Origin of the sequence: Thermoanaerobacter sp. YS13 (assembly GCF_000806225.2) — a bacterium.
Taxonomy (GTDB): Bacteria; Bacillota; Thermoanaerobacteria; order Thermoanaerobacterales; family Thermoanaerobacteraceae; genus Thermoanaerobacter; species Thermoanaerobacter uzonensis.
The window spans coordinates 737,730-795,400 of sequence record NZ_JOOI01000002.1 but is presented as its reverse complement, the minus strand read 5'-3'; the positions used below and the strand labels follow the sequence as shown (position 1 = coordinate 795,400).

The 57,671-nt window shown below is 33.9% G+C and carries 58 protein-coding genes, 3 tRNA genes and 7 pseudogenes (1 of these 68 only partly in view); 13 read left to right on the top strand and 55 right to left on the bottom strand.

The window, feature by feature from the left end:
• Positions 1-263 precede the first annotated feature (263 nt).
• The 11 genes from THYS13_RS11675 to THYS13_RS11625 all read right to left on the bottom strand — a co-directional run bounded on the left by THYS13_RS11675 (position 264) and on the right by THYS13_RS11625 (position 10,773).
• Positions 264-974, bottom strand: coding sequence for an SIS domain-containing protein (locus THYS13_RS11675; protein ID WP_042834674.1), 711 nt, complete (start codon positions 972-974; stop codon positions 264-266).
• Between the two features lie 194 nt (positions 975-1,168).
• Entirely contained in the window at positions 1,169-2,581 is a 1,413-nt protein-coding gene (gene ltrA / locus THYS13_RS11670) for a group II intron reverse transcriptase/maturase (protein ID WP_042832609.1), read from the bottom strand.
• A 518-nt stretch (positions 2,582-3,099) separates the two neighbouring features.
• Positions 3,100-3,963: a PTS system mannose/fructose/sorbose family transporter subunit IID gene (locus THYS13_RS11665; protein WP_052210525.1), complete on the bottom strand. Its 864-nt coding sequence runs from the start codon at positions 3,961-3,963 to the stop codon at positions 3,100-3,102.
• A 19-nt stretch (positions 3,964-3,982) separates the two neighbouring features.
• Positions 3,983-4,732 (bottom strand): PTS sugar transporter subunit IIC, encoded by a 750-nt coding sequence (locus THYS13_RS11660; RefSeq protein ID WP_042834673.1) that lies wholly within the window; start codon positions 4,730-4,732, stop codon positions 3,983-3,985.
• 40 nt (positions 4,733-4,772) lie between these two features.
• Complete coding sequence (locus THYS13_RS11655) at positions 4,773-5,252, bottom strand: PTS sugar transporter subunit IIB (RefSeq protein ID WP_042834672.1); 480 nt, start codon at positions 5,250-5,252, stop codon at positions 4,773-4,775.
• A 59-nt stretch (positions 5,253-5,311) separates the two neighbouring features.
• Entirely contained in the window at positions 5,312-5,701 is a 390-nt protein-coding gene (locus THYS13_RS11650) for a PTS sugar transporter subunit IIA (RefSeq protein WP_042834671.1), read from the bottom strand.
• Positions 5,702-5,896: 195 nt separating this feature from the next.
• Positions 5,897-6,754: a MurR/RpiR family transcriptional regulator gene (locus THYS13_RS11645; RefSeq protein WP_042834670.1), complete on the bottom strand. Its 858-nt coding sequence runs from the start codon at positions 6,752-6,754 to the stop codon at positions 5,897-5,899.
• Complete coding sequence (locus tag THYS13_RS11640; protein ID WP_042834669.1) at positions 6,738-7,451, bottom strand: N-acetylmannosamine-6-phosphate 2-epimerase; 714 nt, start codon at positions 7,449-7,451, stop codon at positions 6,738-6,740. The genes THYS13_RS11645 and THYS13_RS11640 overlap by 17 nt, the downstream gene beginning before the upstream one ends.
• A gap of 180 nt (positions 7,452-7,631) precedes the next feature.
• Positions 7,632-9,500, bottom strand: coding sequence for a DUF4914 family protein (locus THYS13_RS11635; protein ID WP_042834798.1), 1,869 nt, complete (start codon positions 9,498-9,500; stop codon positions 7,632-7,634).
• Between the two features lie 277 nt (positions 9,501-9,777).
• Complete coding sequence (locus THYS13_RS11630) at positions 9,778-10,116, bottom strand: phage holin (protein WP_042834668.1); 339 nt, start codon at positions 10,114-10,116, stop codon at positions 9,778-9,780.
• Positions 10,117-10,773 carry an N-acetylmuramoyl-L-alanine amidase gene (locus THYS13_RS11625; protein ID WP_042834667.1) on the bottom strand — a complete coding sequence of 219 codons (657 nt, stop codon included), beginning with the start codon at positions 10,771-10,773 and terminating at the stop codon, positions 10,117-10,119. It abuts the gene before it with no gap.
• Between the two features lie 486 nt (positions 10,774-11,259).
• Here THYS13_RS11625 and THYS13_RS11620 point away from each other — a divergent pair, with 486 nt between their 5' ends.
• Entirely contained in the window at positions 11,260-11,733 is a 474-nt protein-coding gene (locus THYS13_RS11620; RefSeq protein ID WP_042834666.1) for a hypothetical protein, read from the top strand.
• Positions 11,734-11,994: 261 nt separating this feature from the next.
• On the opposite strand, the gene THYS13_RS14445 is transcribed toward THYS13_RS11620, so the two are convergent.
• The 10 genes and pseudogenes from THYS13_RS14445 to THYS13_RS11580 all read right to left on the bottom strand — a co-directional run bounded on the left by THYS13_RS14445 (position 11,995) and on the right by THYS13_RS11580 (position 17,623).
• Positions 11,995-12,135 (bottom strand): hypothetical protein, encoded by a 141-nt coding sequence (locus THYS13_RS14445; RefSeq protein ID WP_201035685.1) that lies wholly within the window; start codon positions 12,133-12,135, stop codon positions 11,995-11,997.
• 495 nt (positions 12,136-12,630) lie between these two features.
• Positions 12,631-12,810, bottom strand: a pseudogene (locus THYS13_RS14440) (DUF4351 domain-containing protein); the annotation flags it as partial.
• A 55-nt stretch (positions 12,811-12,865) separates the two neighbouring features.
• Positions 12,866-13,204, bottom strand: coding sequence for a prepilin peptidase (locus tag THYS13_RS11615; RefSeq protein ID WP_235603390.1), 339 nt, complete (start codon positions 13,202-13,204; stop codon positions 12,866-12,868).
• A gap of 59 nt (positions 13,205-13,263) precedes the next feature.
• The gene (locus tag THYS13_RS11610; RefSeq protein WP_235603372.1) at positions 13,264-13,863 is read right to left on the bottom strand and encodes a hypothetical protein; all 600 of its coding nucleotides are present in this window, start codon (positions 13,861-13,863) and stop codon (positions 13,264-13,266) included.
• Between the two features lie 56 nt (positions 13,864-13,919).
• Complete coding sequence (locus THYS13_RS11605) at positions 13,920-14,744, bottom strand: hypothetical protein (RefSeq protein ID WP_042834663.1); 825 nt, start codon at positions 14,742-14,744, stop codon at positions 13,920-13,922.
• Between the two features lie 213 nt (positions 14,745-14,957).
• The gene (locus tag THYS13_RS11600) at positions 14,958-15,518 is read right to left on the bottom strand and encodes a hypothetical protein (RefSeq protein WP_042834662.1); all 561 of its coding nucleotides are present in this window, start codon (positions 15,516-15,518) and stop codon (positions 14,958-14,960) included.
• Complete coding sequence (locus THYS13_RS11595) at positions 15,505-16,248, bottom strand: ImmA/IrrE family metallo-endopeptidase (protein ID WP_042834660.1); 744 nt, start codon at positions 16,246-16,248, stop codon at positions 15,505-15,507. The genes THYS13_RS11600 and THYS13_RS11595 overlap by 14 nt, the downstream gene beginning before the upstream one ends.
• The gene (locus THYS13_RS11590; RefSeq protein ID WP_042834659.1) at positions 16,235-16,588 is read right to left on the bottom strand and encodes a helix-turn-helix domain-containing protein; all 354 of its coding nucleotides are present in this window, start codon (positions 16,586-16,588) and stop codon (positions 16,235-16,237) included. The genes THYS13_RS11595 and THYS13_RS11590 overlap by 14 nt, the downstream gene beginning before the upstream one ends.
• Before the next feature lie 86 nt (positions 16,589-16,674).
• On the bottom strand, positions 16,675-17,256 hold the full coding sequence (locus THYS13_RS11585; RefSeq protein ID WP_042834658.1) for a type II toxin-antitoxin system MqsA family antitoxin: 582 nt from the start codon (positions 17,254-17,256) through the stop codon (positions 16,675-16,677).
• 13 nt (positions 17,257-17,269) lie between these two features.
• Entirely contained in the window at positions 17,270-17,623 is a 354-nt protein-coding gene (locus THYS13_RS11580) for a type II toxin-antitoxin system MqsR family toxin (protein ID WP_042834657.1), read from the bottom strand.
• Positions 17,624-18,101: 478 nt separating this feature from the next.
• Here THYS13_RS11580 and THYS13_RS11575 point away from each other — a divergent pair, with 478 nt between their 5' ends.
• Complete coding sequence (locus THYS13_RS11575) at positions 18,102-19,535, top strand: ATP-binding protein (protein WP_042834655.1); 1,434 nt, start codon at positions 18,102-18,104, stop codon at positions 19,533-19,535.
• An 801-nt stretch (positions 19,536-20,336) separates the two neighbouring features.
• Entirely contained in the window at positions 20,337-22,469 is a 2,133-nt protein-coding gene (locus THYS13_RS11570; RefSeq protein ID WP_042834654.1) for an alpha-amylase family glycosyl hydrolase, read from the top strand.
• A 146-nt stretch (positions 22,470-22,615) separates the two neighbouring features.
• On the opposite strand, the gene nadC is transcribed toward THYS13_RS11570, so the two are convergent.
• The 3 genes from nadC to nadA are packed head-to-tail and all read right to left on the bottom strand — an operon-like array spanning position 22,616 to position 25,980.
• A complete protein-coding gene (nadC, locus tag THYS13_RS11565; RefSeq protein ID WP_042834796.1) occupies positions 22,616-23,452 on the bottom strand; it encodes a carboxylating nicotinate-nucleotide diphosphorylase in 837 nt (278 codons plus the stop codon).
• Positions 23,445-25,058, bottom strand: coding sequence for an L-aspartate oxidase (nadB, locus tag THYS13_RS11560; protein ID WP_235603370.1), 1,614 nt, complete (start codon positions 25,056-25,058; stop codon positions 23,445-23,447). The genes nadC and nadB overlap by 8 nt, the downstream gene beginning before the upstream one ends.
• Positions 25,059-25,077: 19 nt before the next feature.
• Positions 25,078-25,980 (bottom strand): quinolinate synthase NadA, encoded by a 903-nt coding sequence (nadA, locus tag THYS13_RS11555; protein WP_042834653.1) that lies wholly within the window; start codon positions 25,978-25,980, stop codon positions 25,078-25,080.
• Positions 25,981-26,298: 318 nt separating this feature from the next.
• Here nadA and THYS13_RS13980 point away from each other — a divergent pair.
• Both THYS13_RS13980 and THYS13_RS11550 read left to right on the top strand, forming a co-directional pair.
• Positions 26,299-26,460: pseudogene (locus tag THYS13_RS13980) on the top strand (ISLre2 family transposase); the annotation flags it as partial.
• A gap of 115 nt (positions 26,461-26,575) precedes the next feature.
• A pseudogene (locus tag THYS13_RS11550) lies at positions 26,576-27,022 on the top strand (DUF6431 domain-containing protein); the annotation flags it as partial.
• A gap of 216 nt (positions 27,023-27,238) precedes the next feature.
• On the opposite strand, the gene THYS13_RS11540 reads toward THYS13_RS11550, so the two are convergent.
• The 7 genes from THYS13_RS11540 to yabQ all read right to left on the bottom strand — a co-directional run bounded on the left by THYS13_RS11540 (position 27,239) and on the right by yabQ (position 29,902).
• Positions 27,239-27,315 (bottom strand) — tRNA-Met (locus tag THYS13_RS11540).
• 7 nt (positions 27,316-27,322) lie between these two features.
• Positions 27,323-27,399, bottom strand: a tRNA-Met gene (locus THYS13_RS11535).
• 4 nt (positions 27,400-27,403) lie between these two features.
• Positions 27,404-27,493 (bottom strand) — tRNA-Leu (locus THYS13_RS11530).
• Positions 27,494-27,589: 96 nt separating this feature from the next.
• Positions 27,590-28,495: a Ppx/GppA phosphatase family protein gene (locus tag THYS13_RS11525; RefSeq protein WP_042834651.1), complete on the bottom strand. Its 906-nt coding sequence runs from the start codon at positions 28,493-28,495 to the stop codon at positions 27,590-27,592.
• 62 nt (positions 28,496-28,557) lie between these two features.
• On the bottom strand, positions 28,558-28,980 hold the full coding sequence (locus THYS13_RS11520) for a S1 domain-containing RNA-binding protein (protein ID WP_042834650.1): 423 nt from the start codon (positions 28,978-28,980) through the stop codon (positions 28,558-28,560).
• 87 nt (positions 28,981-29,067) lie between these two features.
• Positions 29,068-29,355, bottom strand: coding sequence for a septum formation initiator family protein (locus tag THYS13_RS11515; RefSeq protein ID WP_042834649.1), 288 nt, complete (start codon positions 29,353-29,355; stop codon positions 29,068-29,070).
• Positions 29,356-29,422: 67 nt separating this feature from the next.
• Complete coding sequence (gene yabQ, locus THYS13_RS11510; RefSeq protein WP_042834647.1) at positions 29,423-29,902, bottom strand: spore cortex biosynthesis protein YabQ; 480 nt, start codon at positions 29,900-29,902, stop codon at positions 29,423-29,425.
• Positions 29,903-29,979: 77 nt separating this feature from the next.
• On the opposite strand from yabQ, the gene THYS13_RS11505 reads away from it, so the two are divergent.
• Complete coding sequence (locus THYS13_RS11505) at positions 29,980-31,599, top strand: putative manganese-dependent inorganic diphosphatase (protein WP_042834645.1); 1,620 nt, start codon at positions 29,980-29,982, stop codon at positions 31,597-31,599.
• Positions 31,600-31,602: 3 nt separating this feature from the next.
• Here the strand turns inward: THYS13_RS11505 and THYS13_RS11500 are convergent, their stop codons facing one another.
• From THYS13_RS11500 to mazG, 7 genes are all read right to left on the bottom strand, one after another.
• Entirely contained in the window at positions 31,603-32,232 is a 630-nt protein-coding gene (locus THYS13_RS11500) for an MtnX-like HAD-IB family phosphatase (protein WP_042834644.1), read from the bottom strand.
• 15 nt (positions 32,233-32,247) lie between these two features.
• Positions 32,248-32,907: an extracellular solute-binding protein gene (locus THYS13_RS11495; RefSeq protein WP_042834643.1), complete on the bottom strand. Its 660-nt coding sequence runs from the start codon at positions 32,905-32,907 to the stop codon at positions 32,248-32,250.
• Between the two features lie 107 nt (positions 32,908-33,014).
• A complete protein-coding gene (gene yabP, locus THYS13_RS11490) occupies positions 33,015-33,311 on the bottom strand; it encodes a sporulation protein YabP (protein WP_042834642.1) in 297 nt (98 codons plus the stop codon).
• A gap of 98 nt (positions 33,312-33,409) precedes the next feature.
• Complete coding sequence (locus THYS13_RS11485; RefSeq protein WP_042834641.1) at positions 33,410-34,390, bottom strand: SpoIID/LytB domain-containing protein; 981 nt, start codon at positions 34,388-34,390, stop codon at positions 33,410-33,412.
• A 55-nt stretch (positions 34,391-34,445) separates the two neighbouring features.
• Positions 34,446-34,691 (bottom strand): RNA-binding S4 domain-containing protein, encoded by a 246-nt coding sequence (locus tag THYS13_RS11480; RefSeq protein ID WP_042834639.1) that lies wholly within the window; start codon positions 34,689-34,691, stop codon positions 34,446-34,448.
• Positions 34,692-34,746: 55 nt separating this feature from the next.
• Positions 34,747-35,022: an HU family DNA-binding protein gene (locus tag THYS13_RS11475; protein ID WP_003869740.1), complete on the bottom strand. Its 276-nt coding sequence runs from the start codon at positions 35,020-35,022 to the stop codon at positions 34,747-34,749.
• 82 nt (positions 35,023-35,104) lie between these two features.
• On the bottom strand, positions 35,105-36,592 hold the full coding sequence (mazG, locus tag THYS13_RS11470) for a nucleoside triphosphate pyrophosphohydrolase (protein ID WP_042834637.1): 1,488 nt from the start codon (positions 36,590-36,592) through the stop codon (positions 35,105-35,107).
• Positions 36,593-36,744: 152 nt separating this feature from the next.
• Between mazG and THYS13_RS11465 the strand changes: the two genes are divergently transcribed.
• Both THYS13_RS11465 and THYS13_RS11460 read left to right on the top strand, forming a co-directional pair.
• A complete protein-coding gene (locus THYS13_RS11465) occupies positions 36,745-38,061 on the top strand; it encodes a tetratricopeptide repeat protein (protein ID WP_042834636.1) in 1,317 nt (438 codons plus the stop codon).
• Positions 38,062-38,073: 12 nt separating this feature from the next.
• A complete protein-coding gene (locus tag THYS13_RS11460) occupies positions 38,074-39,312 on the top strand; it encodes an MFS transporter (protein ID WP_042834635.1) in 1,239 nt (412 codons plus the stop codon).
• Between the two features lie 10 nt (positions 39,313-39,322).
• Here THYS13_RS11460 and hydF read toward each other — a convergent pair whose 3' ends face one another.
• The 4 genes from hydF to THYS13_RS11440 all read right to left on the bottom strand — a co-directional run bounded on the left by hydF (position 39,323) and on the right by THYS13_RS11440 (position 44,096).
• Positions 39,323-40,549: a [FeFe] hydrogenase H-cluster maturation GTPase HydF gene (hydF, locus tag THYS13_RS11455; RefSeq protein ID WP_042834634.1), complete on the bottom strand. Its 1,227-nt coding sequence runs from the start codon at positions 40,547-40,549 to the stop codon at positions 39,323-39,325.
• The gene (locus THYS13_RS11450; protein ID WP_235603368.1) at positions 40,485-41,969 is read right to left on the bottom strand and encodes an aspartate ammonia-lyase; all 1,485 of its coding nucleotides are present in this window, start codon (positions 41,967-41,969) and stop codon (positions 40,485-40,487) included. The genes hydF and THYS13_RS11450 overlap by 65 nt, the downstream gene beginning before the upstream one ends.
• 135 nt (positions 41,970-42,104) lie before the next feature.
• Positions 42,105-43,493, bottom strand: a complete 1,389-nt coding sequence (locus tag THYS13_RS11445; RefSeq protein ID WP_042834633.1) for a cell wall metabolism sensor histidine kinase WalK — start codon at positions 43,491-43,493, stop codon at positions 42,105-42,107.
• Complete coding sequence (locus THYS13_RS11440; protein ID WP_255356324.1) at positions 43,494-44,096, bottom strand: response regulator transcription factor; 603 nt, start codon at positions 44,094-44,096, stop codon at positions 43,494-43,496.
• A gap of 244 nt (positions 44,097-44,340) precedes the next feature.
• Between THYS13_RS11440 and THYS13_RS11435 the strand changes: the two genes are divergently transcribed.
• On the top strand, positions 44,341-44,730 hold the full coding sequence (locus THYS13_RS11435; RefSeq protein WP_042834631.1) for a desulfoferrodoxin: 390 nt from the start codon (positions 44,341-44,343) through the stop codon (positions 44,728-44,730).
• Positions 44,731-44,793: 63 nt separating this feature from the next.
• Here the strand turns inward: THYS13_RS11435 and ltrA (THYS13_RS11430) are convergent, their stop codons facing one another.
• From ltrA (THYS13_RS11430) to THYS13_RS14335, 8 genes and pseudogenes are all read right to left on the bottom strand, one after another.
• Complete coding sequence (gene ltrA, locus THYS13_RS11430) at positions 44,794-46,206, bottom strand: group II intron reverse transcriptase/maturase (RefSeq protein ID WP_042833399.1); 1,413 nt, start codon at positions 46,204-46,206, stop codon at positions 44,794-44,796.
• A 444-nt stretch (positions 46,207-46,650) separates the two neighbouring features.
• Positions 46,651-47,970, bottom strand: coding sequence for an MFS transporter (locus tag THYS13_RS11425; RefSeq protein WP_042834630.1), 1,320 nt, complete (start codon positions 47,968-47,970; stop codon positions 46,651-46,653).
• On the bottom strand, positions 47,967-49,040 hold the full coding sequence (locus tag THYS13_RS11420; protein ID WP_042834629.1) for a nitrilase-related carbon-nitrogen hydrolase: 1,074 nt from the start codon (positions 49,038-49,040) through the stop codon (positions 47,967-47,969). The genes THYS13_RS11425 and THYS13_RS11420 overlap by 4 nt, the downstream gene beginning before the upstream one ends.
• Before the next feature lie 6 nt (positions 49,041-49,046).
• Positions 49,047-49,838 (bottom strand): nitrilase-related carbon-nitrogen hydrolase, encoded by a 792-nt coding sequence (locus tag THYS13_RS11415; RefSeq protein WP_042834628.1) that lies wholly within the window; start codon positions 49,836-49,838, stop codon positions 49,047-49,049.
• Positions 49,839-49,843: 5 nt separating this feature from the next.
• Positions 49,844-51,622 carry a glycoside hydrolase family 125 protein gene (locus THYS13_RS11410; protein WP_042834627.1) on the bottom strand — a complete coding sequence of 593 codons (1,779 nt, stop codon included), beginning with the start codon at positions 51,620-51,622 and terminating at the stop codon, positions 49,844-49,846.
• Between the two features lie 120 nt (positions 51,623-51,742).
• Positions 51,743-52,240, bottom strand: a complete 498-nt coding sequence (locus tag THYS13_RS11405; protein ID WP_082990416.1) for a Csac_0668 family 2Fe-2S cluster-binding (seleno)protein — start codon at positions 52,238-52,240, stop codon at positions 51,743-51,745.
• A gap of 62 nt (positions 52,241-52,302) precedes the next feature.
• Positions 52,303-52,560, bottom strand: a pseudogene (locus THYS13_RS11400) (cation transporter); the annotation flags it as partial.
• A gap of 15 nt (positions 52,561-52,575) precedes the next feature.
• Positions 52,576-52,728, bottom strand: coding sequence for a hypothetical protein (locus THYS13_RS14335; RefSeq protein WP_161485941.1), 153 nt, complete (start codon positions 52,726-52,728; stop codon positions 52,576-52,578).
• A gap of 134 nt (positions 52,729-52,862) precedes the next feature.
• Between THYS13_RS14335 and THYS13_RS14715 the strand changes: the two are divergent.
• Positions 52,863-52,975: pseudogene (locus THYS13_RS14715) on the top strand (MarR family transcriptional regulator); the annotation flags it as partial.
• 24 nt (positions 52,976-52,999) lie between these two features.
• Here THYS13_RS14715 and hydE read toward each other — a convergent pair.
• The 3 genes and pseudogenes from hydE to cysK form a co-directional block, all read right to left on the bottom strand.
• Entirely contained in the window at positions 53,000-54,028 is a 1,029-nt protein-coding gene (gene hydE / locus THYS13_RS11395) for a [FeFe] hydrogenase H-cluster radical SAM maturase HydE (protein ID WP_153039613.1), read from the bottom strand.
• 152 nt (positions 54,029-54,180) lie between these two features.
• Positions 54,181-54,346: pseudogene (locus THYS13_RS14980) on the bottom strand (cysteine desulfurase NifS); the annotation flags it as partial.
• Positions 54,343-55,278 carry a cysteine synthase A gene (gene cysK / locus THYS13_RS11390; RefSeq protein ID WP_042834623.1) on the bottom strand — a complete coding sequence of 312 codons (936 nt, stop codon included), beginning with the start codon at positions 55,276-55,278 and terminating at the stop codon, positions 54,343-54,345. The pseudogene THYS13_RS14980 and the gene cysK, both read right to left, overlap by 4 nt.
• A 211-nt stretch (positions 55,279-55,489) precedes the next feature.
• Here cysK and THYS13_RS14975 point away from each other — a divergent pair.
• Positions 55,490-55,579, top strand: a pseudogene (locus THYS13_RS14975) (DUF438 domain-containing protein); the annotation flags it as partial.
• A 216-nt stretch (positions 55,580-55,795) separates the two neighbouring features.
• Here the strand turns inward: THYS13_RS14975 and gpmA are convergent.
• Complete coding sequence (gene gpmA, locus THYS13_RS11385) at positions 55,796-56,551, bottom strand: 2,3-diphosphoglycerate-dependent phosphoglycerate mutase (protein WP_042834622.1); 756 nt, start codon at positions 56,549-56,551, stop codon at positions 55,796-55,798.
• A gap of 396 nt (positions 56,552-56,947) precedes the next feature.
• On the opposite strand from gpmA, the gene THYS13_RS11380 reads away from it, so the two are divergent.
• Both THYS13_RS11380 and THYS13_RS11375 read left to right on the top strand, forming a co-directional pair.
• Positions 56,948-57,148, top strand: a complete 201-nt coding sequence (locus THYS13_RS11380; protein WP_006569717.1) for a type II toxin-antitoxin system VapB family antitoxin — start codon at positions 56,948-56,950, stop codon at positions 57,146-57,148.
• Positions 57,145-57,543 (top strand): PIN domain nuclease, encoded by a 399-nt coding sequence (locus THYS13_RS11375; protein WP_042834621.1) that lies wholly within the window; start codon positions 57,145-57,147, stop codon positions 57,541-57,543. The genes THYS13_RS11380 and THYS13_RS11375 overlap by 4 nt, the downstream gene beginning before the upstream one ends.
• Before the next feature lie 73 nt (positions 57,544-57,616).
• Here THYS13_RS11375 and THYS13_RS11370 read toward each other — a convergent pair whose 3' ends face one another.
• A protein-coding gene (locus tag THYS13_RS11370) for a DNA mismatch repair protein MutS (protein ID WP_042834620.1) crosses the window boundary here: on the bottom strand, positions 57,617-57,671 show its 3' end. The gene runs 1,439 nt beyond the window's last position; only the last 55 of its 1,494 coding nucleotides appear in the window; the start codon falls outside the window, past its right edge; its stop codon occupies positions 57,617-57,619.

Genomic DNA, 57,671 nt, shown 5'->3' with positions numbered 1-57,671 from the left:
GAATTAAAATATAGTGAAAAGAAACTTCAAAAGAAGCAACATAAGGTTAATGAGATAGCATCATTACAAGCAATAATTCCTTATCAGCCGTTAAATTTACGGTTAAGTCCAATGAATGAAAGTAAAGTTTATACCTTTGCTCAAAAATAGTATTTGTTATATTGGATAAAGAAATAATTAACTTAAAACACTTGATTCTAATGAAAGAAAAATTTTACACAAAAATTTAGACTTCACTCTTAAATAACTTAAAAATTTAAATTTTAATATTTCGTGAACAACCTCTCAACATATTTTTCAATTAACTTCTTGTTAAACTCCGGTCCTCCGTCTATATTAGCACTCATATAAATAGGTGGTGTATATCCCATTGATAACATAATTTTTACTGCTTCCACTATAGTAGCTTGTAAAAGCACAACAGCTGCTATTGTAGAAGTAGGACCAACCTTAACAGGTAACCCATCCAATTCAATAACTGAATCTCCTTCTTTCCCACGGTTATCCAAAATTACATCTGCAAATTGATAAAGATTTTTCCCTGATGAATGTCTAGATTTTAACTTCTTTGATACATCTAGTGAAGTAACAACTATTAATTTATTCCCCTTTCGCTTTACAAAATCGGCTACTTCTATTGCCAGCGGATTCCTGCCAGAATTAGAAATAATAACAAAACAATCATTTTCACGAAGTTCATAATTCTCCATCAGCTTTGTTCCAACACCTTCAATTGTCTCATATAAACCTCGGGAAGGTTCCTCAACAGTCTTAGCAGGAATTAAACTTCCTGCTCTTCCTGCTATTTCTATCGCTGCAGCATAAGAATGTCCACTACCAAATGAATGTAAAATCCCACCATTGATAATAGAGTTAGCAATAATCTCACTAGCTTTTCTTATATTTTCATGTTGTGTATCCTTAAGTTCTTTAATCAATTCTTCCACCACTTCAAAATATTTTAAAAAGCTCATATACAACATCTCCTTTTTAAAATCCTTTAAAATTTAATACTATACTAATAGTCTTTTATAATTTTCTTTAGTACTATTAGTAAATTATCTTCCTAAATAAACAAGAGATTTTTATATCGAGTAGGAGCTGAATAATTATTTTATTCAGCGTCCTCTCACACCACCGTACGTACCGTTCGGTATACGGCGGTTCATTAGGAATTGTGTACAATTAGATATCTTTGGGATAAACTCTTATAACCTATGCTCTCAAAGTATTTATTTGTAAGAGTCTTATTTAGGATTGGGCTATTGGATATTCTCCAGTAGCCTTTCCTTGTATTGGCGTATTCCCAGGCTTTTTGTTCTTCTACTCCTAGTTTTACTAAGTTATCATGCTTCGTTTTTATCTTCTTCCATTGTTTCCATATACATGCCCTCAGTCTTCGCCTTATCCATTCGTCAAGGGTTTTCATTATGCTTTTCGCGTCTGCTAATCCAAAATAGTTGACCCATCCTGTTGTTATTTGATTTAGTCTTTTTATTCTGTTTTCCATGCTTATTCCCTTGTTCCGATTGGTTATTTCTCTTACTTTTCCCTTAAACCTTTTGATGGATTTTTCATGGATTCTTATTCTTACTTCGTTTTCTTTTGTATAGAATGAAAATCCAAGAAATTTTCTTCTCCATGGTCTATCTACAGCACTTTTTGCTTCGTTGACTTTTAGTTTTAATTTGCTTTCTATGAATTTCTTTATGCTCTTCATTACTCTGTTTCCTGCAGACCTGCTTTTTACATATATGTTGCAGTCATCTGCATATCGGCAGAATTTATGCCCTCGTTTCTCAAGTTCTTTGTCTAGTTCGTCCAACATTATGTTTGCTAATAGGGGACTTAATGGCCCTCCTTGGGGTGTCCCTTCTTCTGTTGATACTTTGATTCCGTTTATCATTACTCCTGATTCTAGGTATCTTCGTATTAACTTTAGTACTCTTTTGTCCCCTATCCGCTTTTCTAGTTTGGACATTATTATGTCGTGGTTTACTCTGTCAAAGAATTTTTCTAAGTCCATATCTACAACCCATGTGTATCCTTCATTTATGTATGCTTCTGCGGCTTTTATTGCGTCTTTTGCACTGCGTCCTGGTCTGAATCCATAACTGCTATCAGAAAATGTATGGTTGTAGACTTTATTTAGTATTTGGGCTATTGCTTGTTGTATTAGTCTGTCTAGTACTGTAGGTATTCCTAGTAGTCTTACTCCTCCATCTGGTTTGGGAATTTCTACTCTTCGCACTGGTTGTGGTTTGTATTTCCCTTCCAGCAGTTGTTGTTTTATGGTTGACCAGTTTTCTTTGAGATACGGTAGAAGTTCATCTACTTCCATCCCATCGACTCCATGGCTTCCTTTATTTGCAACAACGCGCTTGTATGCTGCTTCCATGTTTCCTCGTTCTACTATCATTTCAAGCATCTTGCTGGTATATCTTTGTACTTCGTTTCTTCCATCTTCCGACGCCGATGATATACTATGCACTTCCGTTGTCTTTTGAAATTCCATTTCTCTATTCAACGGATAGCCTCTTTGTTGAGTTGTCTGCAGTCTTCGCATATCTTTCGAGTCCATAAGATTTTCAAAACCTCCTAACGTTCGGTCCTTCCTTATCTATTCATGACTAGATAAGTACTATGACCTCTGCTGACTTCTCAAGGTTCAGCCATACATCACTGCATGGGTTGTCACTTCAGATTTTACTTCCACGACTTATCCTTGAGACCTCCCCGGGTAAGAACGATAACTTTCATCTCATATATCTGCCAGATTTACTGTATGGGATTCGGGTAGTGTTGGACTTCGTTTTGTTACGCAAACTCATCCATCCCAATTCAGCCTCTTATCTGGTTCTTGTTCATCAGACCGAGATTTTGCCTTAAGCTTCCTTCAGATTCCACCTCACGATGGACACCCTTGCTCTTGGCTAGTGGTTCCCACTACCAAGCCCACAGCGGACTTTCACCGCCTAGTTATCGCCCATGCCGGGCGCACGTAAGAAGGCCTAAACATTCTGTCTAGGCCTATCTTGTGTGGACTTTACTTTAAACAGAACCTACTCGGTTTGTTTTTTATTTGCTCATTTATTTCCATTAGACAAGTATTTTAAATAAAGAAAGCACAAGCGCTACTGCAAATATTCCTACTATTAGTTTGTTTGGAGTAACTCTTTTTCTTAAAAACCAAACCAACACGAATGTAGTAATAAGTGGTAACATGCTCGGCATAATACCATTTAATAATTCTTGAACTTTCAAAATTTTATCGCCGACTGTAAGCTGTAAACCTGTTTTTACATTGACCCATTGCGCTACCAACACTCCAAGGACCATAAGTCCTAATACAGCTGAGCCTTCAGCAACTTTTTGAATTATATTACTTTCTTTAATATCTTTTAGCATTCTCATACCAGCGTTATACCCATACAATAATGAATACCATCTGAAGCCAAAATTTATTATATTCCAGCTTATTAGAAATATTATTGGACCCAATATACTACCTTGAAGTGCAAAAGAAGCACCTATACCAGCAAGTAATGGCCTTAAAGTTCCCCAAAATAGAGAGTCTCCTATACCCGCAAAAGGTCCCATAAGCCCAACTTTGATATTATTAATAGTGTCTTCTACCTCAATGCCTTTGGCATTTTGTTCTTCTAATGCTATAGTCACACCTAGTATCGGTTCTATCATCCACGGGTGCGAGTTATACATTTCCAAATGTCTTTTCATAGCTCTTCGTTTTCTTTCCTCATCAGGATATAATTTTTTAATTACTGGAGTCATTGCATGCAAAAAACCCAATGCCTGGAATCTTTCATAATTAATAGATGCCATTTCAAATAAAGAACGCCAAAAAACTCTTTTCAGATCATTTCTTGTTATTTTTACATTTTCTTCAGAGTCATTAACATCTATATTAACCTCTTCTAAATCTCTCTTTATATCTTCAGACATAGCAATTTACCCCCTTCTTTCAAATTCTCGCTTTTACTTTGTTATCCACCATATTCATATAGATAAGAGCCAAGGCTAATCCAATCAATGCCACTGCTAGCAATGTTCCCTTGAAAAAAGCTGCTAAAGTAAATCCAATTATAAAGTAGGGTAAGAGTTTTTTATTACTCATCATTACATATAACATTGCAAATCCAAGTGCTGGTAACATTCCGCCTGCTACAGTAAACCAATTAGTAACCCATTGTGGCATTCTTTCTACCATAAATTTGACAGCATCCACTCCTAAAAGTATAGCCAAGAAAGCTGGTATGAAACCCTGTAAAAAGAATAAAAATGAACCTAAATAATGTAACCTATCTGTCCCTTTTAAATCTCCTTTTTCAGCATATTGATCTGCTTTATGCATAAGTCCTGAATTTATAGTCCAAATTAACATTTGAAGCATTTGTGCACCCATTGCTACTGGTATTGCTAAGGGGACCGCTACTTTTGAATCAAGTCCTGAAAGAATTGCTAAAGCTGTCGCTATTGTAGTAGCAGATGTGGCATCTGGAGGTATTGCTGCTCCTACTGGTATAGTACCTAAATAGATCATTTCGACAGATGCTCCAATAAAAAGCCCTGTTTTAATATCGCCCAATATAAGTCCCATTACTGTACCTGCTACTAAAGGTCTAGAAATCATCGTTTGGCCCCATCCATAGATGTCCCATTCAAGAATACCCGCTACTAATGCAACTAACAATGCTGTAAAAAGCAAATTCATTTGATATTACCTCCTTTTTTATTTTCTTGAATTAAAAGTCTTACAAGGAAACATATTTGCTAAGAGGTTCTTTTTCATTCATTGGAGCTACTTGGTAAAACAACTCTACCCCCTTTCTACTAAGATATCTTAAATCTTCAATATCGTTTTCATCTAAAGCAAGTGCTTTATTATATTGAGTTTTCCCCTCAGAAAAATAAGCTCCACCAATATTTAAACTTTTAATATTAATTCCCCCTTCTACAATCCGTACTGCGTCTTTAATATATTTAAATACTACCATTGTTCTGTTCCCTTCAAACTCATTGTTATTAATAAGTGTTATTGCATCTGCAACAGAACATATTTTTAATTTTACACCCGGAGGAGTAGCAAACTCTAATAACATAGTTTGAGTTTCATCTCTGGATACTTCATCATTAACTACTATAATCTCATCTATTCCTAATAATCTTGACCAAGCTATTGCTATTTGACCATGTATTAATCGTCCATCAACTCTCCAGAATACAATTGCCATACCATTTCTCCTTCCTACTTTCTTTTTGTGTGAATATCAAAAACTCCGATTATTCAATATTAACTATAAACTATACATATCCCATCCCTGCCGATATCTGCAATTTTTTTAACAACCTCTTCTCCCGTCTTTTCTTCTTCTTTTAACAATAATATTTCTAATAACATTGGTAAATTTACACCCGTGATTAAATAAAATTTATATTCCTTTAAAAGAAGAAAAGCAACATTAAAAGGAGTGCCTCCTTTTAAATCCGTTAAAATAAGTATTTCTTCTCCTATAAATTTTTTAATCTGATTTATAAGTTTTTCTTTTAGCGTTTCCATACTATCTTGAGGATAAAAATTGATTATTTCAATAAGGTTCTCATCTTGGGTCCCTATTATCATTTCTGCAGTCTTTAAGAGATAAGTAGCAAGTTCTCCATGTGTAATTATTAAAATTTTCATAAATAACCCCCTCTAGTTTTCTTGAGTCTAAAAAGCAAGTTATACTCATGTTCACTTTATCTAATTATTATTTCTTTAAAAGTTACTTAAAATTTGTTTCATAAATGTCCTCTATAATTTTTAAAAATTTGAAATTTTCCAATAAATCTTTCTTATCTTTTTATGATTCCTATTTCATGATTGCTAAATAATAATTTAATACAATTTTTCTAAAACAGCTTTGGCAGTCTTATTAAGCTCCTTTACGGCTTTGTCCTTAAGCTTTACTGCTACTGCGGTATACAAAATATCTAGAATATGAAGCTGTGCTATTTTTGATGTTAAAGCGCCACTTCTTAAAGGAGTTTCTTTTGCAGAAGTAAGCAAAACAATATCTGCAACTGAAGTAATTGGAGACCTAGCATAATTTGTTATTGCAATCACCTTAGCCCCAGCTTCTTTTGCCAATCTACAAGTTTCAACCGTATCTTTTGTGCTCCCTGAAAAAGATATGCCTACAGCTACATCTTTATCCGTAAGACTTACAGCAGAAATAGCCTGAATATGAGCATCTAAATTGGCATCTACATTTAATCCAAGTCTCATAAATTTGTATTTAGCATCTAATGCTGTATAACCAGATGCTCCTACACCATAAAACTGAATTTTCCTGGCATTAATTATTGCGTCAACTGCTTTTTCCACTTCGCTCATTGAAAGCAGTTTGACTGTATTAGAAATAGCCAAGGTATTTTCTGTAGTTATTTTCTGTACTAATACATCAAGAGGATCATTAAATGAAATGTTTTCATGTATGCTTGTCTCTGGTTCTGCAATTTCTTTAGCAAGATTTAACTTAAATTCCTGAAAACCTGAAAGTCCTATACGCCTGCAAAACCTTACAATAGTTGTTTCCCCTGTACCACATTTTTCAGCCAATTCTGTAATCGAAAGATATATAATGCTTTCAGTATTTTCCAGTACATAATCTGCCACTTTTTTCTCCGCCTTTGTGAGAGAGTTATATATACTTTGTATTTTTAATATTACATTGCCATTATTTTGCTCTGACATTTGAATATCTCCTTTCTTTGATAAAAGTTACAAACCTTTTTGTAATCTCATGAGGACGGGTAATAGCAGTACCTACAACAACTGCATACGCTCCCTTTTCTAAGGCTTTTACAGCTTCCTCCGGAGTCCATATTCTACCTTCTGCTATTATTGGGACATTTACTTTTCTCGCCAATCTTTCTATTAACTCATAATCTGGACCTTCCAATTCTGGACTATATTCTGTATAACCTGATAATGTAGTGGAGATTAGATCAAAACACAGCTTTTCCGCCTCTATACCCTCCTCGTATGTTGAAATATCTGCCATAACCAATATTTTTGGATATTTCTCCTTTATCCTTTTTAAAAACTCTCCTGTTGTTAAACCACCTGGCTTATAAGCTTTAGTAGCATCAATTGCAACGATATCTGCTCCTGCTTCTATAACCTTATCCACTTCTTCCATCGTGGGAGTTATATAAGTGGCATATCCTTCATATCTTTTCTTCATAAGGCCTATTACTGGAATACTTACCTCTTTCTTTATTGCAACAATATCCTCATAACCATTTGCTCTAATTGCTACTGCCCCTCCAATCTCCGCAGCTTTAGCCATCTTCGCCATGATAAATGAACTATGAAGAGGTTCACCTTCTAAAGCTTGACATGAGACTATTAAGCCGTTTTCTAATTTTTGTATTATATCCATCTGCATCCCTCTTTGTTTTTAAATTTCTTTTTGCTTTGTTTTCTATTAAATTATATTCGACGTAAAACGAAAAATTCCTTCTTTTAAAATATAAAAAAAAGAAAAATTTTTTTATTGGAAATATATATTTGGTCAACACAAAAAAGAGCCCATACATTTCATACACTTATGTACAGGCTCTTTTAATTATCTATAATCTCCTAAAAGTTTTATATAATCCTCTAAACTTCCATCCTCTAAACATGTTTCAATAATCTTTTTACCAAGAGGGTCAAGTTCAGGTACTAAGAATTGCTTTAATTCTCTTTTGAAGAATTCATTTAACATCTCAGCACCTTTGTCATATCCATCATCCCCTACTTCGGGCTGCTTGTTAACTTGCAGCAATTCGCGAGGAATAAAACTTCCGTTTATTTTTAATGTATTTAAAGCATAACCGAGGAGACTGCTTCTCGCTGGTGTAACTTGATCTGGTCTAAATCTTACACTTCCTCTTCTTGCAAGATATTCACGAGCTATCCATTCGGGCATAAATCCTACTTTCCACACCCCTATATATTGGTTTGGAACGAGAATGTATCGAGTACCCGGTGTATTTATAATCTGCCGCAATAAAAGATTAGCGTGAATTACTCTTTTACCCGTTGCAAAAGGCCAATAAGAACCTACACCTTCGCTTTCGAGTCCACTTGTTCCTACTATACTTGGATTAGCGTGACCTCTCGGTGCAACTAATCTCCACAGCCAAGCAAGAGCAGGAGGCAACAAATGTAGAATTCCTATTATACCGTAGGAAGGCTTTTCTTTTGAAGAAGGTGGAGTCCTTACGCCAAAACTTCTCACGTCTACTTCTACAGCTTCATCAACTACATTTGGCATAAATCTTCTCGGCATTACTACACGAGGATTGGGACAAGGTTTGCCAGGTGCATCCATAATATGTTCCCATATAAGACACGTGGACTTAGGTACTCCTTCTATGTTTAAAAAGATTAAAGGTTCTTTCGGATATATACACAACTTTTCAAGATGAGGATCTATTCCATATTCATTTATGTGGTCTACTCTTATAAACCAGCCTTTTTCTGCATCTTTTATAACTAACTTTTTCCCTTGCTGCAAAGCGGGATGGCACAAAGCCATATCATCAGTTACAGGTTGTAGCTCACAAGCTTCTTTTAGGTCTACGTATATTTCGTCACCTGTCACTAAATTGCGCCCTACTTTTATGCGCCCATCAGGCTCCCTGTGAATTTGCTCCAGCATTTCACTCTTTCCGCCACCACTGGCACCCTCATGCATAATAGTCAATATATTGTCATAAGGAGTAATTATTCTCACTGCAGAAGCATGAGCAGTAATCCATTCTTCTTTTTCACCGATTGTCAGAAGCACACCATATATTCCTTTCTTAGCACTGGGACCAAGATATAAATTATACGAAAAAAGCTCATGTAAATTTCCTAAGCGGTTATGGACAACTACCTGTTTTCCGTTAAAATGAGTATGCCTAAAAGGTGGAGCCAAATAAACAATGGCTCTTGGCAAAAAACCTTCTGGTATTTCACCTTTTGGGATAAAACCCTGTATGTCTGCAAGAGCAGTGGCAAAAAAACCTGCATTATCAGGCGCTATTAAAAGAGAAGGGTATCCGTACTCATCTCCACCAGACATAAAAGGCATGACAATTAAATTTTGCTTTTTCAGCCATTCAAAAGTTTTCTGCCTTAATTCGTCAAAATCATATCCATACCTATCCACAAACCTAGGTTTATCTGTCTCCCCATTATCAGCAACTACAAGACAATCCGGCTCTCTCCTTCTCATATAAGGCTCAGGATAATTAACTGCTAATCCATTTTTACACCTTGCCACAGTAGCTTCTAATACTTTCCCTTTTTCTGGAACATCATAAAAAATTTCAAAAAAGTCATTATTTCCTCCAACAGAAATTTCAAGAAGATGTTGTCTACTTTCTGGAATGGTTATTTTAGGACACACTTTTAATATTTCTTCTACTTCTTCTGGTAGTCTCATTTTATTTATAATTTCCATTGTTTCCTTATTAATAATGAGAGAAAAGTCCAACTTATACCACCTCACAATAATAAGTATAACAATATTATACAAAAAATTTTTCAAGTTTGCAATTTGAATAATAAAATTTGCAAAATAATTTTTAGGATGTATCTACATTTCGAACTTTTTGTCATAATATCGTTTTTTTGCGCACATATCTTCTGTAATCTTTTACATGGATGAAATTTTTGAATCGCATTCTTGCAATTTTGATTAGTAATAGGTGATAAAAAGCACTCCTAATGGAGCGCTTTTACTTATTCACTTCAGCTTGCTTTTCTAGACCTTTTAATTTCAATATATAATTCATTTCAAAAACTGCCGCTTCTATTAATTTATCTATCTCTTCATCTGTCAACTTATTGCCAACCACTTTTTTTAATAAATTAAAAACTTCTGCTTTTTTATCAGGTCCTTTACCTGGCCCTATTTGCTGTTCTATTGCTTGCACAAAAGTTTTTGCAATTTCGTAATATCTTTTCATTTTTTCCATACCAATTTTGGTATTTAAATAATCAATCAAATACCCAAGCGCGACCATTATAACGAGTTGAACACCAGCTGTCAAAATTGTCATGACCAAATCCCTCATTTATCTCCCTCCCAATATTTTTAATATTACAGAAGCAAATTCTCCCCAAGTGACATAACTTTTAGGGTCATAATGTTTATCTATAATTCCTTTCATCTGTAATTTTTCAATATCATCTGTTTGCTTATAATTTACGCTTTTTAAGAATTTAATTGTGCCATTTGCAATCCCTTGTGCAAAAGCATCCGGCTTTTGTAAAAGCAAATCTAAATTTTGTGGATTTGACATAAAAGCTGTTTCAACTAGTATCGCAGGCATTACAGTATGCTTCAGTACATAAAAACTTTCATATTTTACTCTTCTATTTGTCGTTTTTAACATTTCTACTATTTCATTTTGTACATATTGGGCTAAATTTCGTCCTGCTAAACTTCTGGGATATGCGTAAGTTTCCGTACCATTTACAGAAGGATCTGTAAAACTATTACAATGAATAGAAATAAAATAATCTGCTTTGCTCTTATTGGCAATATCACACCTTTGCTGTAAGTCTACTGTCTCATCTTTATCTCTTGTCATTATTACACTCATATTTTCCTTCAGTAAAATATCCCTTAGTTTTAAAGCTATATTTAGATTTATATCTTTTTCTTTATAATCACCCGCCACAGCACCAGGATCCTTTCCTCCATGGCCAGGGTCAACAGCTATTAGCATATTAATCACCACCATCAAAATAATTTTTCCAACCTTTCTTTTATCATATAATATGCAGAAAAAAATAACAAGTTTATGAAAATTATCTTCTATCTCTTTCCAAATCAAAAATAACTTTTAAATTTTTTTACAAATAGATTTCAGTTTGTTGACAAAGTTAAAAAATATTTAAAGGAGATATTTTGCATTATCGCTCCGATGTTCCAAAGCGACAAAACTAAAGCTCGACCTTCGGGCTCCGGCAGGGTACCTACGTCAGGTGGCATCCATGCCTTAAGGTGCCCGCCTCCGCCATCCATGGCTTCGGCCCTGCCTCCACCCTCGGTCTTGCTAATTTTATTTTACCACTAACAAACTGTTCAAAAACCTTCTTCTTGGTAATAATTAGAATATATACAAAATCAAGAAGGAAGTTTTAAAAATGTCATTATTGACAAAAGAACAATTAAGAAATTTCATTAGTGAAAACAATACGTAAATAAAGAAATGATAGAGCAGTCCGTCATAGATGAACTTATTGAAAAAGTCTTCTCTGAAGACGCATTACCAAAGTTGCTGGAAAGATTAAATGAAGAAAATAAAAAGCTCTCAAGGCGGTATGAAGAAATCAAAAAAAGCATAAGTTCAATCGTAGATGTAATAGCAAAAGGCTACTTTCATCCAAGCCTCCATGAAAAATTAACAGAATTAGAACAGCAGAAAGCAGAAATAGAAGTGAGAATAAAAGAAATGAACAACCTACCCGATACTTCCTTTATAACAGAAGAAAAAATAAGACAGTATCTTTTAAAAGACAAAGAAGTGTTGGAAGTGGGTGACCCTCACAAAATTAAACAGATTTTACCAACATATATCAATAAAATAATCGTCTACCGTGATAGAATTGAAGCCCATTTTAGGCTTTCAGTAGACGATACAGTTTGCGCGTGGATGGTAGCGGCGAACCGCTCTCAACTTTGAACGGAATTTATCCTACCTTCATCAAGAATCTTTTTCTGTTTTTATAGAAATCTTTAAAAATTTACTTTTGTAATCAAAGTTAATATTGAAGATCACACAAGAAGCAATAAATACTATTAATGCAGTTATAATACTTAAAAAAACGGTCAATATTTTTGTTTCCCCCTTTTAATTTCTAAAAGATGTGGTATAATAATAAATGACGGGACACTTCGGGTGTCATAGATATGTGGGATGTGGGAATAGGTAGAAGTAAGCTACCTATTCTTTTTTTGTATTTATCTCTATTTTAAAATTTGCAATTTCTACTTTAATTGTTATTGATTTGGATGCATTAACTACAATGTACAATCCTACAACTGCTGTTACCATAGTTAGTAGATTGATTATACTTTTTTCCACATCGGCATTCCACCTTTCCTTATGTGAGATTTCCCGAAGTGCCCCATGCAGGGGAATGCCTTTTCCCAGATATCTCGAAAATTTTTCTTCACATTAATTATAGCACAGTATATTATAACATTTCTATACAAAACTTTTTAAAGTTTTCTCTTAAATAATGTTCTACCTTGTTTTCTTACGCCATGTGCTTACACCTCCTCATTTTTTGTTTGCTTCTTGTTTGTCCCCGGCAGTTAAAACAAAACGGCCTGCTCACCGACCGAAGGCTTGCCCCTTGACCGAAAGGCGAGCAGGCGTATAATCTATGACGCGGGGGCAAACAAAAAAGCACGTCTGCGAAAGCAGAGGTGCTCTCTCTTAATCGGATTTTTGATTTGAGCAAAGCGAAAATGAAAAATCCGGCTTTGCTTATAATTAGTCATTTTAAGAGAAATTAATAGGTAGCTAAAAATTCCTACCATTGTTTTAAAAATAAAAAGAGCTTTTTGTGGCTCTTTAATTTAACAACTTCTTTATTTCTTCTACAGATAACTTTGTAATTTGGGCAATCTTATTAATGTCCATTTCTTCTTTTAGAAGTTCTCTAGCTATTTCTATGCTTTTTTCTTTTTTACCCTTTTCCAAAATATTTTTATATATTTTTGATTCCTCAAGTATTGACATACCTATCACTTCCTTATTACTTCTACTGTAATTATAACAATTTTTGAAAGCTGTAAAACAGGTCTTTTTAAAAATTTGCAAAAAAACTTATTATTGTTCCAACAAAAAGAGCAGGCATGAAAGGAAGCTTTGTTCTGAAGTTGCAGAGGATAAGGGAATACAATAGAAAAACCACAGATGAAAATAGAAGGATACTCCATATTTTAAATCCTGCATATAGAGACAAAGCAGTTAAAACTTTTACGTCCCCTCCGCCTATTCCTCCTAAAAGCCAGAAAAGAAAAAGAACTCCAAATACTAAAAGAGAGTTAAGCAGTAGAAAATTCAAGCTTATATAAGGTTTCAAAAAGAAATTGGCAAAAGAAAGAGCAAAGATGGAGGCAGGGTAGATGTGTCCCACCTCCATCTTTTTTATGTCTTCTACAGCAGCAAAAAAGAGGATAATTAAAATCAAAATTTTAGTCATCAAAATGTTATCACCTCTGAATCTTTGGCTGATTTCTTAAAGACAGGGTCGGGAATATTGAACTTCGAATCTGCGTAAATCCCGTTTATGGGAATGTTCATCTGTATTTCAAATGAGCCTCCGCCTTCTAAGTCGAAGTAAACATACAGAGTTGAATTTTCATCGCCCGGCTTCTCGTACTGGAACTTCAAAACAGCACTTCCTGAGGTGCCCCCGACGTTCTTTATCACTGAATAGGGCTCTACATAAAGCACGCCTTTGTTCTGGTACCTGTTTACAACATGAACAGCTCGTATGTTTGTAACCTTTTTATTCAATGCATAAGAAACATTCAAAGTCATGTCGCAGACAGAGCCGTCCGGGAGGGTGTGTTTATTTGTAAATACATACTGAGGTGTTTTGGAAACAGAAATAGTGCCGTGCACTTCATCCCAGTACCCGCTTTTGACCCATTCCTTGTATGTCTCCCAGTGTGAAGTATCTACCCACACCTTTGTGCCGTTTGAGTTGAGCTTTACCCAGTCGCCTGCATAGGCTGAAGCATTAGCAGTAAAAATAAATATTAAAGCAAATAAAAAAAGAACCTTAAACTTATTCATTTTTTAAAAGCACCTCCCTTAAATTTAGGCAAAATAAAAAAGCAGGTGAGACCTGCCTATAAATTCTTTTTAGCCCATTCGACATATTCTTTTACATTGCTTTCTCTCTTTATCTCATAAAATTTTCCGTCTTTGTATTTAAAAAGTGACTTGAGGTAAATTGTTTTATTGGGCAATTTATTGTTGACAAAGATTTCAACTATTGTTTTATTGGGATTGTTCGGTATATTTTCAATACCGCTTTTATCATAATTAATATTGTCTGCATAGAGAAATTTTATTACATTACTATTAAATGAAGAATATTTTAAACTTTCATCAAGAAGTAGCGCATTAAAAAGTATTGTATTTACAAGAGGATAGTTTAACTTTCCTTCTATTATAAGATACTTTTCCATTTCTTCTCGAGGAATTACAAGTTCATTGTTAACCAGTTTTACATCTATCAAATAGTAAGTACAAACTTTTAAAATATATTTTTCTGCTTCTTTTGGAATTACATTGGATTTCAACAATTGTATCTTAGGATTAGTGTATATTTTTAAATCTCCGGGTTTACCATAGGGTGTAGTCTCTTTATAATCGTATACTTTCATATTTTCAAAATCTAACTTTAAATAGCTTTTATCTAGTAACACAAATTGTACGCCATCTTTAAAATACCTATTCTTAAAATTTGCTATCAAAGGAACTAAATCTTTTCTCTCGTATTGATAAGAACTAGGTCCTTTTTGTATTATAAAAGTACCCGAATCGCCAATACTATATAACATTCCTTTTACCTTTTCCTCCAGAGCCATTCTTTTACTGTCGTCTTTATAAACCTGATACCCTGCTACAATAAGTGCTGTAATTATCACTAAAGCTATTATCTTCCTCATAAAAGCTCACCTCCAGTTAAATTTTTCAAAACCTGTTACCGCCCTCCGGTCAGTTAAAACGGATAGGAATGCGGAGGGCAAGTCAAGATGGAGTCGAAGGATAAATGGAGGGGACCCGCCTGCGGGGAGGAGGCCGTTTATGTTCGAAGGCACCTTGACCATAAGCCCGACGCATTTATAAAATCTTTTGTACCGGAGGGCGGTAAGTAATTTTTAGAAGTGTTGACTATATTTTTTTATTACATCCATAAAAGACCCTTGACTTAACTTTCTTCTTTTTTTCTTCATCTTAGTTCTAACATTTTCAGCTTCCTCAGCACTTATGTAACCTTTAACGTAAGACATATACAAAATTTCATCTGTACACGTGTAAAATATGCCAGCTCTGCTACAGTAAGCAGCAATATCCGAAAAATTATTGCTTGCTACAGTACCTTCTATAACTTGGGCTATAGAAATAGCGGAAGCTTCTCCTTTACCCATTACTTTACCAGTAATCTTACCTTCTATAAATGCTAAGTACAAACTTGCTTCACCACTGTCAATATTAAAAGTCGCTATGCTGATCTTATTCTTTTGAATTTCTCTCTCTATATTGAAAAATACGAAGTCGCTGTTCTTAAAAGACTTCATTCTAGAAAGCTCTTCATAGACCTGAGTCGGAATTATTAACTCTCCATCAAAAACAGAAAAGAGAATGTCCATTCTATTGACCCAAGAAAAGGAAGAGATGCAGTCAGTATCGAACACTACAGGATATTTAACAGTCTTCATACTCCTGCACCTCTTCCCCAAACAATACATCCTCAAACCCTGCTTCAATTAAAAGTTCCTCGTACTTCCCTTCAGAAATAATGCCATCCTCCAAAAGTATTCTTGCCTTTTCCACATAATCTGAAACAATTAAATCTTCTTTGGTAGGTAAATAAAGAGAAGTATCATATCCATACTTTACTGCCTCATTGATAATTCCCTTTTTAAAACGTAATATATCCTCCTCATCTAAAACCCCAAATTGCTGCAGCCTAATGAGCATTACAGAGTGGCTGACTCCAAACAAAGCCTCCAAATAGAGCAGGTCAGGAAAATCCGGTTTTCTCTTGGATGAACCCATTCTTTTAAACAACTCCAACTCCAGCGTTTCAGCAGGCACCAAAAAATTTGCAGCAAAATAATCTGCTTTTCTTTCGCTCTGCGACTTCTGCTCAAAAATGCCGGCTACACACACACTTCCTGTCTGACCTTCTTCAAATAAAATGTGGTATAACTCATGAGCAGCAGTAAAATTTTGATGTCCTTTTGTTTTTGATGAATTTATCAACACAAAATTGACATTTCCCTTCCTTAAAAACATTCCTGAAATATTGCTCTTTAAAGGCTTTTTAGCATATGAAATATTTTTTTCTTTAAAAATCTTAAACACATCAATAGGCCCATCTCCAAGTCCCATTTCCCCTCTAATTTTACGAGCATCCCTTTTCCCTTCAATCTCAGGCGTTAACACGATTATCCCTCTTTTCCAGCAGTTTTTCCATCTGATACAGATTATTTACAAAGTTTTTAGCCCATCCTATAATTTCTATATCCTCTTCCGTTAATCCATCAGTTCTGAAAGCTAGAGTGACCTCCGGCTCTTCAGTATTTTTTATAAAATACTCTATGGAATACCCGTAAAAGGATGCAAGCTTCTCAAGTGTAGCAATATCTATTTCTCTTCTACCGTTCTCATAATATGAAAGCAGCTCCCTTTTAATCCCTGTAGCCTTTTCCACTTCAGCTTGAGTATAACCATTCTTTTCCCGTACTTCTTTCAATTTTTCTCCAATTGCCTTATATACCGACATTCTTTTCCCCTCCTTTTGTCGTGTTTATACAATTACTGTATTATTATTGTAACACATTTGTTACAAAATATCCATATATTTTTGTTCTATATAACAATTCTTTTTAATACATCTTCAACAAATTTATCAGCATTTTTCCCTTCTATTTTAGCCTTTTCTTCTAATGATTTATAAAGCTCTTCCGAAATCGTTATTGTTTTTATTCTTTCGCTCATTTCTTCTAATCTCCGCAGAAGTCTTGCTTTTTCTCTCTGGCTTAAAGCATCTTCATTTTTCTCAAGAAGTTTCTTCATATTTTTTGGATCCTTCAAAAGCATTATCATGTTGCTCAAAGATTTTTCAGGTAAAGCTCCAGTTTCATACCTCGCAATAGAAGCTTCACCTATACCTAAAAGCTTGGCAAAGGCTCTCTGACTTAACCCATAACTTTCTCTAATACCTTTTATTTCTTCAGGTGAGAGTATGCCGTGCTTTTTTCGATATATATCATAGACCCTTTGTATATTTTCTTCTTCTAATTCCTCATCAAACAGCTCCTCACCACAAACACTGCACACCCTTATCCTCGCCAAAACCTTTATTTCGTCTCCTCTAACATTTGATATTTCTTCTTTTTCAATCACCTCTGTTTGCTGCTCTTTACCGCAGACAGGACAGAATTTCTTCACATTTTCCACCTCCTCACTTGTAAAGATAAACTAACGGTTGTTCTGCTTTGTGGAAAGAAAGACATACTAAGCATTCTTTTTCTCCTCTTCTTTCAATTTTGAGCTTTATGTAAAAGTCTGTTCCTTCAATATCATACCCAAATTCCCATATAAAACCTTCTCTGTTGCTTCCTAAATCTTTATTGGGACCTCTGTAATAATTCTTGCAAGTTAGAACCATAATAATCTCTTTAACATGCTTAATTGTCAGACCAGCTTCTTTAATTGAATCCATATTTTTCTTCCGAGGTACAAAATCAAAAGCACCTGATTTCATTAACTCTTTAGCGTTGTTGAGGAATTTATTAATTTCCTCAATTTGAGTCATAGCATATACTCCTTTCACTTAGTATTTTATCACATTCCAAACAATTTCGCAATCATTTGATAGTATTTTTTATAAAATTCTGTTATCGTCAAATCCTCCTAATACGTTCAAGAAGCTGTACTTACACTCACTGACAGCACCTCCTTCACAGATTTTTTCATTTTAACTTTTGTTTGCCCCCGGTAGTTAAAACAAAACGGCCTGCGAGCCGAAGGTCAAGGGGTCGGGGAGGAATACCGGACCGAGCGCAGCGAGGAAGGATATGCTCACCAAGCCGTTAGGGCTTGCCCCTTGACCATAAGACGAGCAGGCGTATAATCTATGACGCGGGGGCAAACAGAAAAGCACGTCTTTTCAACTAATATCATTAAATTTAAAATGCGGTTTAAAAAATTGTCTATAAAATATAAAGTATACTTAATATTTATTGTATAAAAATATAAAGTATGTGTTATAATATTATAGGGAGGTGATAAAAATGTCTATTACAAGCTCAGAAAATATATTAAGGATTTTGTACTCTTATAACCCATGGTGGAGAGAAGGATATTTTCCTCAGGATCTATCCAAACCCGTAAAGAGAGTAGTCTATCATCAGGCATTTGAATTACTAATGCATCCAACTATTAGAAGATATGTTATACTTTCAGGTGCACGTCGTGTAGGTAAAACCACAATTTTATATCAAATGATAGAAACTCTTTTAAAAAATCAAGTGCATCCAAAAAAGATATTGTATGTATCTTTTGATCATCCTTTATTTAAATTAAGTTCTTTTGACCAAATTATTAATCTTTATGAAACCACTGTAAATGAAGAAAAAGAGGCTTATATATTTCTAGATGAAATTCAATATGCAAGTGATTGGGACAGATGGTTAAAAGTCTATTATGACACCAAACCAAAATGGAGAATTATTGCCACAGGTTCAGCTTCTCCCGCACTTATTGAAGGTACAAAAGAAAGTGGTGTTGGCCGCTGGACTGTGATTTCTGTACCTACTCTTTCTTTTTATGAATTTTGTGAAATACTTGGAGTCTCAGAAAAACCAAATAACTTACCCGATTTAGATTTAAACGAAATTTCAAATTTAAATGAGTCTCAATTAAGTGAGCTTATGTTTTTACTTATGCCATTGCAAAAGTACTTTAATAAGTATTTAACAATAGGAGGATTCCCCGAATTTGTATTCTCAGAAGACCAATTTTTGGTGCAAAGAATGTTAAGAGAAGATGTGGTTGATAAAGTTATTAAAAGAGATATACCTTCCTTGTTTAATGTGAGAAATTTAGCAGTATTAGAGAAGGTTTTTTTGTACTTATGCTTCAATTCTGCAAATGTTATAAGTATTTCAACGATAAGTAAAGAAATTGGAGATGTTTCAACAGTAACAGTAGAAAACTATATTCATCTTCTTGAAAATGCAAATTTGATTTATAAAAGTTTACCCATAGAATTAGGAGGGAAAAAAGTTCTAAAATCAAAACCAAAAATTTACGTCTCTGATCCTGCCCTGAGAAATGCAGTTTTGATGATAGACAATATACTCTTAGACAGTAAAGAACTTGGAATAACAGTTGAAACAGCAGTTTTTAAACATATCTATAATTTTTACTCGCAAACATATGCCAGAATAGGTTATTTTAGAAAAGCTAGTGACAATCAAAAAGAGATTGACGTAGTGGTTGAATTCCCACATAGTAAATCTTTAATCGAAGTGAAATTCAGAGAAGATACAACACTTTCCGAGAATGATGCCATTGTTGAGATAAGTCAAAAAGAAAAAAATATCGTTTCAGCAGTATTAGTAACAAAAAGACCAGAAGATTATGGAAAGGTTAAGATTTCTACAAAGGTACCAATAATAAAAATTCCTGCTTATGCATTTATGTATTTATTTGGGAGACGATAACTTATTCATTTCATTGAAAATTAGAATATGAATGGAATAAAAAATGTGCCCTGTATAGAACAACTACTCTATACGGGGCTTAATTTTGGTCTAATAATTTGTGATTTTGAGTTATCGTATATTGAACCTTTCACCCTAATGGTGACGGTATCTGCTTTTTCAAAAACTCATAAATAAACCCACCAATGCTCCAATAAAAAAAGCAGGAATAAAAGGAGGTTTTGTTTTAAAACTTTAGGAGAACGAGGGAGTAGAAGAGAAAAACCACAGATGAAAATAAAAGAATATCCCACATCCTAAAACCAGCGTAAAAAGAAAGAGCAGTTAAAACTTTACGTCTCCTCCCCCCATCCCTCCTAAAAGCCAGAAAAAAGGACAGCAAATACCAAAAGTAAGTTAAGTAGATAAAATTTTAGGTTTATATAAGGCTTCAAAAAGAAATTAATAAAAAGGAAAAGAAAACTTCTGTAATATACAATTTGAAATGCTAACAAAACAAAAAATTATATGTCACACAAAACGCTTATTATGGCAGAGTCTTAAAATATCATACTAAAGTAAAAACAGATTTGCTTTAATTATATAAAATTTCCTAAAATATTACATTAATATCATATTTTTAAATTATCTTGAAATTTAATAAAAAATCGCAAATTATTTTAAATTATTTTAAAACAAAGCGAAAAATTACGTTTAAAAGTCAAAAAAATAGCTTAACAGCACTTGAAAAAACAAAAAGAGAAATTTATACTATCCTTATAGTGCAAGCGCTTGTACTAAATTTAAAAAGGAGGTTTGTTTATGAAGAAAACGCTTAAACTTCTGTCGATTCTGTTAATAACCATTGCTCTTCTTTTCAGCTCAATTCCATCCGTACCGGCAGCACCGGATACTTCAGTTTCTAATGTTGTCAATTATTCGACAGATGTAATCTACCAGATAGTCACAGACCGTTTTTTAGATGGGAATCCCAATAATAATCCAACAGGCGACTTATATGACCCTACCCATACTAGTTTAAAGAAATATTTTGGTGGCGATTGGCAGGGTATTATAAACAAAATTAATGATGGTTATCTTACTGGTATGGGAATTACAGCTATATGGATTTCGCAACCTGTAGAAAACATTTACGCAGTTTTGCCAGATTCCACTTTTGGTGGAAGCACATCCTATCATGGTTACTGGGCACGAGACTTCAAAAAGACAAATCCCTTTTTTGGAAGCTTTACAGATTTTCAAAATCTCATAGCAACAGCTCATGCTCACAATATAAAAGTTATAATAGACTTTGCACCAAATCATACATCTCCTGCTTCAGAGACAGACCCTACCTACGGGGAAAATGGCAGATTATATGACAATGGAGTACTACTTGGTGGTTATACCAATGATACAAATGGATATTTCCATCATTATGGAGGAACTAATTTTTCATCATATGAAGATGGAATTTACCGTAATTTATTTGACTTAGCAGATTTAGATCAGCAGAATAACACTATTGATTCATATTTAAAAGCGGCAATTAAACTATGGTTAGACATGGGGATTGATGGTATACGCATGGATGCAGTCAAACACATGGCATTTGGATGGCAAAAGAACTTTATGGATTCTATTTTAAGTTATAGACCAGTTTTTACATTTGGCGAGTGGTACCTTGGAACCAATGAAGTAGATCCTAATAATACGTATTTTGCAAATGAAAGTGGTATGAGCCTTCTTGATTTTAGATTTGCTCAAAAAGTTCGTCAAGTATTCAGAGACAATACAGACACTATGTATGGACTTGATTCGATGCTTCAGTCTACTGCAGCAGATTATAATTTCATAAATGATATGGTTACATTTATAGATAATCATGACATGGACAGATTTTATACAGGAGGCAGTACACGGCCTGTTGAGCAAGCGTTAGCATTTACTTTAACTTCTCGCGGTGTACCTGCTATATATTACGGTACAGAGCAATATATGACAGGTAATGGAGACCCTTATAATAGAGCTATGATGACGTCATTTGACACCACAACGACGGCATATAATGTGATAAAAAAACTTGCTCCACTGCGTAAATCTAATCCTGCAATTGCTTACGGTACACAAAAACAGCGATGGATAAATAATGATGTTTACATTTATGAAAGACAATTTGGTAATAACGTTGCTCTTGTTGCTATTAATCGTAATCTTTCAACGAGCTATTACATTACTGGTTTGTATACTGCGCTACCTGCGGGGACATATTCTGATGTGCTTGGAGGATTGTTAAATGGAAACAATATTTCAGTTGCAAGCGATGGTTCTGTAACACCGTTTACCCTTGCACCTGGTGAAGTTGCAGTATGGCAGTATGTCAGTACAACTAATCCTCCATTGATAGGACATGTAGGACCGACAATGACAAAGGCAGGGCAGACTATAACCATAGATGGAAGAGGATTTGGCACAACAGCAGGTCAAGTATTATTTGGGACAACTCCTGCAACTATTGTGTCATGGGAGGATACTGAAGTAAAGGTAAAAGTTCCTGCTTTAACTCCTGGCAAATATAACGTTACACTAAAAACAGCATCAGGAGTTACAAGCAATAGCTATAACAATATCAATGTTTTAACAGGAAATCAGGTATGTGTTAGATTTGTAGTAAATAATGCTTCAACCGTGTGGGGAGAAAATGTATATCTTACAGGCAATGTAGCTGAACTTGGCAGCTGGGATACATCGAAGGCAATAGGACCAATGTTTAACCAGGTTGTGTATCAATATCCTACGTGGTATTACGATGTAAGTGTGCCTGCTGGTACTACTATAGAGTTTAAGTTTATAAAGAAAAATGGTAGTACTGTAACGTGGGAAGGTGGATACAACCACGTATATACTACACCCACTTCTGGTACAGCTACTGTAATTGTAAATTGGCAAAATTAATATATAAAAATAACTAAATTTCCCTCTCCCCCTATTTAAAAAATAGAGGTAGGGTAAATGTAACCTACCTCTATTTTTTCCTTCATATTTATGTGTCATCTTTCGGGGCTTTTTTACTGTAAATTAAAGAAAAAACGATTATGAACCTAACTCACAAAATCAAGGTTTATATCAAGACTTTTAGCCGAATGAGTAATTGCTCCAATAGAAATTATATCCACACCTGTTTTTGCAATATCCTCAATATTTTCAAAGGTAATATTTCCGGAAGCTTCAATCAAAGTTCTGCCTTCAGCTAATATGACAGCCTTTTTCATTTGATCAATAGTAAAATGATCAAGCATGATTATATCTGCTCCTGCCCCTAACGCTTCTTTAAACTCATTCATGTTTCTTACCTCAACCTCAACTTTCATAGTATGGGGAATGCTCTTTTTTACGCTTGCAATAGCCTCTTTTATACTCCCAACAACTTTTAGATGATTATCCTTTATCAATATTGCATCAGATAAAGAATATCTATGATTCTTACCACCACCTATAAATACCGCATACTTATCAAGCATTCGTAAAAGTGGCATTGTTTTTCTTGTTTCTGTCACAACTGCTTTGTAATTCTTTATTTTCTCTGCATATTTACTTGTCACTGTAGCAATTCCACTCATCCTTTGAATAAGATTTAAAGCCAACCTCTCTCCCTTTAGAATTGCCCTAGAATTTCCTTGAATCCTGGCAATAATCTCTCCCTTTTTTATCCTATCTCCATCTTTTTTCAACTTTTCAAATCTTATATTCTCATCCAGCAGAAAAAATACTCTCATTCCTATGTCTATTCCACATAAAATTCCATCTTCTTTGGCCTTTAAGATGGCATCTGAAACATTCGTATCAGGTATTAATAAATCGGTTGTTATATCTCCATATGGCATGTCCTCTAAAAGTGCCTCTTTTATCAATCTATCAATGGCAATAAAATTAAGCATTTTTATCAATTACCTCCCAACCATTTAAAGAAAATATGAGGTGCTTTTTCCAATTAATATCATCCTGTTGTGGAAAATCATATCTATAATGAGAACCTCTACTTTCTTCTCTCATCAAAGCTGCTTGAACAATTGTATACCCTACGGTGAGCATATTATAAAATTCTATTTCTTTTAGATTTTGAAGTTTTTTATTTTTTAAATAGTCTATCCTATTTATTATAAAATCAAGAAGATTTCTCAAATCACCATTTATCCTAATTATTCCTGCTTGAAAACTCATCTTTTCTCTTAATAGCTCAGCTTCGGAAATTATATTCAAGTTGTCATTACCACGTTCTTCTTTATAACCAATAGAAATAATTTTTAAGCTTCCTAATTGATGATTATTAATAAACTGTGCAATTCTTCGACCAAAGACCAAACCCTCTAAAAGCGAGTTAGATGCCAGTCTATTTGCCCCATGGACCATTGTTCCCGCAGCTTCACCGCATACAAACAGGTTTTCAACTGTGGTCTTTCCATTTTCGTCTGATAACACACCACCCATACTATAATGCTGGGCAGGAGCCACTGGTATTCTTTCTTTAGTTATATCCAATCCTATTTTGATACACTTACTGTATATATTGGGAAACCTTCTTTTTATAAACTCCTTATCAAGATGAGTAACATCTAAAAAAACATTTTTAGAATTCGTTTTTTGCATTTCAAAAAAAATAGATCTTGCAACAATATCTCGTGGAGCCAGTTCAGCTAAATGATGATAGTTTGACATAAATCTTTCGCCTTTAGAATTATATAGTATTCCACCTTCTCCTCTTACTGCCTCTGAGATTAAAAAGCTGTTGTTCATTGGATGAAATAAAACAGTTGGATGGAACTGCACAAACTCCATATCAACAACTTTTGCACCACATCTTATAGCTGCAGCACAGCCATCCCCGGTAGTTACTTCAGGATTTGTAGTGTATTTATATATATACCCATATCCACCGGATGCCAGCACTATATATTTTGAAAACAAAATAAATTTTTTCCCTTTTTGTTTGAGTAAAACGCCTACGGCAGCATGACCAATTGTTATTATATCTACTAAAAATGTATTTTCAAAAATTGTAATATTCTCAGCTAATTTCAATTTCGCACCCAAATGTTCTGAGATAATTCTTCCCGTTGCATCACCACCAGCATGAAGTATCCTTTTTTTAGTATGAGCTCCTTCCTGCCCTAAAACAATCTTGTTTTCATCATCTAAATCGAAAGGAACTCCCATCTTAATTAACATCTCTATATTAATTAAGGCTTCACTTACCAGTATTTTTGCCATTTTAGAATTACATAATCCTGAACCCGCTTTGATAGTATCCATATAATGAATATCTGGACTATCATCATTGCCAATAGGTACCGCAATACCTCCCTGAGCAATAGCAGTATTGCTATTCTGAATTGTTTTTTTAGTAATTATGGCAACTTTTATCCTTTTATCAATATTGAGGGCAGTATACATCCCCGCTATACCAGTTCCTATAATCACAACATCAAAAATAACCACATCATCTTTTTTTGTATCAAAATTTTGAAGATACCTTTTATATATCAAGTTCATCATCTCCATAAGTTTAACCAATTTTAAGCATCTTTATTAACGCTCTTTGAGCGCCTTCTAAAACATTCTCATCCACATTTATTTCATATTTTTCATGTAATAAAGCCTCTCTCACAGAAGTTAATATTGTCTTTTTCATTTCAGGACAAATCATTCTCTGAGAAAGGATATAGAATCTCTTTTCAGGATTCAAATTTTTCAAACTGTGCAAAATGCCTATTTCTGTACCTATGATAAATTCTTTTGCGGGAGATGATATCACAAAATCAATTATTTGTTTAGTACTGCCAACAAAGTCAGCAAGTTCAATAACCTCTTCTCTACATTCAGGATGAACCAAAAGTAGGGCATCTGGATGATCAGACTTTGCCTTTAAAGCATCATCCTTTTTAATTTTAGAATGTGTAAAGCAAAAGCCATCCCACAAAACTATATCCTTCTCAGGAACATTTCTCTTTACAAATAACCCCAAATTCCTGTCTGGCAAAAAAATTATCTTGTTATTCGGAATATTTCTAACTATCTTAATGGCATTTGAGGAAGTGCATATAACATCCGATTTTGCTTTAACAGAAGCAGGAGAATTAATATAACATACTATTGAATAATCAGGATATTCTTCTTTTAATCTGTCCACATCATCAGCAGTGATCATATTAGCTAGGGAACATCCTGCATTAATCTCGGGTAACAGAATCTTTTTATGTGGTGATAATATTTTTGTGGTTTCCGCCATAAAATAAACTCCACAAAATATAATCATTTTCTCTTGCCTCTGTGCACATATCTTACTAAGATAAAATGAATCTCCTACAAAATCTGCAATCTCTTGAATGTCTTTATTTTGATAATTATGTGCGACAACTATAGCATTTTTTTCTTCCTTCAGTTTTTGAATTTCTTTTGTGATATCCAGTTAAATCGCCTCCTTCGTATAATCTGGTTGTAATCCACATTAAAAATTTAATAATAAACACTCAAATTAAATACTCAAAAACCATTTTCACCCTGATAAAAAATTTTCAAGTTAAAAATTTGTTTTTATACCATGTTAAAATTTATTTAAATCTCTATAATTAGAGTATATACATGTGTATATGCATATGTCAATAACAAAATAATTACCATAGTGTAAAATTATCGTAGGATTTTTTGAGTGAAAAAAAAACAAGAGACAACCCCTGTGATAAAATAGATTATGGAAAACAAAACAACACAGAAAGGGGTGTCTCTTGTGAAAAAAAATATCTTTGAGGATATTATACTACAAAATGCTCTAAATTTCACTAGAGAAGTGGTAGACATTTTTGACGATTAATTAAACAAAGGAATGAATATTACAGAGCTTGTAAGAAGGATAAAGGAACTGACGGAGAAGCTAGGTAGCAAGGCAATATGTCATTTCTCAAATTAATTTAGCCCAAAACCGATAAAATTTTTCAGATTATTAAAGGAATTTAAAAAAATTTTTCAGATTCCTTTAGCATTAATTTCAATTGGAGAGGTTACTTATGCAAATAATTTTCCATGTTGATAACATTGAAGGATATTTACATAAAGGTAAAGATTACAATTTTCCTGCCCCACCAGATAGATGTCCTTATCCCGATTGCAAGTGTAGAGTAAAACTAAAAAAGCACGGGTTTTATTACCGTTACTATTTAGATGGATCCAATTGTATAAAAATAGCTATAAGAAGATACATATGCCCTGTGTGCAAAAGGACTCTTTCCTACCTTCCTGATTTCTGTATTCCTCATTTTCAGTATTCTTTCAATATGATTGTAAAGTCTTTAAAAGAGACACTTACAAGAGGAAAAACTCTCACTTCTTTCATAAGTGGATTAAAAAGAAACTTCTCTACCATACTATTTTCAAGACAGCATATATATTTTTACACCAAAAGGATAATGAATAATTTAAGTTTTATCATATACGGATTAAGGCAAATAGACCCTTGCGAATAAAAGAAATGAACAACCTACCCGATACTTCCTTTATAACAGAAGAAAAAATAAGACAGTATCTTTTAAAAGACAAAGAAGTGTTGGAAGCGGGTGACCCTCACAAAATTAAGCAGATTTTACCAACATATATCAATAAAATAATCGTCTACCGTGATAGAATTGAAGCCCATTTTAGGCTTTCAGTAGACGATACAGTTTGCGCGTGGATGGTAGCGGCGAGTGGATTTGAACCACCGACACTGCGGGTATGAACCGCATGCTCTGGCCAACTGAGCTACGCCGCCATATTTTTGGTTGCGGGGGTAGGATTTGAACCTACGACCTCCGGGTTATGAGCCCGACGAGCTACCGGACTGCTCCACCCCGCGCCATTGGTGCCGGAGACCGGACTCGAACCGGTACGGGCTTTTAGGGCCCGCAGGATTTTAAGTCCTGTGCGTCTGCCAGTTCCGCCACTCCGGCTTCATCTCCTTGAGACAGTATTTATTATATTATATCTATATCTCTAAGTCAATAGTTTTTTTATCCACTTTTGCAACTTCAAATGAAAATTCCATTTTATAACTTAAATTTCCCAAATTTATAAAGGACTGCTCCTTCTAAATTATCCCATTCACTAACGGTTATTTCTTTAAAACTCAGCATTTCTAATATAGTAAGTAATATAGCAGTTCCCGCAATTATTATATCAGCCCTTTGTGGCTGCAATCCAAAAATTTTTTTCCGCTCTTCCAATGTAATAGACATAAATTTATCTAAAATCCTCTTAATTTCTTCTTTTTTTAACTGATAGCCATGAACTTTTTCTTGAGAATAAATTTCCAATTGTTGAGAAACAGCAGCAAGAGTTGTTATTGTTCCTCCTATGCCGATGATATTATCAACTTCTTTGTACTTATTAATGGAATTTACCATTGTATCTATTATATGCAACCTGATTTCATCATATTCCTCAGCTGTAGGAGGGTCATTTTTAATAAATTTTTCGGTAAGCCTTACAGCACCAATATCGAAGCTTTCTTTTACAAATTCTCTACCCTCATACGCTAATTCAGTGCTTCCTCCTCCTATATCTAATACAAGTGCATTTTCTTTATTGACCCCCATCATTGCTCCTATATATCCAAACAAGCTCTCTGTTTCTCCATCTATAATTTCTACCTCTAAGCCTAGTTTTTTTACTTGCTCAAAAAAAGCATCTTTATTTTTAGCATCCCTCATCGCAGATGTTGCAAAAGCATATATAACTTCTGCACCTTTTTCTTGGGCCAATTTCACAAAGCGTTCAATCACTTCAATGCTTCTCTGTATCGCATTATTATTTAACTTACCCGTTTTGGAAATTCCTTCCCCCAATCGAGTTATTTCAACGTCTTTTTGTATCTTGTTTATATTTCCATTATTTATGTCACATATAAGTTGGCGTATTGAATTTGTCCCTATATCAATTGCACAAATTCTCATAATAACCCCCAACTATCACAGGTAAAAACCCTTTATGAAAAATCTTCGGGCATAACCCGAAGTTAATATCCATTGCTTCTTCTGTAGCCTGTATTTCTTCTCTTGGAATCAAAATTCTTTCGCAGCTGTTGCTGCCTTTCGTCTGAATCTTTTAAAAACTTAAGCAATTTCTCTTCAAAGGAACTATTAGTATTATAATTCCTATTGCTCTGCCATACAAAATCCTTTGGTTCCCTTTCTTTATTATTCTTGGGCAAAGCCTTTTTGATTGACAAACTTATTCTTCCATTAGCATCCATGGACAATATTTTTACTTTTACTTTATCATGCTCCTTCAAATGCTCCCTAATATCTTTTACATAGGTATTAGCAACTTCCGAAATGTGCACCAACCCAGTTTTCCCCTCTGGTAACTGAATAAATGCTCCAAAGTCTGTGATGTTTAACACGGTGCCCTCAACAACATCTCCAACCTCAAATGGCATATAAATAAAGATCCTCCCTCTAAAAATTTTATTAATGAGTTTATTATATATTAAGATACAAAATATTTCAAGATGAATTTCCTGAAATCACTTTTTTGTCTCTTGAGACTTAGTTTTTGAAACATCTACATAAATTATTTCTCCTTTTTTAACCAACCCCAACTTTTGTCTTGCCTCATTTTCAATAAAACTTTCACTATTTATCTGGTGGAGTAATTCATTTAAATACTTATTTTCTTTCATTACTGCAGCTTCTTTATTTTTTAAATCCCTATACCTCTTATCAAGTTTCTCTAATGCAACTTGCTGCTGAAAAAAAGTAAATCCAATATATGCAATAAAGGCAAAAAACAATATCTTCTTTAGTTTTTTCACTCATAACACCTGCTTTCACAAGGCATATAATCTATTATTTTTATTCGACATTTCTTTAAAAAATCCTTTATTTTTTCCTTTTAAAAATCTTAAAATGGGTTAAATTATTTTTTAGAAAAGCAACAGGCAAAGTTAAAATTTTTTTTGTGAACTTATAAGGAACAATAATAAAATTGACTACTATTATTCTAGCAGGATATATAATAATTTCTGCCATCTTTTTTAAAAATTTTATTGCAAATTCACAAACTCCAATTAAAGCTTGGATGATAAAATGACTTAGCAACACATAATAAAGAATGATTCCAATTGCAAATCCCAAAAAACTATAAAACCTGATTTCAACATAATTGCTTATATACATAAAATAAAGCATAGTAATTGTCCCAAAAAGCCAAAATATAATATCGGCAATATTAGAAAAAGTTTTTTTAAGCCTAAAAACTCGTCTTGTTACTTTAAAAATATCGTATATAAAACCCAGCACAAAACCACCATATACTGTTACTAAAAATGCATAAATTTGACTTTGTATGGTTATTACCATTTACATACCCTCCTTTTCTTGTTATATTATATTTATCCACTGCAACAAGAATGAAACTAAAATAGGGGCGATGCATCATGACAACAGTATATGTTTCCGGGCATAAAAATCCAGATACCGATTCTATTTGCTCAGCTATTGCTTATGCCTATCTAAAGCGCATCTCTGAAGGTATAAATGCTATACCTGTTAGATTAGGTCCTATAAACCGAGAGACAAAATTTGTACTAGACTATTTTGGAGTAGAAGAGCCTATTTTTATTGAAAATGTATATACCCAAGTACAAGACATTAAATTTGATAAACCTCTCGTTTTTAAAGAAAACACCTCCATGTTTGAAGCATGGAACACTATGATGGAAAAAAACATTAGAACAATAGCAGTAGTAGATGAGGAGAATAAATTAATAGGAATTGCCACAGTAGGAGATTTGGCAAAGGCATATCTTTCTTCTTCTCATGAATTATCTAAGTATAAAATCCCTATTGACAACATATTAGCTACTTTGAAAGGAGAAGAAGTTTTAAGATATGTAGATTATCTTGAAGGCGACATTTTAGTAGCTGCAATGTCTAAAGAAAATGTGTTAAAAAGAATAAAAAAAGGGGATATCTTAATCATTGGAGACAGAGACGATATACAACAAGTTGCGATTCTACAAGGAATAAAAGCTCTCATAATTACTGGCAACAACGGAGTCTCAGAAAAAATTCTTGAACTAGCTAAACAATATAAAGTAACAATTATAAAAGTTGTACCAGATACGTTTGACACTGTTAAATTATTAAACCAAAGTATACCATTATCATATGTAATAAAAAAGGAAGATCTAGTAACATTTAGAGTTAGCGATTATATTGATGATGTAAAAGAAGTAATGTTAAAATATAGATACCGAAACTTTCCAGTTGTCGATGAAGAAGGAAAAGTCATGGGGCTCCTTGCAAGACGACATATTTTAGACTATGAAAGAAAAAATGTCATAATGGTTGACCACAATGAATTTTCGCAAGCAGTTGAAGGAATAGGACAAGCAAGAATATTAGAAATAATTGATCATCACCGAATTGGGACAATAGAAACAGAGCAGCCAATACTATTTAGAAACCATCCTGTAGGCTCTACTGCTACAATTATAAATCGACTTTTTGAAGAAAAAGGGCTAATTCCGGAACCAAAAATAGCGGGAATAATGTGCGCCGCTATTTTATCAGATACTCTTGTATTTAAATCTCCTACTTGCACACCAGAAGACGTAAGAGCAGCTAAGAAACTTGCAGAAATTGCCAACATAGACATAAATGAGTTTGGAACTGAAATGTTCAAAGCAGGTACCTCTTTAGAAGGAAAAACTGTTGAAGAAATATTTTATACAGATTTCAAAGAATTTACAATAAATAATTATAAAATCGGCATAGGGCAGGTTAACACTCTTACAGATGCAGGAGAATTAAAACAGCAGCTTATAAGCTTTATGGAAAAAGTGAAAAAAGACAAAGACTACGACATCTTATTGCTTATGTTGACAGATATAATAAATGAGGGATCTGAAATACTTTTTGTAGGAAACAACAAAGAGCTGTTACAAAGGGCTTTTAACGTTGAAATAAAAAACAACAGCTTTTACTTGCCTTATGTCATCTCTAGAAAAAAACAAGTATTACCTCCCCTTGTTAAAGCGATAAACACCCACTGAAGTTTATCGCTTTAACTTTTCTATAATATCGCCAAAATTTCTAAAAGAAGTACATGGAATCCCATTTTCCTTACAGTATTTTTCCAAAACTCCCTTTGCAAAGACTTTATCCGCATGTTGAGAGACACAAAGGTCTGAATATCCATCGCCTATATAAACTACATAATATCCCCTAATTTTGTATCTATTCAATACTTCCAGTTTACACATACCACATTTATCACAATCCTTGCTTTTATGTGGAAAATCCACTTTTATTTTCCCATCTTCAAACCAAAGTTTGTTACTATAAAATTTTGTATTAAACCCGAATCTTTCCATAATAGCTTTTATATTAAAGTCATATCCATCGCTCACTATTATAACTTCATAATTTTTTTCTCTGCAAAAATTTAAAAATTCTATAAAATAATCATCTATTTCAACTGTGTAAAGCAAATCTAAAAGTTTTTTCTCATCTACTTCCATAAGTTTTAATGTTTCAATTGCGCATTCCTCAGTAGACATTTCCCCTTTTTCCCATAGTTCTTCATAATACTGCCATCCATCTTTTGCAAACTTTTTCACCATTAAATCAACAGTATCTACTTTAGTAACAGTACCGTCAAAATCTACTAAAAAGACTTTTTTCAATTAATCTCTCCTCCTTTATTTTACATCCAAAAGCCATTTTACAAATTTTATAGCCAAATCTTTGTGTTGGCCATTCGCCATAATTGCAATAATTTTATCATTATAGTCATATCCCAGATTTTTTAAATATTTATTATTCCATCCAACATATATTCCATAAACACCTGGTTTTAACTCACTAGAGGGTTCATCTACTTTTGCTACATTTAACCCTGATAAATTTAACTCTTTTGCCTTATCTAATCGCAAAAAAGCTCCTTCTCTTGCTAATATATCAAAATTATTTTTATCTAGAACAATGACGTCTATATCTTGAGCCCCCATTCTGGCCATTAATTTTTGAGTTGAGGCAGGGTCAAGAGTAAGATTACCATTTGTGTCTTTTACAAGCATATAAAAATCAATAGAAGCTTGTTTTTTCCCAGAAGGATCGCCAATTAATTCTTTAGTGACTTTTTTAGAAAATTCACTTTGTCTATCAGAATCCATATATTTGCCAATTAAAGCAACATTTAATATGTAATCCTTTCTATTAATAATACTATTTGTAAAAGAAACTAACAAATAGATTACTAATATACTTACAATAATATGAACTTTATAATAGTCCCACATATATTCCAGTTTTTCTTTTGTAGTCATGTTTCTAAACCAATTTTTTCTCTCCTCACTCATTTGTTTCACACCTCCCTACTTCCTTTGTGCAAAATATCCAAATCTATTATAACAATTAAACTTTTTAAAATCGAGTATATAAAACAAAATAAGCCGCAACACGCGACTTATCTAAACATTCTACTTATGAATCCCCCTGATTTTCCTATAAGGCCACTTTTGTCACTGTAATTTAAATTTACTATTTCTCCATCAATCGACACTTGTCCGTCATCAAGGTTCAATTTATTAATGTGAAGCCCTTGACCTCTTATTGTCAAAACTCCCAAATCCGTCTCCAATATTACTGTTTCTTCGTCAAAGCTTACAACATTTGTTACCCCAGAAATACTGATTTTTTCTCTATTTTCAATTGTAATATTATGAGGTTTCCCCGCCCTTGAAAAGTTCCTTTTATCTTCCATTTGAAATCTCTTTAAACCTCCTTTCTTTTTAATAGACTATTATTATCTATGAATCTTGTACTTTTTTTAGAACAAAAAAATCCTCCTTTTGGAGGATTTTAATCCCAAATTTTTACTATATTTATACCTTTAAAATAATAGTTTAGTATATCTTTTGCCTTTTTCCCCTCTTTAGCCATCTGATATGCTCCCCATTGAGACATTCCTACGCCATGCCCAAACCCTCTTCCTTTTATCACCAATTTACTTCCATCGTAAGAAACTTCATCTATCATAGTGGACTTTAGCCTTTCACTTCCAATCGCCATTCTAAAATCGGGAGCATTTACAGATGTTTTGTCAAAAAGAAAGTTTACAGTTCTTCCTGAAGCCCCTTTTGTACCTATTTTCACAGTTTTAAAATCGTTTATACCCAGTCCCATTTTCTTAAATGCATCAATCACTTCACTTTTGGTAAAAATAACCGTCCAATGCTTTACATTAGCTGGTGCACTAGGACTATCATTTGACTTTACACTCACAATATAAGGAGGTTCCGGCTCTTTGTAATTAAGGCCTTCCTTAGCCAAAGCAGTTTGTCCTGCTGCATGAGAGTGAAACCATGCATTTATAAATTTTCCGTCATAGACAGCAACTACACCTCGCGTATCTTTTACGGCTTCTTTTATTTTAGAATTTATATTTGAAGGGTTCCAGGCCTGAGCCTCCTCAAAATCTGTTGATATGTCGGCTCCAGGATATTTTGACTTTTTAGTACTTACAAAATTTAAAACATATGTCCTAGCTAAAATCGCCTGGGCTTTTAAAGCCTCAATTGGCCAATAATTTTTTATCTCTCCCGCAACTGTACCTTCAACATATTTCTCCAAAGGCATATTTTCAATTTTACCTGTTTGCACAACATAAACTTTAAGAACAGGTTCTTTGTTTTTACCTACATTTATTTTTGCAGGTATTTTAGGTAGTTCCATCCGTGGCTTCCTAATAGGTTCTGGTTTTTTTGTAGGCGGCTTGCAAGCAGTCATAGCAAATAACAAAGCTACTAACACCGCAATTAATTTTAGTTTGTTCCTATACAATTAAAATCCCTCCTATACTTTTGTTTATAGTATTTGAGGGATTTTCACAAATCATTCATTCTTCCATCAATTTATACATTTTGTAAGCCTCGTCTTTTAAAGCATGTTCTTTTACATCTAAAACCTCTACTTTGACAATTTTATTTCCAAAGTTTATCTCTATTATATCATGTTCTTTTACTTCATCACTAGCTTTTGCTTGCTTGCCATTTATAAAAATTAATCCCTTGTCACAGGCCTCTTTTGCAATCGTACGCCTTTTGATAAGCCTTGAAACTTTCAAAAACTTGTCGACCCTCATACTTCTTACCTCCAGACAAAAGTAAGAAAATCAGGTCATAAAGACCTGATTTTCTTTAAGAATTTACTAAATCCTTTAATGCTTTCCCTGCTTTGAAAATAGGAGCTTTTGAAGCAGGAATTGTTATTTCTTCTCTTGTCTGAGGATTTCTACCTTTTCTTTCAGCTCTTTCTCTTACTTCAAATGTACCAAACCCTACTAATTGAACTTTGTCACCATTCTTCAAAGCTTCTTCTACTGCTTCAATGAAAGCATTTAATGCCTTTTCAGCATCCTTTTTTGTTAACTCACTTTTTTCTGCAATTTTCGCAACAAGATCTGCCTTATTCACAACAATACCTCCTTAGTTTAAATATGTTTTACTCTTATTTATTTTATTCTTCACAAAATCGAAAAATCCTGCTAATTTACGCTTATTTTTCATTTTTTTTATTGAAATTATTCATCTTTGCTTCATTCCACAGCTTATCCATATCATTTAATGTCATTTCATCCAATTTATGCCCATTCTTTGCCGCAGCCTTTTCAATGTATTCAAATCGCTTTATAAATTTTTCCACTGTGTTGTGAGTTGCACTTTCTGGTTCTACATCTAAGAATCTAGCTACATTTACCACTGCAAAAATTAAATCTCCAATTTCCTCACTAATCTTTTCTTTATCTTTCCCTTTATACACCTCCTTTAATTCTTCCAATTCTTCATCAACTTTAGAAAGTGCATCCTCAACCCTATCCCAATCAAAACCCACTTTTGCAGCTTTCTCTTGCACTTTATAGCTTCTGATAAGAGCAGGCATATACGTTGGTACCTCTTTTAAAACTTCCGTATAAGAATTTAAATCTTTCTCCTCTTTTTTTAACTCATCCCATTTTTCTAATACGGCTTTAGAAGTTGTTAATTCTTCTCTTCCAAAAACGTGAGGATGCCTCCAAATCATCTTTTTGCATATGCCATCTACTACATCACCAAAATTGAATGTTCCCCTCTCCTTTGCAATTTGTGAATGGAATACAACTTGAAAAAGTACATCTCCTAACTCTTCTGCCATCTTATCCTCAGATTCTTTTTCAATCGCATCAACTAACTCATAACTCTCTTCCACCAAATATTTTTCAAGGCTTCGATGAGTCTGCTCTTTATCCCATGGACATCCCTTTTCACTTCTTAAAATTCTCATTATCTCTAAAAGGTCATATATGTCATACTTTTCTTGAAAGAGTGTTTGTACAGGAGGTATGTATAAAGAAGTAAGATAATCAATCCAATCGAGCCTGTCAATCATATAAAGGGGTATTGTCTCTACTACTTGTTTCCCTGGAATTCCTGCATTTTTTATAACAGTCACAGGATAACTATCTCCATATACTTCTGCCAGTTTTAATTTCACTTCTGAAGCTATAAATCTATCATACACCTGCACAACAATATTAGCACATCTTTTATCGGGCTTTTGAACATCCAAAGACAAACCATCAATTATTTTGAGGCCATATATAGGATCAATTTTCAATTCCTCTATAATGGCATCAATAAAAGAAATAGCTGGTATAACCTCTATTGATATATCGGCACAATCGTTACAAAAGTTTAATATGTATTCCACGGATTTCTCCGCTACATAAGGATGTCCTGGAACAGCATACACAACCTTTCGATATTTTTTTGCTATATCTATTATTTCCCGAGCAATATTTTCATAAACCTCTTCAAAACTAGTACTTTTTTCATACATCTTGTCAAAAGTGTCAAAAATAATCCCCTGCGTTTTAAGATATGGAACTACCGGATGTTTTTCCGTCCGCAAAAAAACCTTATCAGCATTTTTCATTTTCTCTATCGTACCCAGTGTAATGGAATCTGCCGAACCCGGCCCTAAGCCTACTATAAATAGTTTATTCACAGTAACCACCCCAAAAGCTAAAATGTACAAATAATATTATATCACTTATTTGGATTTTTATATAATTAAATTTATCTTATACTTAGCCGTTGAAAAAGCTACTAAATTAAATTATAATATATTTTAGTACACACATTAAGGAGTGGTAGTACATGGATATGGTGGAATTGGGCAAAAGAATTAGAGAAGAAAGAAAGAGGCAATTCCTAAAACAAGGAGATTTATCAGGAGACGAATTTTCCAAAGGCTATATAAGCCTTATAGAAAAAGGTAAAATAAGTCCTTCCTTAAAAGCTTTAAATTTTATCGCTCAAAAATTAAATAAGCCAGTTGTGTACTTTTTAGATGAAGACTATGTCGAAAAAGAAGAATTAAAAAAGGAACTTTCCAAATACAAAAATATACTCGAAAAATTTTTAAAGGCACAAAGGGCATTCGACAGCAAAAATTATGAAGAAGCTATTAAATTATACCTTGATATTTTAAATAATGCAATAGATGAATATTCCTCAAATTTGATAAATTTTTATCTAGCTAAATCTTATTTTGTTATTAAAGATTACCCAAAGGTCCTTGAAATTCTAGATAAAATATCTTCTTATTTTGAAAAAAACTTCTTCAATGAGATTATGGTAGAAATTTACTATATGAAAGGCTTATCTTTGGGAAATTTGCAAAAATTTCAATCTTCTTTGGAGAGTTATTTGAAAGCTTTAGATGGATTTGAAAAATATTCCTTAAAAAACGCTGAATTGAAATCCCGCATACTTTTCAGTATAGCAAATTTGTACAGCAAAATGGGAGAATTTATTAAAGCAAGAGATTATTATATAAAATGTCTTGAGTATTCTACACAAATCAAAGCAGTAGACTTTATTGCCCTTTCCAACAATGGGCTTGGACTTGTAAATCATGAACTTAAACAATACAAAGATGCTTTAAAATATATAAGGCGTGCCATTTTGATAAGCAAAACATTAAACTTAAAAGAAGACATTGCTAATGAATATAATTACTTAGGCTTTGTATATACCGATTTAAAGAAATATGACATTGCAGAGAAATATTTCTTTAAAAGTTATTCACTATACAAAGATTTAGAGGATAAAAGAGGAATGGCATATAATCTAACAGAAATAGGAAGAATTTATTATTTAAAAGAAAATTACCAAAAAGCTCTTGAGTATTTAAATGAATCTCTAGAAATTGTAAAAGAGATAAACGAAGAAGAAGAAATGGGAAGAATTTATACAATTCTTGGCAATTTACATCTAAAGCAAGGTCAATTTGAAATAAGTGAAAGGGAACTTTTAAAATCTGTGGAAATACTCAAAAACCTTGGCCTTAAGAAAGACTTGTCTGAAGCCTATAAAGGGTTGGGAAATTTGTACATTGCCCTAAATAATCCTGAAAAAGCCAAAATATATTTCAATCAATCTATAGAACTATTGTATGAAAATTTGGCATGAGGAGAAATAACAATGAATATAACAGAAAAATTAGAATATTCTTTTCCTTCTCTCAAACACAGAAATTTCAGGTTATTCTGGTTTGGGCAAATGATTTCTCTTATAGGCACGTGGATGCAAAACATAGGTCAAGGTTGGTTAGTTCTTAAACTGACAAACTCCTCTTTTTTATTGGGTCTTGTAAGTGCTGTTCAATTTTTGCCTGTGATGCTCTTTTCATTATTTGCAGGGGTTGTAATAGACAGATTTCCAAAGAGAAAACTGATTTTATTTACACAAACAAGTTTTGCAATTTCCGCCTTTATCCTCGCAACTTTGACTGCCCTAAAAATAATAAATTATTGGGAAATATTAGCTTTGGCTTTGTTTAATGGTTTTTTAAACACGATAGACATGCCAGCAAGGCAATCTTTTATCATTGACTTAGTAGGAAAAAAAGATTTGATGAATGCAATTGCTCTAAACTCAGCAGTGTTTAACGCAGCAAGGATAATAGGCCCAGGAATTGCAGGAATATTAATTGGCAAATTGGGATATGCCGTATGTTTTTATTTGAATTCTGCAAGCTTTATTGCTGTAATAATAGGACTTATATTAATTACAGTAGAAGGTATAACGCCAAAAACTAATGACGTCAAAACAAAGATCTTTGATGACTTAAGAGACGGGTTAATATACATAAAAAACACCCCTGTTATACTCACCATAATACTCATGATTGCCATTTTGAGTACTTTCTCTATGAACTTTAATGTATTAGTACCTGTTTTTACCAAAGATGTTCTTCACAGAGAAGCGACAGATTATGGCTTACTAATGTCAGCAATGGGAACAGGAGCCCTGATAGGAGCATTGACACTAGCTTCGGTAAGTAGAAGAGGAGTAAAGCCTGTTTATTTATTTGGTGGAAGCATTGGACTTGGAATCTTTCAAATATTCATAGGCATACAAAGTAGTTACTTATTAACAGCTTTTCTTCTAGCTCTATCAGGCTGGTCTATGATAACCTTTAGTTCTTCCGCCAACACCACAATACAAATTAATTCAGCAGATGAATTCAGAGGAAGAGTGATGAGCGTTTATTCTTTGGTTTTTGGTGGGGTAACTCCTATAGGCTCACTGTATGCTGGTACATTATCTCAAAAATTTGGCTCTCACATAACTTTTATAGTAAGTGGAATAATAGCCCTTTCGTATACACTTTATGTTTTAGTGTTTCAATATAAAAAAGTTTATGGGACAAAGGTATAATTGTCCCATTCTATTCTTCTTCATAAATCATCTTTGCCAGTGGAAACATCTCTATAGCTCTCGGCATTAAACCTTGAACATAAGCTATTAATACTCCATAGTTTACTATTGGAACGTTTTTGCTTTTTGCATATGAAATTCTATACATCATTTCTCTTCTATTCAGCATGCATGCGCCACAATGTACAATCAAGCTGTATTCTTCGAGATTGTCTGGAAAAGTTATGCCGCTCGACCAGTCAAATTGTATGTCTCCTCCAACAATCTGGCGTATCCATCTGGGTATTTTTACCTTTCCTATATCATCCGACTGCCTGTGATGCGTACATCCTTCAGCAATGAGAACTTTATCACCAGGTTTTAATTTTTTTATTGCTTTTACACCTCTTATAAGTTCCTCCAAATCACCTTTATATCGTGCAAAAAGAATAGAAAAAGATGTAAGCGGTATATCTTTTGGCGTATCAGCGCTAACTTTCAAAAAAGCCTGAGAATCTGTAATAACTAATGACGGCTTTTTCCCTATATTTTGAAGTGTCTCTTTTAGCTCATACTCTTTTGTAACAATAGCCATCGCATCATTGTCAAGAATATCTCTTATTGTTTGTTGCTGCGGAAGTATAAGTCTTCCTTTTGGAGCAGCCTTATCTATAGGAACAACAAGAACTACAAAGTCTCCAGGTTTTATGAGATCGCCTACAATTGAAAGTTCCATGTCGTCATATGGTGCTTTTTTTATTAATATCATTTTTAGAGCTTCAATTCCATGTTTTTTTAAGGCAGAAACTTCAATAAGTTCTAGTTTTAATTTTTCTTCCCATTTTCTTTTATCTTCTTCAGAATATTGTGATAAATCCTTTTTATTTATTACCCCTACAACTGGAATATTTTTATCTCTAATGACCTTTAGAATATTTTCTTCAAACTCTGAAAGTCCTATAGTGCCATCTATAACAAGAATTGCAAGGTCTGTTCTATTTAAAACTTCATAGGTTTTTTTTACCCTAAGTTCCCCTAACTCTCCTGTATCATCAAGTCCAGCAGTATCGATGATTACAACTGGTCCTATCGGAAGTATTTCCATTGCCTTCGACACGGGATCAGTAGTAGTACCTGCAACATCAGATACAAGAGCCACTTCCTGGTTTGTGAGAGCATTTATAAGGCTTGATTTACCTGCATTTCTTCTGCCAAAAATAGCTATGTGGAGCCTGGAAGAAGTTGGAGTCGTGTTCATAATTATTTTCTCCTTTCAATTTCCTTTTTCCTGGTATTCCTGGTTTCGTCATTTCATAAGGGTTAAATATTATATCAAGTTCCTCCTCTGTAAAGAGTCCTGTTTCTATCACAACCTCCCTAATGGTTTTTCTTTTCTCTTTAGCCATTTTTGCAATTTCCGTTGCCTTTTCATACCCAAGGTAAGGAACTAACGCAGTTGCATATGAATAACTTTTCTCAACAGTTTCTCTTAAATAATCTTTATTTGCAGTTATTCCTTTAATACATTTATCTATAAATATTCTTATAGCGTTTCTTAATAGGTCTATCTGCATAAAAAGATTATATGCAATCTGAGGCAATGTAAAATTAAGCTCAAACTCACCTGCTTGGGCACATAAAGTTATTGCATGGTCACATGCTATAACTTGAAACGCTGCCTGCTTTACAGCCTCAGGTATGACAGGATTCACTTTACCAGGCATAATCGATGAACCTGCCTGTACTTCTGGTATATTAATCTCCATGAGTCCACACTTAGGACCCGACGACATAAGCCTTATATCATTTGATATTTTTATAAGGTTTGTGGCTGCCGCTTTTAAAAGCCCAGATACCTCAACAAAAACATCGTTATTCTGGGTAGGGTCCATCATATATTCCGCCCTTGCAAGTCCAAGTCCCGTTATTTCTCTCAATATTTCTATAACTGAGAATATATATTTTAGCTCGGCATTTACACCCGTCCCAACAGCAGTACCGCCAATGTTGACCTGCCTCAATCTTTCTTCAACCTTATATATCCTCCATCTATCCCTCGCAACTGCTTGCGCATATGCACCAAATTCCTGTCCAAGCATAACAGGAAGAGCATCCTGTAACTCGGTTCGTCCCATTTTACATACATCAGAAAACTCTTCTTCTTTTTCTTGGAGCACACTTTGAAGCTCAGCTAAATCCTCACTCAAAGGCTTTAAAAGACGTATTGCCGCAATTCTCACCGCTGTCGGGAAAACATCATTTGTAGATTGGCTCAAGTTTACATGTTCCAGTGGATGTACAATAGAATAGTCTCCCTTACTACCCCCCAGTAGTTCGATTGCCCTATTTGCAATAACTTCGTTAGCATTCATATTGGAAGAAGTACCTGCACCTCCCTGGAGAGCATCAACAATAAATTGATCATGGTATTTACCTGATATTATCTCATCACAAGCTAAAATTATTGCCTTCGCTTTTTTTTCATCAAGCAAGCCAATTTTCACATTTGCAATCGCTGCAGCCTTTTTGACCATCGCAAGTGATATAATAAGTTCCCTGTGGATTTTTTGCCCTGATATATGAAAATTTTCAAAAGCTCTCAGTGTATGTATACCATAATAAGCATCAATGGGCACTTCTTTTTTTCCCAGCAAGTCATGCTCAATTCTATATTTCATAAAATTTGCCTCCACATTATAATCATCATCAATATAATCAATAATACAAAACAGTCAGATTGTCAATAATTTATCGATATTTAGTGTGTGTCAAAAATTAGTAGAAATAATATGCTGACATTACCTACTGAAATTTTACACGGACCGATATTTAATAGGCAAAGTTACTGTAAACACAGTACCTTTGTTTTCTTCGCTTTCAACTGTTATAGTTCCACCATGTTCTTCAATTATTTTCTTTGCTATGGCAAGTCCCAATCCTGTACCACTGTATCTGCTGTTTTTGCCTCTATAAAATTTATCAAAAATGTGTTTCATTTCACTCTCTGAAATGCCATGACCTTCATCTTCCACTTTTATTATTGCTCTCTCTTTCGCTTCAAGAACAACTTTTACACTTTTACCACTCTCACAAACTTTTATAGCATTATCAATAAGATTCACTAACACCTGTTTCAGCCTATTTTTATCTCCATAGACTACAAGATTATCGTTATTTTTTTCACATATTAAGTTGACACCATTATTTTCTGCAATAGGTTTTAGCACAGCAACTGTTTCACGAATTAAGCAACTAATATCTATCTCATCAAAAGTCAATTTTATCTTACCAAGCTCCATCTTGGAAAAATCCAAAAGCTCATCTACTAAGTGAGAAAGCCTATCTGCTTCCCCATCAATAATATTTAAATACTCATATAACTCACGATTTTCTTCAAATACGTCCATAGCAGTTACTGCAAATCCTTTTATAGAGGTAAGCGGAGTCTTTAATTCGTGAGAGATATTGCTTATAAACTCGTTTTTCATCTCTTCCAACTGCCCTAATTCTTCTGCCATTTTATTAAAAGAATCTGCCAATATTCCTATTTCGTCATTTGAAATCTTTTGAGCCCTGATTTTAAAATTGCCTCTTGCCATCTCCTGAGTCGCCTTTTTAACCATCTCCAGAGGCTTTGTAAGTCTGTTTGCTATAAAAAAACCTATCACCAATGCAACTAAAGAAGAGGCTGTTAATACTACCCCAAAAAATAACACTAACTTTTTTATTACATTGTAAACTTCCTCTAAGGAAGAAGAAAGCCTCAATACTGCTATATAATTTATTTTATTTTTTATTGGCACTGACACGTGGAGAACTTTTTCATTGTGGAGGTCTTCTATATAAACTCCATTTTCTCCTGAAATAGCTTGTATGACATCTGGAGTAAGTATCTTAACAGGAATAGGAGTAGAAGAGACAGAAGAGTCCCCTAAAAGCATGCCTTTCATATTTAAAAGCTGAACTTGTGCATTGGTATCTGCTGCAAGCTTTTTAACCACATCTTGGCCTATCGCGTATATATCTGCATCAATGTAACTATCAATTACACGAGAAAAGGAATTGCCCTGTGAAGTAAGTATTTCAATTATGTTGTTAATATAGTATTTTTCAAGTGTTAAAGTAGATATAACTCCAAAAAAAATTATTATCATTGTAACCAACAAAATATAAGAAACTGTAAGTTTAAATCTTATACTCATTTAACTTCCTCCAAAATAATACCCAATTCCCCATTGAGTATGTATGTATTTTGGTTGGTCGGGATTAGTTTCAATTTTTTCTCTTAGCCTTCTAATGTGAACGTCCAGTGTTTTTGTATCCCCTATAAAAGATTCTCCCCATATAAAACCAATAAGTTCTTCTCTTTTTACCACTCTCTCTCTATTTGTCATTAATATCTTTAAAAGTTGAAATTCTCTTGGAGTCAGAGACACTTCTTTTCCCTTCACAAAGACTTTATTTTGGCTTAAATCCAATTTTACCTCTCCAAATTCTATGCTACCAGTACTTTGCATAATCGCATTAAACTCATAAACTCTCCTTATAATCGCTTTTACTCTTGCCACAAGTTCTCTTGGATTAAAAGGCTTAGTGATATAATCATCTGCTCCTAACTCTAAACCTAATATTTTCTCCACATCCTGGCTTTTAGCCGTGAGGACAATAACAGGAGTATTTATCTTCATCGCTTTTATCTCCCTTAAAACTTCAAAGCCGCTTATATCAGGAAGCATTATATCCAGTATTATAACAGAAAATTTTTCACTTTCAATTAAATCAAGAGCTTTCCTACAACTACTAATATTTTGTGCATCCTACACACCTCCCCACCATTATATTACCATACTTTCATAAAAATTAACAAATATATTTTCGTTTTTACGATATTTCCATTTGCATACTAAAAAATTTCTTTTCCTACTTGAAATCCAAAAAATTTTAATGTATTATAAATATAAAAGGATAATATATTTCTATTAAGATATATTATCCAAAGCAAATTAGTTATAATTGTAAAGTTTTACAAATTTAAAGGAGGAATTGACAATGGCTGATTTATATGGCGTTTATAAATGCGAAAAATGCGGAAATATTGTAGAAGTTCTTCATGCTGGTCAAGGGACATTGGTATGCTGTGGTGAGCCAATGGTTAAAATGCAAGAAAAAACAGGAGATGCAGGTACCGAAAAACACACACCGGTTATTGAAAGAAATGGCAATATTGTAACCGTAAAAGTGGGAAGTGTTCCTCATCCAATGGAGGAAAAGCATTGGATTGAATGGATCTCTCTTTTAGCTGATGGTGTATATATGAGAAAAGTATTAAAACCAGGTGAAAAACCTGAAGCAGTTTTTGTAACAGATGCTAAAGAGTTAAAAGCGTGGTCCTACTGCAATTTGCACGGACTGTGGAAGTCTGAATCGAGTAGGAGCTGAATAATTATTTTATTCAGCGTCCTCTCACACCACCGTACGTACCGTTCGGTATACGGCGGTTCATTAGGAATTGTGTACAATTAGATATCTTTGGGATAAACTCTTATAACCTATGCTCTCAAAGTATTTATTTGTAAGAGTCTTATTTAGGATTGGGCTATTGGATATTCTCCAGTAGCCTTTCCTTGTATTGGCGTATTCCCAGGCTTTTTGTTCTTCTACTCCTAGTTTTACTAAGTTATCATGCTTCGTTTTTATCTTCTTCCATTGTTTCCATATACATGCCCTCAGTCTTCGCCTTATCCATTCGTCAAAGGTTTTCATTATGCTTTTCGCGTCTGCTAATCCAAAATAGTTGACCCATCCTGTTGTTATTTGATTTAGTCTTTTTATTCTGTTTTCCATGCTTATTCCCTTGTTCCGATTGGTTATTTCTCTTACTTTTCCCTTAAACCTTTTGATGGATTTTTCATGGATTCTTATTCTTACTTCGTTTTCTTTTGTATAGAATGAAAATCCAAGAAATTTTCTTCTCCATGGTCTATCTACAGCACTTTTTGCTTCGTTGACTTTTAGTTTTAATTTGCTTTCTATGAATTTCTTTATGCTCTTCATTACTCTGTTTCCTGCAGACCTGCTTTTTACATATATGTTGCAGTCATCTGCATATCGGCAGAATTTATGCCCTCGTTTCTCAAGTTCTTTGTCTAGTTCGTCCAACATTATGTTTGCTAATAGGGGACTTAATGGCCCTCCTTGGGGTGTCCCTTCTTCTGTTGATACTTTGATTCCGTTTATCATTACTCCTGATTCTAGGTATCTTCGTATTAACTTTAGTACTCTTTTGTCCCCTATCCGCTTTTCTAGTTTGGACATTATTATGTCGTGGTTTACTCTGTCAAAGAATTTTTCTAAGTCCATATCTACAACCCATGTGTATCCTTCATTTATGTATGCTTCTGCGGCTTTTATTGCGTCTTTTGCACTGCGTCCTGGTCTGAATCCATAACTGCTATCAGAAAATGTATGGTTGTAGACTTTATTTAGTATTTGGGCTATTGCTTGTTGTATTAGTCTGTCTAGTACTGTAGGTATTCCTAGTAGTCTTACTCCTCCATCTGGTTTGGGAATTTCTACTCTTCGCACTGGTTGTGGTTTGTATTTCCCTTCCAGCAGTTGTTGTTTTATGGTTGACCAGTTTTCTTTGAGATACGGTAGAAGTTCATCTACTTCCATCCCATCGACTCCATGGCTTCCTTTATTTGCAACAACGCGCTTGTATGCTGCTTCCATGTTTCCTCGTTCTACTATCATTTCAAGCATCTTGCTGGTATATCTTTGTACTTCGTTTCTTCCATCTTCCGACGCCGATGATATACTATGCACTTCCGTTGTCTTTTGAAATTCCATTTCTCTATTCAACGGATAGCCTCTTTGTTGAGTTGTCTGCAGTCTTCGCATATCTTTCGAGTCCATAAGATTTTCAAAACCTCCTAACGTTCGGTCCTTCCTTATCTATTCATGACTAGATAAGTACTATGACCTCTGCTGACTTCTCAAGGTTCAGCCATACATCACTGCATGGGTTGTCACTTCAGATTTTACTTCCACGACTTATCCTTGAGACCTCCCCGGGTAAGAACGATAACTTTCATCTCATATATCTGCCAGATTTACTGTATGGGATTCGGGTAGTGTTGGACTTCGTTTTGTTACGCAAACTCATCCATCCCAATTCAGCCTCTTATCTGGTTCTTGTTCATCAGACCGAGATTTTGCCTTAAGCTTCCTTCAGATTCCACCTCACGATGGACACCCTTGCTCTTGGCTAGTGGTTCCCACTACCAAGCCCACAGCGGACTTTCACCGCCTAGTTATCGCCCATGCCGGGCGCACGTAAAAAATAAGGGCGTTAAGCCCTTATTTTTTACTATCTAGCTTATACTTTTCTAACTCTTTTTCGGTAAGAGAGTATTTGCTAAAAACAATCAAACTTAACAAAATTATACTTCCAGCTAAAGGCCCACAAAGCTGTAAACCAAGCGGATTTTCTGCACTATACCCAAAAATCTTAAACAAAAGTGGCGTTACAAGAGAAGAAATCCCAATAACTATCTTTATAACAAAGCCTTGTGCTCCAAAAAACATGCCTTCTCTTCTCTGCCCTGTTTTAATGCCATCCAATTCCGCTATATCAGCAATCATTGCATTAGGCACTACAAAAAATACAGAAAGCGGTATACCAGCTAATAAAACGATAATTATAGAAACTGTCTTATTAAAAACGGTCCCAAAAAGTCCAGTAAGGGCTAAAATACCAGCAAACATAATAGAAAACACCATGAGAAGTTTTTTCTTTCCGTATAATAGTGTAAGCTTCGGCACAAAGAAGCTAAACAAAACTGCTACAACAAATGCACCTGCAATCATAAAGCCAGACTCTTCAGCAGGAGTCTTTAAAAGCACCTCAGTTATATAAGGCATAGCAATAGTCAAGGTATTTATCCCAAACCATAAAGCTGTCGCCGCAGTAAGGTAATACATAAAATCTGCATTTGTTAAAGTCATCTTAATAGAAGTAAACATTCCCACTGTGGGTATATTTTCTTCCTCTATTTTTTCTTCTTTTACAAAAATAGGCGTAAGCATTAAAGTGATAAAAGCAAAGATTCCTAATATAATTCCCATAATTTTGAAATTAAAAATCCCAATCAAAATTCCTGACCCTGCTTCTGCTACCATCACACCTATAATCTGAGTTATCCCTTGCATCATAGTAAGTGTAATTCTTTCTTTTGCATTTTTAGTTATTTCAGGTATGAGAGCAAGATACGGCGCCACAACTGCAGTAAAAGATACAAAAAATAAACTTAATACAAAAGTGAGATAAATAAAGTTTATTATCGACACCTCAGGAACAGGAGGAAACCATATCATTATAAAAGAAATCATCAAAACAGGTGAGCCAAATAGCACAAAAGGTATTCTCCTACCCATTTTGGTATTTAATTTGTCAGAATAATAAGCGACTATTGGATCAGATATGCCGTCAAACATTCTCGCAACTATCATAGAAAAACCTATAAGGCTTATTGGTACAAGCATTTTAAGCCCTTGCATGTTAAATTGTGGAGGAGTGTAATAATATTGATACCACTTTACCGCCGTTTGAGTAAAAACCGATATCCCTAAATATCCTAAAGAATACATTAAAAGCATAAAAAACCTGTTGTGTTTCATATTTTATCTCCTCTCTTAAAATTACTGTATACCTTGCCATAATAATCCCTTTCAAACTCCTCATTCACATCCCCATAATATTCCGCCATTTCTCTCGCTTCATAAAGTTTTGCAATATTTATATCAGAAGTTACGAGATAATCCCCTTCGTAATGAGGTGAAATCGCAATAATCCCGTCTTTATTATCTGTCATATCAATCGGCGCAAAAATTCCTGCTTTCCCCGTAAAATGAATCCCTCCTATCCGGCCATTTAAAGAAGCTTTTACTCCGTATACATAAGACTCTTGGACCCTTGGCCATATCCCCCTTAGTGCCCTCCAAAAATTATACTCCTCCATATTCGCTATAGGAAGAATTACAATTTCCGCACCTTTTTGGGAAGCTATCTTAAAAGTTTCAAAATAAGTGGCATCCATGCAGACAGGACAAGCAACTTTTCCTATATCCAATGAAAAAATTTCAAGCTCATTTTCTCGCTTAAGTCCAATTTTTTCTTCAAAATCTGTTAAATGTATCTTCTTTTGCCTTCCTAATATTTTTCCTTCTCTTGACACCAAAGCACCGCCATTATACAAATTGCCATTTTCGTTTATAATATAACTTCCCGTGTAAATGTAAATTCCAAACTTTTTAGCAAAGCCTGTCATTATCTCTTCAATTGCCCTTTGAGAAGATTTTGATATAGATTGAAAGATAAATCGCAGTAATCCCTCCCCACTTCCTCCATCTTCTAATTTTTCCCCTTTTTGTGCCTTTTTATTTAAATAAGCGTTTATTCTGCTAAAGGCCGGTATTAAACCAAGTAAATCAAAAAAATTGTACTCAGGAAATACAACTATATCACTCTCTCTTTGTGCAGCTTCTTCTACAAAGCCTTTTAACAAGTTTGCATATTCTTCAATAGATTTAACCACTTTAATTTGCCTCTCCACACAAGAGATTCTCACATTATCTTTATCTTTTGAAGAAATCTTTTTATCTTTTATTCCTTCAAGCTGGCGTAAATAATTATTTATCTTTTTTGCATTCATATTTCTATCAAAAATAAATTCTAAAACATTTTTCATAATCCATCACCCAAAAATCCTTTTATAAAATTCAGTATTTAGCTGTTTCAAAACGTCAAACTTAGAAATTGCTTCTTTTCTCGCTCTTTCATCAAGTTCAACAACTATAACAGGGAAATCATCTTCTTTTGCAAGAAAGCCATCATCATCCCTCGTCATCTCCAAAGGCCCATGAATAGCTGATTCCGAATAAAAACTGTACCCTTTGCATTCTCCTTTAAAACCGCTTTCTACTGCAAAAAATAGATTCTGTTGAACGTTTTGCCATAAGCCTGCTATTTGCCTTGCGTAATTTCTTTCATCTCCCCTTATAGCTACTGGTGAAATAACCAAATTTACTCCCTTTAATGCGGCATATCTTGCCACCTGTGGGTAAAAAACATCTGTAGACAAAATTATACTCACCTTAAAACCATTTATTTCAGCTATATTAAGTATACTTCCTCTTGACAAACCAATATCTCTTTCCCACTTTGCAAGGTACAACTGCCTTTGGAATAGTATTACCTCTCCGTTTAACAAAAGAAAAGAAGAGTGGTAAGTTTTGTCTCCATCTTTTTCAAAAAAGCTTCCCGGGCATATGGCAATATCCTTATATTTTAAAGAAATTTTTTTCATTTCTTCTAAAAATTTATCTTCAAAGTCCCAAAGCATACCTGTAAGAGCCGGAAAAACTACAACACATGCTCCTTTCTCTTGACAAACCTTGAGAATTTCATCTATTTTATTCAAAACCTCTTTTTTACCAGTTATCTTTTCTACCTCTCCTTTTTTTAAAACAACAGACGCCACTCTCATCTATTTCACTCCTCAAAAAGCACTTTATAAAGAGCCATTGCAAGATATCCCGCTCCAGTTGCAAAACCCACACCTGTTTTTGCCTCACCTGTATTTTTGTCAAAGCTTTCTGCCAAAATTCCATAATCCATGTTGGCATTTTTAAGCCACAAAAGTGCTTCCTCTCTTTTTAGAGGATTTAATAAGCTTCCACAAAGACCCAAGCCTGAGGGTGTATTAGGATGATGGTCGCAGGCAAGCTCTCTTATCTTTGCACCCTCAAAATAGTACTTGTATTTGGGTGAATAATAATATTCAATTGTATTTTTAAATATCTCATCATGATAATCCACAAAACCGTAATAATACATAAGACCAAGATTCCCTGGCGGGTCATTGTAAAATCTATAATTTCCTTTTCCATCCGTAGACCAAGCAAAAATAGGCTTTCCATCCATCTCTGTGACAAGGTATTTGTATATCCCCTTGTAAATTCCGTCAATCTTTTTCTGTAAAGCTTCCGCCTTGTTGTACCAGTTGAGCTTTACGTACAAATCCTTTAAGTTTATAAACCCCCTCCACAATATCACATTGTCTATCGTCACAAAAGGATAATCCGAAGGGTCATCAGAAGGCAGCAAAAACGTCTTGTATAGCGCCGTTTCCCTGTCAAACTCCTTTTCAATTCGGCTGTATACCCTCTCAAGAGCTTTTATCAGTTCCATATCCTCCAAATCTATATCCATGGTTCCTATGAGAATAAGATAGCTTGCCGCCTCATCCAATTCAAATCCTGGATACAGCACAGTTCCATCGATGTAGTGGGCATGGTCTCCTGCATTCTTGCTGTGCCTTAAAATCATCTCCCTTGCAATAAGATTGTGAAATTCTCTGTCAACAAGCTTTATTGCTGGAAAAGACCAGAGAAAGCTGTCTCTTTCCCAAAAAGCACTTGAGACATAGTACCTTGGGCTTCTCGATGTCAAAGCCACATAGTTATCCGATTCCATGTCCTTGCCTACCGCAAAAAAGTAGTTGAAAAATAGGTTTTTGTTAAGTAATCTCTCCAGATATTCATCTTGGGAGTATTTTATGTATTTCTTCTTAAGCCATCTGTAAACTTCCTCGTATATCCTTTCAAAACCTTTTCTTTTGAGATGAATCAAAGTGGTAGAAGCTCCATCCATATCAGAATTTACCGCTACGTAAAAGCAGTTTTTGCCATTAAGTTTTAGCTTAAGGATAACACCTTCTCCCTCATCGCTGTAGTCAAACTCCTTTTCTGCTCCAAAGGCTAGAGAAAAGGCTACATTATAAGAATAGACGTTTAAAGCAGGGTTTTTAAGCCATTTGTCAATTTTAAACTCCTTTTTAAAATCAATCTCATGAGAATTAAAGCGCAAAAAGCTAAGTTTAACAGGATTAATTACAAGATGTATTTCTATCTCTTCTGAGCCTTCAAACTCATAGACAAAGCCTTTTTCCTTTAAATCAGCATAAATTTTTATTAAAACACTACTCCCATCTGAGAGATATAATTTGATAGAAGGAATGTAATAAAATATCTCTTCTATCTCACTTTTCACTATTTCAAGTCCCTCACCTTTTTTGTAAAAACGGGGTTCAAACAAAGCTTCTTCTCCAGAAAGTTCAACAAGCCCTTTATTTGAAAGAGAAATTATGTTAATGCTTTTTATAGAAGCATCATTTATATCTATATCAGGCAAACTAATATAGTGATTTCCAGCATATAGTACTCTCACATTTTTATCAATTTTACTTGGCCGTGTAATAATTTTATTCATAATCTAACCACTCCTGTTAATTTTCTTTTTATCCTGAAAAAAGTTTTCATCTTAATTGTACTATTTTTTCTAAAATAGGTAAATAAAAAGATAAAAAATAGGCGAATACTTTTTCGCCTATTATGCCAACCTACTGCGAATATTTAACCCCTTATCAATGGCATCCTGCACTATTTTATGACAGCACTTGCCTAGAGGATTTTTCTTTTGACAATCAGAATTACTCATTGCACCAGTAAGATTTATGACTTCTTCCATAGTGGTAGCACCATAATCTACTACTGCTTTTATAATCTCATCTTCTGTAACTTTGCTACAATAACAAGCGTATTTAGGATTAGCATTTTTCTTAAACCATAAGGGCACCCTCAGCTGATGCTTATTAAATCTAATCCCTTTTTTGTTATTATAATACGCAACTTCGCAGTCTTCATTCATGCATAAATAATAGTCTTCATCTCCTATTTGCTCTAATAAATCCTCGATTAAAATATGCCTTATTGTAAAATTTTTTACTATAACTCCTTCTTTGCCACATACAGGGCATAGATTATTTATTTGCGTATTTTTTGAAAAGTTATTTCTACAACAGGATTTATTTAAAATCTTTTCCTCCATAATCCCCATACTCCTTTGTTCTAAAGCTTAGCATAACATGATTTTAACTTATACTTTAAATCAGCGCAGGATGCGCATGACATACCCATAAGTGCAAGCTCTACTTTATCTTTTATTACACCATATCCTATATCTTCTATTTTTTTCTCCATATCGCATATATTAATTTTATCTGGATCATATATAACTGTTGTTTTTTCAACAGCAAGATTTACATTTGCGTCTAAAACTCCATCTAAGCTTTTAAGCCCTTTTTCTATTTTGGTTGCACAAGCTGCACAAGACATCCCAGTTATTTTTAAATTAGCTTTTTCGGCCATATTTTCATCTCCTCTTCATTCTCTCAGTATTTTTATAGGAAATTCTTCCAAATAAAAGGAGATTCCAAATAGATATGCTGCTACAGAGCTATCACACCTCCAGTCATTCCCACAACTACTCTGTTGTTTTTCTGCATTTCCCATCTTCATTAATTTAGCATTGCCCACAAGGACTTCTTTTCCTTCTATATTTGCTCTTACGCCATTTCCTGAAATTCCTTCATACTTTTTTATTCTAGATCTGTCTACTTCTTTCCCTATACGTGCAAGTCATATAAAGAACATGCTAAGACGAAACCCTGAATATTGTGGAAAAATCAGACCTTGACAAAAAAAAGTTGAAAAGGCTATTAAAGAATTGAAAAAAGAAGATTTAATAATGTCTCCTAAAAGATGTTACTATTCTGCAAAATAATCTGTAAAAAAGGGAGTGCAGATTTTATACTTTCTTTTTTCTATAACCAAAACTTTTTGAAACTACTCTTCCACTACTATTTATCCTCGCAGTTATACAACTAAAGCAATGAGCAGGAGTATCAGCAACACAAATTTTTCCCGGATATAATGCGTACAATTTTCTGTATTCTCCCTCTGTCACATTTGGCATTACGACATTTGCTCCACAACGAAGCGCTATCATTCTTCCATTAGGATTAAGAGTTTCCATAGCAGTTGTAGCAGGTATATTAATATCGGGCATTAAAAGTCTTATTATAGCCACAACTTTTAAGGTGAGTTCAAAGGTACCTCCTTTTTCATTTTTTAAAGGAGTATCAGGATTGGGAATAAACGGACCAACACCTATCATATCAGCATCGATTTTTTTAAAAAATAAAATGTCATCTGCAATTGATTCTATAGTTTGTTCAGGAAGTCCTATAATACATCCTGTTCCAACTTCATATCCCAGCTCTTTTAAATCTGTGAGACATCTTTTTCTATTCTTATGACTCATTCCAGGATGAAGCTTTTTATAAAGTTCTTCATCTGTTGTCTCTATTCTTAATAAATATCTATCTGCTCCAGCTTTTTTATACGCCTCATACTCTTCTCTGGTCTTTTCACCAATGCTAAGTGTTATTGCTAAGTCAAATTCTTTTATGGATTTTATAATTTTAATCATTCTTTCAACATTGAAAAAATCATCTTCACCGGACTGTAATACTACAGTTTTATACCCTAAATTGTGTGCATTTTTTGCAAAATTAATTATCTGTTCAGGTGTTAATCTGTAACGTTCTATATTTTTATTATCTCTTCTCAATCCACAATACAGGCAATTTTGTTTACATATATTAGAGAATTCAATAAGTCCACGCAAATGTACCTCATTTTCAACATATTTTTCTCTTACCCTGTCTGCAGCCTTAAACAATTCTTCATTATATTTATCATCCTTTAAAATGCTAACTATCTCTTCTTTCGTAAGTGTATGCGTTTTTTCAGCTTTTTCTATTAGACTCCTCACAAAATTCACCTGCCCTAATGTTCATTACCAGTCTTTCTAATTCTTCAATTTTATTTCTATGGAGGCCAAAATAGCATAATATAACTTCTAATACACTTTTGGCTGCTGGATCTCTTTCAAAAATAACCGTGCGATAAGCTCTATCACCTCTCACTGGTAAAATATACTTCGTATGGACATTTATACCTAGCGCTTTTGCAACTTTTTCCCTCTCTTCTTCAATAGCTTTTTTCGCTCTTGACCATTTGAATACGGTGAAGATGGATTGCCAAAAACATCCCTATAATTTAGTCTCTGTTCATATTTTACATTTTTTATTCAAAAAATTTGTGCATACTTAAATATCTTTCCCCAGTATCAGGTAGTACTGTTACAACTCGTTTTCCTTTCCCGAGGCGATTTGCAACTTCAACTGCCGCAAAAACATTTGCGCCTGAAGAAATACCACAAAGAATTCCTTCTTGTTTTGCAAGTTTCATTGACATTTCAAAAGCATCTCTCTCTTTTACCTTTATAATTTCATCGATAACGTCAAGATTTAATGTGTCAGGAATAAATCCAGCTCCTATTCCTTGTATCTTATGAGGTCCAGGTTTGCCGCCTGACAATACAGGAGATTCATCTGGTTCTACTGCAAAAATTTTTATATCTTTGTTATATTGCTTTAAAACTTTCCCTACTCCGGATATTGTTCCCCCTGTGCCTACACCTGCTACAAATGCATCTACTATTCCATTTGTACCTTTTAATATTTCTTTTACCGTTGTAAGTTCATGTATTTCTGGATTCGCAGGATTTTTAAACTGATCTAACATTATATAATCAGGATTTAATTCCAAAATTTCTTGTGCCTTTTTTATGGCTCCTTTCATGCCCTCTGCACCGGGTGTTAAAACAAGCTCTGCTCCATATGACAAAAGTAAATTTCGTCGTTCTATACTCATCGTATCAGGCATTACAAGAATCAACTTATACCCTTTTACAGCACTAACCATCGCAAGACCAATACCTGTATTTCCACTGGTAGGTTCAACAATTGTCCCACCAGGTTTTAATCTTCCTTCTTCCTCAGCTCTTTTTATCATATTTAATGCAATTCTGTCCTTAACACTTCCACCCGGGTTAAAAGACTCTAATTTTACTATGACCTCCGCTGAATTTTCAGGAACAACTTTATTCAACCTAATCATAGGTGTATTCCCTATAAGCTGAGTTATATCCTCATAAATTTTATTTTCTCTTCCCGACATAATTTTTTTGCCTCCTTTTAATTCATAGTATTTAGATATGAATACTATGATTTTATTTTAAGATATCACAATCTCAGTGGATTGTCAATAGTTTAACAACTTTTTATAAAAATTCATAAAAATTATTTAAATTTGTGATATACGTTACAGTAAAATTTTCAATACAGGGTAAAATATAATCAGGTATGTTAGAGAAAAGGAGGTATTTCCCATGAGTGAACTTATTAATAATAGAGAATACAGGAGGGAACTTTTAAAAGAAGTTATAAAAGAACTCCATAGTGGTAAAAGCGTTGCGGAAGAGCTTTGTGTCTATAGTTTTAACAACGAAAACCTTATCTTATATTCTTTTTAAAAAATCATGGGGATATACCTTATCAAAAAGCATACCCCCATACCGTATTTTCGCAATTTTGTTAAACTTATATAAGCAGAGTCATTGCTTTAAAAAACGCCTAAATTTAAACAAAATCACATCGTTTATTGCTGCCAAGTAAAAATAAGACAAACCAGTATTTTAAGAATTTCCTTGAATTTTCCCTTGGTTTTCTACTAATTTCTTTTTTTCTTTTATTTTCTCTTCATCTGCAAGATAATAATGCCTTATAGGCTTTAAATCATCATCAAGCTCATAAACTAAGGGAATTCCTGTAGGAATATTAAGTTCCATTATCTCTTCATTTGAAAGATTGTCAAGATATTTTATAAGCCCTCTTAAACTATTTCCATGAGCAACTATGAGGACTTTTTTACCGGATTTTATCGTCGGCGCAATTGTAGATTCCCAATAAGGAATGACTCTGTTAATTGTATCAATCAAGTTTTCCGTGAGGGGAATTTCATATTCAGAAAGGTCAGCATATCTGGGGTCAAAGCCGGGGTATCTTGGGTCATCTTTTGTCAATGCGGGAGGCCTTACATCAGCAGACCTTCTCCATATTTTCACCTGTTCTTCACCATATTTTTGAGCAGTTTCGGCTTTGTTAAGCCCTTGTAATGCTCCATAATGCCTTTCATTAAGCCTCCATGATTTATAAACCGGTATCCACATCAAATCCAATTCGTCAAGGACAATCCACAAAGTCCTTATAGCCCTTTTAAGTACAGAAGTAAAAGCACAGTCAAAAGTGTATCCTTCTGCCTTTAAAGTCTTGCCACTTTCTCTCGCCTCTTCAAGCCCTCTTGGCGACAGATCCACATCCGTCCAGCCAGTAAATCTATTTTCCATATTCCACAGGCTTTCTCCATGTCGCAGTAAAACAACCTTATGCATACTTTTTCCCACCTTTCACATATTATATATCAAAAATTTATACAAAGATTTTCTGTCTTTTCATATTCTATCCTGTTTTCTTAATTATATCTCACTTAAAACTTAAATACAATAGTATTGATAATTATTCTTATTTAAAATTTATGCGCATCCGAAAATCTATCTTTATAAAATACTATCTATTTACGCAAATTTTTGGCAAAATAATATGTATTGCCAGATTATTTTACTTTGACAATGCCGTCCATATAAAGGAATTTCGGGTTTTATTTTTCGTGCTTTCTGAACTGCATTTACATAAAGAGCAACCATAATAATTTTACACGGACAAAAATCCAATTCTCCCTTGACTTAAAAGATTAAGTGTATTACAATACACATTAGGAGGTGTATGTGATGAGAACAAATATAGTCATAGATGAAAATCTCATCAAAGAAGCGTTAAAAATCTCAGGATTAAAAACTAAAAAAGAAGTTGTCAATTTGGCTTTAAAAGAATTTGTAGAAAATCGCAGAAGAAAAAATTTAATGGAGATAAAAGGAAAAATACAGTTTGATGAAAATTATGATTACAAAAAAATGAGGGAAAGCAAATGATTTTGGTAGATACATCTGTTTTAATATCTTTTCTGAAAGGCATAGAAAATAAAAAAGTAAAAAAATTTGAAGAAATAATACAGAATAATATCCCTTTTGGAATAAACAATTTTATCTATCAGGAACTATTACAAGGAACAAAAACTGAAAATGAATTTAATTTAATTAAAGAATATTTAAGTACGCAAAAATTCTATGACCTAAAATATGGTATCAAATCTTATGAAAATGCTGCAAAATTGTATTTCAAGTGTAAGAAAAAAGGAATCACCATTCGCAGCACTATAGATTTACTCATAGCAGAAACAGCCATTGAAAACAATTTATACCTGTTACATGATGATAAAGATTTTTCTTTAATTGCACAAGTTGATGAAAGATTAAAAGAGTATTAAAACTATTCAAAAGGCTTTAAATTACTCAGAAAAAGGTTTCTTAACAATTTGTTCCTAAATAAATTTAATAGCCTTATCCAAAAATCTTTTTATACAAATCTTCACCATAACTTGTTTGTAATGGTTCG

What these genes read in the sequence shown, in the direction of transcription:
- THYS13_RS11675 (WP_042834674.1), bottom strand. Translation starts at nt 974, where the DNA reads ATGAGCTTTTTAAAATATTTTGAAGTGGTGGAAGAATTGATTAAAGAA.
- ltrA (WP_042832609.1), bottom strand. Translation starts at nt 2,581, where the DNA reads ATGGACTCGAAAGATATGCGAAGACTGCAGACAACTCAACAAAGAGGC.
- THYS13_RS11665 (WP_052210525.1), bottom strand. Translation starts at nt 3,963, where the DNA reads ATGTCTGAAGATATAAAGAGAGATTTAGAAGAGGTTAATATAGATGTT.
- THYS13_RS11660 (WP_042834673.1), bottom strand. Translation starts at nt 4,732, where the DNA reads ATGAATTTGCTTTTTACAGCATTGTTAGTTGCATTAGTAGCGGGTATT.
- THYS13_RS11655 (WP_042834672.1), bottom strand. Translation starts at nt 5,252, where the DNA reads ATGGCAATTGTATTCTGGAGAGTTGATGGACGATTAATACATGGTCAA.
- THYS13_RS11650 (WP_042834671.1), bottom strand. Translation starts at nt 5,701, where the DNA reads ATGAAAATTTTAATAATTACACATGGAGAACTTGCTACTTATCTCTTA.
- THYS13_RS11645 (WP_042834670.1), bottom strand. Translation starts at nt 6,754, where the DNA reads ATGTCAGAGCAAAATAATGGCAATGTAATATTAAAAATACAAAGTATA.
- THYS13_RS11640 (WP_042834669.1), bottom strand. Translation starts at nt 7,451, where the DNA reads ATGCAGATGGATATAATACAAAAATTAGAAAACGGCTTAATAGTCTCA.
- THYS13_RS11635 (WP_042834798.1), bottom strand. Translation starts at nt 9,500, where the DNA reads ATGGAAATTATAAATAAAATGAGACTACCAGAAGAAGTAGAAGAAATA.
- THYS13_RS11630 (WP_042834668.1), bottom strand. Translation starts at nt 10,116, where the DNA reads ATGAGGGATTTGGTCATGACAATTTTGACAGCTGGTGTTCAACTCGTT.
- THYS13_RS11625 (WP_042834667.1), bottom strand. Translation starts at nt 10,773, where the DNA reads ATGCTAATAGCTGTTGACCCTGGCCATGGAGGAAAGGATCCTGGTGCT.
- THYS13_RS11620 (WP_042834666.1), top strand. Translation starts at nt 11,260, where the DNA reads ATGATAGAGCAGTCCGTCATAGATGAACTTATTGAAAAAGTCTTCTCT.
- THYS13_RS11615 (WP_235603390.1), bottom strand. Translation starts at nt 13,204, where the DNA reads ATGGAGGTGGGACACATCTACCCTGCCTCCATCTTTGCTCTTTCTTTT.
- THYS13_RS11610 (WP_235603372.1), bottom strand. Translation starts at nt 13,863, where the DNA reads ATGAATAAGTTTAAGGTTCTTTTTTTATTTGCTTTAATATTTATTTTT.
- THYS13_RS11605 (WP_042834663.1), bottom strand. Translation starts at nt 14,744, where the DNA reads ATGAGGAAGATAATAGCTTTAGTGATAATTACAGCACTTATTGTAGCA.
- THYS13_RS11600 (WP_042834662.1), bottom strand. Translation starts at nt 15,518, where the DNA reads ATGAAGACTGTTAAATATCCTGTAGTGTTCGATACTGACTGCATCTCT.
- THYS13_RS11590 (WP_042834659.1), bottom strand. Translation starts at nt 16,588, where the DNA reads ATGTCGGTATATAAGGCAATTGGAGAAAAATTGAAAGAAGTACGGGAA.
- THYS13_RS11580 (WP_042834657.1), bottom strand. Translation starts at nt 17,623, where the DNA reads ATGACTCAAATTGAGGAAATTAATAAATTCCTCAACAACGCTAAAGAG.
- THYS13_RS11575 (WP_042834655.1), top strand. Translation starts at nt 18,102, where the DNA reads ATGTCTATTACAAGCTCAGAAAATATATTAAGGATTTTGTACTCTTAT.
- THYS13_RS11570 (WP_042834654.1), top strand. Translation starts at nt 20,337, where the DNA reads ATGAAGAAAACGCTTAAACTTCTGTCGATTCTGTTAATAACCATTGCT.
- nadC (WP_042834796.1), bottom strand. Translation starts at nt 23,452, where the DNA reads ATGCTTAATTTTATTGCCATTGATAGATTGATAAAAGAGGCACTTTTA.
- THYS13_RS11525 (WP_042834651.1), bottom strand. Translation starts at nt 28,495, where the DNA reads ATGAGAATTTGTGCAATTGATATAGGGACAAATTCAATACGCCAACTT.
- THYS13_RS11520 (WP_042834650.1), bottom strand. Translation starts at nt 28,980, where the DNA reads ATGCCATTTGAGGTTGGAGATGTTGTTGAGGGCACCGTGTTAAACATC.
- yabQ (WP_042834647.1), bottom strand. Translation starts at nt 29,902, where the DNA reads ATGGTAATAACCATACAAAGTCAAATTTATGCATTTTTAGTAACAGTA.
- THYS13_RS11505 (WP_042834645.1), top strand. Translation starts at nt 29,980, where the DNA reads ATGACAACAGTATATGTTTCCGGGCATAAAAATCCAGATACCGATTCT.
- THYS13_RS11495 (WP_042834643.1), bottom strand. Translation starts at nt 32,907, where the DNA reads ATGAGTGAGGAGAGAAAAAATTGGTTTAGAAACATGACTACAAAAGAA.
- yabP (WP_042834642.1), bottom strand. Translation starts at nt 33,311, where the DNA reads ATGGAAGATAAAAGGAACTTTTCAAGGGCGGGGAAACCTCATAATATT.
- THYS13_RS11480 (WP_042834639.1), bottom strand. Translation starts at nt 34,691, where the DNA reads ATGAGGGTCGACAAGTTTTTGAAAGTTTCAAGGCTTATCAAAAGGCGT.
- THYS13_RS11465 (WP_042834636.1), top strand. Translation starts at nt 36,745, where the DNA reads ATGGATATGGTGGAATTGGGCAAAAGAATTAGAGAAGAAAGAAAGAGG.
- THYS13_RS11460 (WP_042834635.1), top strand. Translation starts at nt 38,074, where the DNA reads ATGAATATAACAGAAAAATTAGAATATTCTTTTCCTTCTCTCAAACAC.
- hydF (WP_042834634.1), bottom strand. Translation starts at nt 40,549, where the DNA reads ATGAACACGACTCCAACTTCTTCCAGGCTCCACATAGCTATTTTTGGC.
- THYS13_RS11450 (WP_235603368.1), bottom strand. Translation starts at nt 41,969, where the DNA reads ATGAAATATAGAATTGAGCATGACTTGCTGGGAAAAAAAGAAGTGCCC.
- THYS13_RS11445 (WP_042834633.1), bottom strand. Translation starts at nt 43,493, where the DNA reads ATGAGTATAAGATTTAAACTTACAGTTTCTTATATTTTGTTGGTTACA.
- THYS13_RS11435 (WP_042834631.1), top strand. Translation starts at nt 44,341, where the DNA reads ATGGCTGATTTATATGGCGTTTATAAATGCGAAAAATGCGGAAATATT.
- ltrA (WP_042833399.1), bottom strand. Translation starts at nt 46,206, where the DNA reads ATGGACTCGAAAGATATGCGAAGACTGCAGACAACTCAACAAAGAGGC.
- THYS13_RS11425 (WP_042834630.1), bottom strand. Translation starts at nt 47,970, where the DNA reads ATGAAACACAACAGGTTTTTTATGCTTTTAATGTATTCTTTAGGATAT.
- THYS13_RS11420 (WP_042834629.1), bottom strand. Translation starts at nt 49,040, where the DNA reads ATGAAAAATGTTTTAGAATTTATTTTTGATAGAAATATGAATGCAAAA.
- THYS13_RS11415 (WP_042834628.1), bottom strand. Translation starts at nt 49,838, where the DNA reads ATGAGAGTGGCGTCTGTTGTTTTAAAAAAAGGAGAGGTAGAAAAGATA.
- THYS13_RS11410 (WP_042834627.1), bottom strand. Translation starts at nt 51,622, where the DNA reads ATGAATAAAATTATTACACGGCCAAGTAAAATTGATAAAAATGTGAGA.
- THYS13_RS11405 (WP_082990416.1), bottom strand. Translation starts at nt 52,240, where the DNA reads ATGGAGGAAAAGATTTTAAATAAATCCTGTTGTAGAAATAACTTTTCA.
- cysK (WP_042834623.1), bottom strand. Translation starts at nt 55,278, where the DNA reads ATGTCGGGAAGAGAAAATAAAATTTATGAGGATATAACTCAGCTTATA.
- gpmA (WP_042834622.1), bottom strand. Translation starts at nt 56,551, where the DNA reads ATGCATAAGGTTGTTTTACTGCGACATGGAGAAAGCCTGTGGAATATG.
- THYS13_RS11380 (WP_006569717.1), top strand. Translation starts at nt 56,948, where the DNA reads ATGAGAACAAATATAGTCATAGATGAAAATCTCATCAAAGAAGCGTTA.
- THYS13_RS11375 (WP_042834621.1), top strand. Translation starts at nt 57,145, where the DNA reads ATGATTTTGGTAGATACATCTGTTTTAATATCTTTTCTGAAAGGCATA.